Origin of the sequence: Streptomyces sp. NPDC056734, from assembly GCF_042790455.1 — a bacterium.
GTDB lineage: Bacteria > Actinomycetota > Actinomycetes > Streptomycetales > Streptomycetaceae > Streptomyces.
The window spans coordinates 50,670-108,103 of record NZ_JBHTZD010000006.1 but is presented as its reverse complement, the minus strand read 5'-3'; the positions used below and the strand labels follow the sequence as shown (position 1 = coordinate 108,103).

Genomic DNA, 57,434 nt, shown 5'->3' with positions numbered 1-57,434 from the left:
GGGGCACGCCCGCTGGAAGCGGCAGCCGGGCGGCGGGTCGGCCGGGTCCGGGGGCTCGGCGCGCGACCGGGTACCGGCACCCGGCAGCGGGGCTCTCGGGTCGGGCACCGGGACGGCGGCGAGCAGGGAGTGGGTGTACGGATGGCGGGGCGAGGCGAATACCTCGGCGCACGGCCCGCTCTCCATGATCCGGCCCCCGTACATCACGACGACCCGGTCGGAGATGTGCCGGACCACGCTCATGTCGTGGGAGATGAAGAGGAAACTCACCTCGCTGTCCCGGCGCAGATCCTTGAGCAGATTGACGATCTGGCCCTGCACGCTGACGTCGAGGGCCGAGACGATCTCGTCGCAGACGATGAACCGGGGCTCGACCGCGAGCGCCCGTGCGATGGCGGCGCGCTGCCGCTGTCCGCCGGACAGTTCGTGCGGGTGGCGGTCCGCCAGTTCGGGGGCGAGACCGACCTGGGCGAGCAGCTGCGCGGCCCGTTCGCCCGCCTGCTCCCGGGGGACCGTGCGATGGACCTGGACGACCTCGCGGATCATCGCCCCGATGGTCATCCGGGGGTTGAGGCTCGCGTACGGGTCCTGGTGGACGATCTGGGCGACCCGGGGCAGCGACTTGTCGGCGCGCAGCCCGGCCAGCGGGCGGCCCTCGATCAGGATCTCTCCGGCGACGACCGGGGACAGGCCCACCAGGGCCCGTCCGGTGGTGGTCTTGCCGCTGCCGCTCTCACCGACGATGGTGACGATGCTGCGCGCGGGCACCGTGAAGGAGACGCCGTCCACCGCGCGAGCGCTGCCGGTCACCCGGCGCAGTACCCCGGTGCGCAGGGGGAAGTGGACCTGGAGGTCCGTCACCGTCACCGCGTCGGGCGGGGTGGTGGAGGGCGGGTCGATGGCCGGGGCGGTCTCCGTGCTCATGCGGGCACCCTCTCGGTGTGCGGTTCGCCGGCCGGTGCCGGATGGGGGCAGCGGACCGTGTGCTCGGGGTGCGCGCCGGGTGGGTGGAGGAGTTCGGGTACGGCGTCGCCGCACTCGGGGCGGGCCATCGTGCAGCGGGGCTGGAAGGCGCAGCCGGGGGGTGGGTCCGCCGGGTGGGGCGGGAAACCGGGGATGGCGGGGAGCCGGTCGACCTGGCGGTCCAGGCGGGGGACGGCGGCCATCAGGGCGCGGGTGTAGGGATGGCCGGGGGCGTCGAAGAGGGCGGTGGTGGGGGCGGTCTCGACGATCCGGCCGCCGTACATGACCGCGATCCGGTCGGTGACCCCGGCGACGACCCCCAGGTCGTGGGTGATCAGGACCAGGGCCATCCGCAGTTCGCGGCGCAGGCGGTCGATCAGGCCGAGGACCTGGGACTGGATGGTGACGTCCAGGGCGGTGGTGGGTTCGTCGGCGATCAGCAGCCGGGGTTCACGGCTGACCGCCATGGCGATGAGGACGCGCTGGCGCATCCCGCCGGAGAGTTCGTGCGGGTAGTTGCCGAGCCGGTCGCGGGGGCCGGGGATGCCGACCAGGTCGAGCAGTTCCGCGCACGTGTCCTTGGCCCGGTGGCGGCTGTGTCCGTCGTAGCGGACGAGGGGTTCGGCCATCTGGGCGCCGATGGTCATGGCCGGGTTGAGCGCGGAGAGCGCGTCCTGGGAGACGAGCGCGATGCCGCTGCCCCGGACCTGCCGCAACTGCCGCCGTCCGAGCCGGGTCAGGTCCCGCCCCTCGAAGGCGATCCGGCCATGGACCTCGGCGCCCTCGTGCCCGAGCAGGCCGAGCACGGCCAGCATGGTCTGGCTCTTGCCGCACCCCGATTCGCCGACGACCCCGAGGGCCTCGCCCTCGGCGACGCTGAAGGAGACGTCCCTGACGGTCTCCACGGAGCCCGCACCGGGCGAGGGGCCGGATGATGAGCCGGACGGTGCGCCGGCGCGGTCCGGGTAGGCGACCCGGAGGTGTTCCACTTCGAGAACGGACACGCTGGTGCCTTCCGCTACGCGAGCTTGATCTTGGGGTTGAAGTACGCCTGCACCACATCGACCAGGAAGTTGATGAGGACGAAGGCGACGGCGATCATCAGGACTCCGCCCTGGACGAGAGGGATGTCCCGGCTGGAGATGGCCTGATGGAGCGCCAGGCCGATGCCGGGCCAGGAGAACACCGTCTCGGTGAGCACCGCCCCGCTGAGCAGGAACCCGGCCTGGAGTCCGATCACGGTGACGACCGAGGGCATCGCGTTGGGCAGCACATGCCGGGTGATGACCCGCAGCTCGCCGATGCCCCGGGAACGGGCGGTGCGGACATAGTCGTTGCCGATCACCTCCAGCACGGCCGACCGGGTCATCCGGGCGATCACCGCCAGCGACCACGCCGACAGGGTGATCACCGGCAGCACCATGTGCGCGGCGACGTCCAGGGCTCCGCCGCCCCCGCCGATGGAGGTCATGCCGGTCGCGGGGAGCATCCGCAGCTGGAGCGAGAAGACGACGATCAGTACGAGGCCGAACCAGAACGACGGCACGGAGTTGAGGAACAGCACGCCGACCGTCAGCCCCCGGTCCCGCGCGGAGCCCGGCTTCATGGCGGCCCAGGTGCCGATCGCCACCCCGGCGAGGGCCGCGACCACGATCGCGGTGCCGGAGAGCAGGAAGGTGTTCAGGAGCCGGTCGGAGAGCACCTCCGAGACGGGGCGGCCGAAGGAGAGCGAGCGGCCGAGATCGCCGCCGAGCAGATTGCCGAGGTAGGTGAAGTAGCGGGCGACGGCGGGTTCGTCGAGCCCGAGGTCCGCGCGCAGCGCCTGCCGGTCCTCCTCGGAGGAGGTGGGGCCGAGCAGGGCGGTCGCCTGGTCCCCGGGGATGATCTGGCCGAGCCCGAAGGTGGCGATGGTCACCCCGAGGACGACGGGGATCATCTGGAGCGCCCGGCGCAGGGTGAAGGTCAGCATGGTGTGTCTCCTGGGCTGTTCCTGACCGGGCGGGCGGGGGCCGAAGCCGCAGCAGAAGCCGGGGCCGAAGCCGGGGCGGTGACGGAGGCCGGGGCCGCGGGCTTCCGCTCGCCGGGAACAGCTCCACCCGTACCCCCGCCGAGCGCGGCGCGCAGCCGGCCCTTGCGCCCGGGGCGGCCGGTCCGGCTGCGCGGGTCGAGCCGGTCCCGTACGCCGTCGCCGAGCAGGTTGAAGCCGATGGCCAGGACGACGATCACCAGGCCGGGGATGGTCGCCACATGGGGCGAGGTGACCAGCAGGGCACGGCCGCCGCTGAGCATCTGGCCCCAGTCGGGCGCGGGCGGCTGGGCGCCGAGGCCGAGAAAGGCGAGGCTGGCGCCGAGGATGACGTTCCGGCCGGTCTGGAGGGTGGCGAAGACGGCCAGCCCGCCGAGCAGGTTGGGCACGATGTGGCGCAGGGCGATCCGGCGGTGCCCGTAGCCCAGGACCCCGGCGGCCTCCACGTACTGCTCCTGCCGCAGGGACACGACGCTGCCGCGCACGATCCGGCCGAACTCGGGGACGGTGACCACGACCATGGCGATCACCATGGAGGTCAGTCCGGGCCCGAGGGCGACCCCGATGCCGAGGGCGAGCAGGATGCCGGGGAAGGAGAACATCACGTCGAAGAAACGCATCAGGACGCTGTCCAGCCAGCCGCCGACGTAGCCGGAGACCAGGCCGAGCAGTCCGCCGATCAGCAGGGCGATCAGGGTGGGCACGACCGCGACCAGCAGGGCGAGTCTGCTGCCGTGCATCAGCCGGCTGAGGATGTCCCGGCCGACCTCGTCGGTGCCCAGCGGATGGCCGCCGCTGAAGGGGCCCAGACCGATGGCCGCCGGGTCGGTGGCGAGCGGGTCGGCGGGGGCGATCCAGGGGGCGAGCAGCGCGACCAGGACGGTGACGGCGACGATGGCGCCGCCGATGACCGCCGTGCTGTTGCCGCCGCGGGCCGCGCGCAGCAGTCGGCGCAGGGTGACACGGGCGGCGGCCCGTGAAGCGGGGGGTGGTACGGGAGCGGGTGCCGCAGTGGGTGCGGTGGGCACAGTGGCCTTCATGGCAGGAACCTCCTCACCGGCGGCGGATGGTGGTGTAGTCGATGTAGACGGACGGTGCCGCGACGACGCCCTCGACCTTGCGGCTGAGCAGCCGGGGCAGCCGGTCCTGGTAGAGGAAGACCCAGGGCGCGTCGGCGGCGATGGTGTCCGCCGCCCGGCGGTACAGCTCCATCCGGGTCGTCTCCCGGGGTTCGGCACGGGCCCGGTCGAGCAGGGCGTCGACGGCCGGGTTGCGGTACCAGCCGCGGTTCACGCCGTCGGGGGGATGCAGGTCCCCGCTGAACATCCGCTCCAGGAAGTCACCGGCGTCGGCGCCGGTGGTCCAGCCGTTGAAGGAGCCGTGGACGCCGTCCTTGTATCCGGCGCCCTCCTCGGCGACGAGCGAGGCGAACTCCATGTACTGGACCTCCAGTTGCACACCGACCGCTTTGAGGTCCTGCTGGATCAGCGACATGATCTCGGTGGCCTGGGAGAAGCCGGGCCCGCTGTCGGGCGCGAGCAGGCGCAGCCGTACGGGGGTGGGTACGCCGCTCTCCGCGATCAGTCGTCTGGCCAGGGCGGGGTCGTGGGCGTAACGGGCACCCTGAGTGCTGTCCCCCTGGTCTGGCTGGTCCCCCTGGTCCTGCTGGTACGCCTCGTTGCCGCGGGGCAGTGGGCCGTGCGACGGGGTGACCTGGTCGGCGGTGAGGGTGGCGATGGCCTCCCGGTCCACGGCGTGGTTGAGCGCCTGCCGGAAGACGGCGTTGTCCGTGGGGGCGGTACGGGTGTTGAGCCGCAGGAAGTACTGGTTGGCGGGCTCCGGGTACTGGACCGTCATGGTGCCCTGCCCGGCGAGCTGGCGTACCTGCTGGGCGCCCGCGCTGAGGATCGCGTCGACCTCGCCGGTCTGGGCGGCGATGGCCAGCGTGGTCGGGTCGCTGACCGACTCCACGATGATGGACTCGGTCTTCGGCACCCCGCCCCAGTAGTCCGGGTTGCGGGTCAGCTCGACCCGTTTGCCGTGGTCGGCGGCCTGCTGCCGGTAGGGCCCGGTGCCGACGGGGTGCAGCCCCACTTCGTCGGGGTCGTGGGCGCGCAGCACCGCCGGGCTGATGAGGGACATCCGCCGGTCGGTGAGCACGCGGGGCAGACCGGCGTACGGCTTGGTGAGCCGCAGGGCGACGGTGTGCGGTCCGCGGACCTCGACGCGTTCGATCCAGCGGGTGAGGAACTTCATGTTGCCGGCGGCGGTGGCGTCGTACACCGGGGACTTCTCGTCGCTGATCCGGTCGAAGTTGAGCTTGACGGCGTCGGCGTCGAAGCGGGTGCCGTCGGCGAAGGTGACGCCGGTGCGCAGGCCGAGGGTGTAGGTGAGAGCGTCCGGGGACGCCTCCCAGGAGGTGGCGAGGCCGGGCCGCAGCTCCGGCGCCCGGTCGGTCCTGGTGCCGAGGTCCTCCCGGATGAGCGGGTCGAAGAGCGCGTCCACGACCCGCAGCCCCACGGTGCCGGAGAGGCGCTGCGGATCGAGTACGGGTATCTCGCCCTCGGCACCGATGACCAGGGTGTCCGGGTCGCGTCCGAAGCTCGGCGGCGAGGCACAGCCGGTGAGCAGCAGGGCGCCGGCGAGCAGGGTGCCGGCCGTGCGGCGGAGGGTGACGCGGACGCCTGAGCGTGGTGCGCGCGATGCGCGCGGCGGACGGGGCGCAGCGGGTGGGCCCGGTGGTGACCCGGGTGGGTGGGTGAGCCTCATGAGTGCGGCCTTTGTTCGGGGAGTCTCATGGGTGCGGTCTGTGTGTGCGGGGGGTGAGGGGCACGGGTGTTGTGCGCGTGGGTGTCATACGTGCGGGCGTCATACGTGCGGGTGTCATACGTGCGGGCGTCGTGCACACAGGTGTCGTGCGTGCGGGTGGCACGCGCACGGGTGTCAGGCGCGCCGCATCCTGTTCCCGGGGTGTCATGGGCGCACCCCCCGTTCCCGTCCGAGGTCGCGCAGCACCGTCGTGGCGGCGTTTCTGCCGGGGGTGCCGGTGACGTATCCGCCGGGCCAGGTGCCGCTGCCGCTGACGTAGAAGCCGGGCAGCGGGGTCCGGTAACCGGCGAGGGCGGGGTGCGGGCGGGCGCCGAAGAGACTGGCCGGGAGCATGTCGCCGTGGGTGATGTTGCTTCCGGCCAGGCCGAGTTCGCGTTCCATCTCCACCGGGTTCATGAAGCGGTGGTCCACGATCCGGTCGGCGATGCCCGGCATCAGCAGGCTCAGCTGCTCGACGCAGCGCCGCCCGAAACGCTCGGTCCGTGCGGTGTCCCAGGGCCCGTCGTGCGGCCGGTAGGGCGCGTGCCAGGCGTTCAGGCTGATCAGGTGGGTGGTGCCGGGGGTGAGTCCGGGCGAGGTGAGGGTGGGGGTGAGTCCCCACATCAGGAGCTCGTCACCGGTACGGCCTTCCAGCGCGGCGGAGATCGCCGCCTCGATGGTCTTGGGCCCGGACCCGAACCGGAACTGGCAGGCGCGTACCGCCTCGGGGTCGGCGTCGTCCGGCAGTCCCGCGTAGGACGGGAGCGAGTCGACCTCCAGGACCACCTTGAAGGCGGAGCCGCGCATCGGTGTCGCGAGGACGGCATCCCCGATGCCGGAGTCCATCGCCTCCGCGTCGAGGAGGTCACGGAAGAGATGGTGGGGGTTGACGGTGGAGATCACGCGCGGGGCCAGGAACTCCTCGCCGGCGGGGGTGACGACACCGCGTACCCCGTCGGGGCCGTGCAGGACCTGTGCCACGGGGGTGCCGGTGCGTACCCGCACGCCGTGCGCCCGGCAGGCGCTCTCCAGGGCGTCGACGATGGCGCTCATCGAGCCGACGGGCAGACCGGTGGAGCCGCGCAGGGCGAGGCGTTCGGCGCCGTCGGTGCCTCCGGCGTACGGGCTCCCCGCGGCGGTGGCGGCGAGCGCGAAGGGCCGCATCATCAGCCCCACGGCGGTGCCCGGCGTGGACGGCGGGACGAGCTGCGCGTTGAGCGCGAGCAGCATGAGCAGCGCCTTCGCCCGGTCGGAGACCAGGTGCGCATCGAGCAGCGCGGTGAGACCGCCCTCGAAGACCAGCTCGAACAGCCGTCGGTCCGCGGCCCCGGTCAATCGTTTCTTCAGTACGTCGAGGGAGGGCGGTGTGCTGTCCAGGTGGACCCCGAGCCGGGCGCCCAGCCGCTCCAGGCCACCGATCAGTCCGCGGTAGCGGGCCGCCTCGCCAGGGGCGAAGGCGTCGAGTTGGGCGTCGACGCGGGCGGGGTCGCGCCAGCCGATGAAGCAGCCCTCGTCGAAGCGGTGGACCACGGTCGGGTCGACCCTGACGAACCGCAGGCCGTGCCGGGCGAGTTCGAGTTCGGCGACGACGGCCGGGTTGAGGGAGCCGGGCGAGTTGGTGAAGGCCAGCCGGCGGCCGGGCAGGAACTCGTACGCGCCGCAGGGGCCGCCGAGTCCCGGCCGGGACTCCAGCAGGGCGACCCGCAGCCCCGCGCGCCCGAGATAGGCGGCGGTCACCAGTCCGTTGTGGCCGCCGCCGACGATCACCGCGTCGTAGTGGTGACGGCTGGGCTGTGGGCGTCTCATCTGGTGCCGTGCCTCTCAGGTACGGGGGGCGGCGGTGAAGGCGTCCTCGAACAGGTCCACCCAGTTGCCGCCGGACATCCGCGCGACCTCGGTGGCCGTGAAGCCCCGGTCGAGCAGCCGCTCGCGCACGGTCCCGTAGCCGCGGCCGGCCGCGAACCAGTCCGGGAACTCGACCGGGCCGGAGATGGGCACCATCGGGCTGCGGCTCCACCGGCCCTGCCGCCACCAGTGCAGTTCCTCGTCGCCCTGGCCGGCGTAGTAGTCCGAGCCCAGTCCGACGTGGTCGACGCCGATGAGTTCGGCGGTGTAGGCGACCATGTCGCAGAAGCGGTCCACGGTGCAGTCGACGCCGTCGGGGGCGATCCTCGGGTACATGCTCAGCCCGACCACGCCACCCGACTCGGCGGTCTGCTTGAGGACGGTGTCGGACTTGTTCCGCAGCGCCAGTTCGACGTCCTCGCCGACGAACGCGCGGGGGTTGGCGTGGGTGACGGCGACGGGCCGCTCCGAGGCATCGATGGCCTCCAGGGAGGTGCGTTCATTGCAGTGCGAGATGTCGACGAGCATGCCGACCTGGTTCATCTCGCGGATGAGATTGCGTCCGTAGGTACGGGAGAGTCCGGCGTCCTCGCCCTCCCAGCAGCCGGCTCCGGCGGAGTTCTGGGTGTTGTAGGTGAGCTGGGCGATCCGCACCCCGGCCTGGTGGAAGGCGCCCACGAGGTCGAGGTCGTCCTCGAAGGGACTGCTGTTCTGGAAGCCGAGGACGACAGCGGTACGTCCTTCCTCCCCGGCCCCGCGGATGTCGTCGGCGGAGCGGCCCTCGCGCAGCAGGTCGGCGTGCTCGGCCAGCAGCCGCTGCCAGCGGCCCACCTCGCGCATGGTCTCGGTGGAGTCCTCCCAGATGGCCACCGTGGCGTGGATCGCGGTGATCCCCGCGGTGTGCCACTCCTCGAAGCGGGCTCGGGAGGGCTTGACGAATTGCAGGGCGTCGACGAGCACGGGGGCGTTCTCCTTGGGGTCGGAGTCGGGGCCGGGGCCAGGTTCGGGGCCGGGTTCGGGGTGAGCGCTCATCAGCCCGCGGCCTGACCGGCCTGACCGGCCTGACCTGCCTGGTCGATCTGATGGATCTGGCCGAGTCGGCCGAGCGCCGGGATCTCGTCCCGCAGACCGAGGTGGCGCAGGGCCCGCCACAGGGACGCCTGGTTGCTGGTGACGACGGGCAGACCGGTGTCCATCTCCAGGTAGGGCAGCACCTCGAAGGTCCGGAAGGTGCCGCAGGAGATCAGCAGGGCGTCGGCGTCCGGGGCGGCGCGGTGCAGGCTGCGGCCGAGCCGGTAGGCGCTGTCGGCGTCGTGGACGCTGGCCTCGTACGGGTCGGTGATCTGGAGCCCCTCGATGACCGGGACCTCGAAGCCGACGGCGGTGAGGTAGTCGCGCAGCGCGTCATTGACCTCGTCGGTGTAGATGCTGCCGACTGCGACGGACCTCGCGCCGACCGCGCGCAGGGCGTCCACCTGGGCCTGCATCATGGTGATGGCGGGGACTCCGGTCTCCGCGGTGATCTCGTCGGTGACCTTCTCGTCGGTGCCCGGCCCGGGGATGAAGGTGCCGGGGGCACCGCACTGGACGATGAGGTCGACCTTGGCGGTCGCGAGCTGCCGGGACGCCTCCAGGACCTGCGCCATCATCGTCTTCAGCCCGTCGGCGTCGACCCGGGGGACGATGGTCCGCGCGTCGGCGAAGGCCACGCCGGTCGGGGCGACGGAACGCCATTCCTCGGCGCCCTCGATGGCCGTCGCGGGACGTATCTGCCCAATACGGGCACGCCAGCCGAGTAGCATACGAAATCTCTCTTTCCGGTACGCGCCGCCATGCTCTCCGGCGACCTGGGATCCGAATCTGGGACAGTGGACCAGATCGGTTGGGACAACGTACCCACGACGGCGGAGACAGGTCAATGGGGTGGAGGGGAAGCGCTGAACACGCCATAGAGGGGTGTGTTCTGGCCATGGGTGGGCCGCCGGGACCTCGCCCGGTGCCGCCGCTGAACGCGAAAAAGCCCGCTACCCCCAGGGCGGGGTAGCGGGCAGCGAAGAGTTGGTGACCGGTGGCCGACGGGCCTGCTCGCCGATCAGGCCGGCTGCCGCCAGCGGACGGTGATCTCCGCGGCGGCGGCCCGCAGCACGGGGACGAGTTCGGCCGTGCGCTCGTCGGTCAGACGGGACTGGGGGCCGTAGATGCTCAGCGCGGCGACGACGCGGCCCTGCGTCCCGATGGGGACGGCCACTCCGCAGCCGCCCGGGATCCACTCCTCGCGGCTGATGGCGTATCCCTGCTGACGCGCCCCATCGATCCGGCTGAGGAGAAGGGACTCGGCGTCGTCGGGTCCGGGGTCGGCGGCCGTGTGCTCCCGCACCAGTTGGCCGAGCTGCTCGGGGGACAGCATCGACAGCAGCACGCGGCCGGTGGCACCGGAGAAGAGGGAGTAGGGACGGCCCACTCCGGTGATCAGCCGCAGCGGCTGGGGGCTCTCCGCCTCGTAGACGGTGACCCGGCGTCCGTCGACGACCGTGGAGACACATGCCGTCTCCCCGGTCAGGGCCGCGATGCGGGAAGCGGTGGCCGAGGAGGCGCCGACGAGGTCGCTGTTGGCGGTGTGCTTCCAGGCGAGGGTCAGGGCGGCGGGTCCGATGACGTACTTGCGCGTGCCCTCGTCGGCGACGGCGAGCCCTGCGTGTTCCAGGGAGGCGAGGATGCGCTGCACCGAACTCTTGCTGATCCCGAGGTCGCGGCTCAGTTCCCGGACACCGCGCGGCCGGTCCGCCTCGGCGATGGCCTTGAGGACCTGGATGGCGTGATCGACGATCTGCACGGTGCCCACCGGCCGCGTACCGGCACCGGGCCGGTCGTCGTCGGGACCGACGGGCCGAGAGCCCGCCCCGGTGGGGGCCGCGGAATCAGGTGCAGTCGCCATGGAACGCGGCAATCTCCCTCATGAGCAGGGTCAGGAACACGACCGGGTGCGCCGCGGTGGCGGACGCGGGTGGTACGCCGGCTCCGTGATTCACCGAAACGGCAGTATCACACAGGCGCTCCGGCGAGGGGCAAGAGCGGCCGGGGCGAGCGGGATACGGGCGGGGGTGGGCGGATGCGGGCGGGGCCGAGGTTCGTACCGCGACGGCGGACGCGGGGCGGTGCCGACCGTGGCGCAGACACCGCCCCGCGCGCACCCAGGCATGTCGAGGATCTCGCCCCCGGCGCGCACCTGCCGGGCGTCAGCGCCCCGCCGCCGCCCCGCCCGGCGCGCGGACCATGGACGTCGCCGACCAGCGGCCCGGACCCAGGGCGGCGATGAGGAGGAACGACCAGCAGAACATGGCCGCCGCCTCGCCGCCGTTCTCGATGGGGAAAAGGGCGTCGGACTGGTGCTCCACGAAGTACGCGTACGCCATGGAGCCGGAGCACAGCAGGGCCGCGGGGCGGGTCGCGACACCGGCCAGCACCAGTACGCCGCCGAGCAGTTGGATGACGGCGGCCCACCAGCCGGGCCATGCGGCGATCTCGGGCTGGGCTCCGTGCGGACCGCCCAGGACGTCGAACAGCGTGGCGGCCCCGTGGCAGGCGAACAGCAGCCCGACGACGATCCGGAAGAGCCCGATCACGGACTCCCTGTTCCTCTCCAGCGCTTGCATCGGTGAGGCTCCTCTCTCGCGCGGCACCCCGGCAGGGGGCGGCGTCGTGGTGGGGGTGGAGGTGTTACCGGAGGCGTAGCCCCGTAGCTGGACATAACAGGACATCACAGAAGCGCGGCACGAAAGGGCGCCACACGAAGGCAGTGCGTACGTGCTGAGCGGCGCGAGGGCTGTGCGGGGGCCGTGCGGGGGCTGTACGAGGACAGGGCCTGGCCTTTGCAGTCCCGAGGTGACGGCTGCGTTTCGCAAACTCTGAACCACCCCCGGCCCGCTTGTCTAGACCAATAGGGCGAGAAGTTCGGACACGGCGAGGAGTGGGCAAGTCGGCCGGGCCGGCGGGCAGTTCGCCCCCGACACCCTCTTGACCGCAGCCAGATCCCGACTATGGTCTAGACCTGAAACGGGGAGGTCTAGACCAAGGCTGCCGAGAACGTGTTCGAAAGAAAGGTACGAAATGAACCACAAACGACGGATTGCCGCGACCATCGGCGCGCTGATCGCGCCCGTACTCGCCATCAGCCTCCCGGCGAGCACGGCCAGCGCCCACGGCTGGGTCACCTCCCCTGCGAGCAGGCAGGCCCAGTGCGCCTCGGGCGTCGTCGACTGCGGCCAGATCTCGTACGAGCCGCAGAGCGTCGAGGGGCCGAAGGGGCTCACGAGTTGTAGCGGAGGCAACGCGGCGTTCGCCGAGCTGGACGACGACAGCAAGAACTGGACCGTCACGCCGGTCGGCTCGACCTTCACCTTCACCTGGAACCTCACGGCCCGGCACGCCACGGACACCTGGCAGTACTACATCGGCAACGACAAGATCGCCGAGTTCGACGACAACGGCGCCATCCCCGCGGCCACGATGAGCCACGAGGTGGACTTCGGCTCCTACACGGGCGAGCAGACGGTCCTCGCCGTCTGGAACGTGGCGGACACCACCAACGCCTTCTACTCCTGCGTCGACGTCAACATCGGCGGCGACACGGGCGGTGGCGACGGCGGCGGTGACGGCGGCGGCACCGACCCGGCGACGTGCGACGCCCCCGCGTGGAACGCCGGGAACGTCTACGTCGGCGGCGACACCGTCTCCCTCGACGGTCACACCTGGCGAGCCAAGTGGTGGGTGACGGGCGAGGAGCCCGGCACCAGCGGCGAGTGGGGCGTCTGGCAGGACCTCGGCGTCTGCGCGTAGCACCGGGTGACGGGACCCGCGCGGACACCGTCCGCTCGACGGGTACCGTCCGCTCCACGGGTACCGCTCGCTCGACGGGTACCCCTTAGCTCCTCCTCCGGCGCCGGGACGGCGTGGCTCGGTCAGGGCCGACGCCGTCCCGGCGCCGGAGGCGTGTGGGGGGTGCGTCGGGGGTGCGTCGGGGGTGCCGTGTGCGGCCTGTCTTCGAGGAAGCGGTACGCGTACCAGACGGTGGTCGACCGGCTGCCCTTCACGTGAAGCCCGGTGAGGTGACCGGCTCTGCGAGATCGGCACCCTGCTGGACGCCAAGTCCGTGCACCCCGGGTGATCGAGCCGGCGGGACTCGGCAGCGTGGCCCACAAGCGGGTGGGCGCCCTCTCGCTCGGGACGGGCCGGCGACTGGGCATCGCCGACGCCCTGCTCCGCACCCGGCGGCGGCATGGTCACCTTGTGGGGTGGAGCCAGGCGGTCGGGGTGTGTCGTAGGTCACGGGAAGCCGGTGCGGGGTGGCGGACAGCTGTCTGAGGTGAGCATTCATCTGCGTACCCGGATAAGAGCCGGGGATCCGAGCGCGTACGGGGAGCTGTTCGACAGCTATGCGCGCGCGGTGTACAACCATGCCTTCCGGCTGACGGCCGACTGGTCGGCCGCTGAGGACGTCATGGCCGCCACCTTCATGGAGGCGTGGAAGCTGCGGGAGCGGGTGGATCCCGAGGGGGGTTCGCTACGGCCCTGGCTGCTGGGGATCGCCACCAACACCGCGCGGAACCAGTTCCGGTCCAACCGCCGGTACCGGGCCGCCGCGAACGCCGCCGCCGCGGCCGAACTGTCGGTGCCCGACCACGCCGACGAGGTGGCGGGCCGGATCGACGACCGGCGGCGGCTCGCGAGTGTCCTCACCTCGCTGGCGGCGCTGCGCCGACCCGAGCGGGAGGTCATCGCGCTCTGTCTGGGCGAGGGCCTGGACTACGAGTCCGCGGCCGAGGCGCTCGGCATTCCTGTCGGTACGGTCGCCTCCCGGCTGTCCCGGGCCCGCAAGAAGCTGCGCGCGCTGGCCGAGGCCGAACTCACCCGCCCGCCGACCGCCACGCCCGGCCCGGCCACCGGGCTGTCGCGGCCCGCCACCGAGACGACCGGGAAAAAAGTACGCGGGAATGCACGCGGAAAAGTTCGCGGGAATCGGGAAGTCGACCGCCCCCTCCGACAGACAAGAGGCGATCACGACCACGCGATCCGGCCCGCGCAGGAAGGAAACCGATGAACGCGAACCCGTCCCGGAACCACCGGCACCCCGCCGAGATGGACGAGAGCGCCCAGCTCATGTCCCAGACGGCACGCGACCTGCCACCGGGCCGTCACCAGTTCCACAAGGAGCGTCTGATGGCCCAGATCCACGACACGCGGCAGAGCGAAGCCCGTACGGCCACCCCCGCCCCCGGCAAGCGGACCCGGCGGCTGCGGCTGCCCCGCCCGGCGATCACCCTGCCCGCGATGGCGGCGGCCGTGGCGGGCGTGATCCTGACCACGACGGTGCTCAACAACGGCGGAGGCGGCGGTCTCGCCACCGGACCGGCCCTGACCACCGACGATCTCGGCGCCGCCAGCGCCAATGGCGTGCCCCAACTGCTCGACCAGATCTCGCTGGCCGCCGCCTCGGACACCACCCACCCGACGGTCGCGCCGGGCCAGTTCATCTACGTCGAGTCCAGGACGGCCGACACCTTCATCAAGATCGAGGGCGACGACGGCGGCCTCGCCAGCCATCCCCTGCACACCCGCAAGGTCTGGAAGTCCCCGGACGGCACCGAGGGCTGGCTCATCGACCCCGCGGTCAACGACGGCCCCGAGGGCGAGACCCTGAGCCTGCCCGACGAGCAGGGCAACGTCCCCGAGGCGAGCCTGAACGGACCGTCGTACGACTACCTGAACCAGCTCACCACCGACCCGGACGAGTTGCTGGCGAAGATCTACAAGGAGACCGAGGGCATGGGCAACTCCCCCGACCAGCAGGCGTTCAGCACCATCGGCGACCTCCTCGGCGAGAGCTACCCGCCCGCCGAGCTGTACTCGGCGCTGTTCAAGACGGCCGCGAAGATCCCCGGGGTCGTGGTGGTGAACGACGCGGTGGACGCGGCCGGACGGCACGGCATCGCCGTCGCCCGGCTGGACGAGACGAGCGGTGCCCGCGAGGAGTGGATCTTCGACAAGAAGACCTACGTCTTCCTCGGCGAGCGCACGGTCCAGGTGGAGCAGCGAAAGGAGGGTGACATCGTGATCGAGCCGGGGGTCATCATGTACACCAGCGCGATCATCACCCGCGCGGTGGTGGACGGAATGAAGCAGACGCCGTCCACGTCGTCCTGAGCCCCTCTCCGCTGCCGCTACCGGGACCCTTCTCCGGGCGCAGGTGACACGTGACCGGCGCGGCAGCGGGGGCACTGGCAGGGGGGCCAGCGGAGGGAGTCGGCGAGGGTGAGGGGTCCAGGACCCGGCCGGTAGACGCGTGTCCGGGTACGGTCCACGCGCTCGCCGTCGGGCCGGACCCGGTAGGTCTCGATGGTCATACGGGAGGTGCCCGGAGCGGGCGGGGTCCCGGCGTTCACCGAGCACCCTCGCCGTCCGGGGTCCGCTGGACAACGGCCTTGAGTACGGCGGACACGGCCCGCTGGAACTCGGGGCTGTGCTCGATGGCTTCGTGTTCGGGGTCGGTGTACTGCCAGGTGTGGCACCCGGGATGACCTGCGTACAGGATGCACGCCTCGTCCTTGGGGGTCGGACCGGACAGGGTGTTGCAGTCGGGGACGACCCGGAACGTGTCGGGGCGCCGGCCGTCCGCCCACTGGGCCCACACCTCGCCCTGGCTGGCGTCGTCCAACTCCCACGCCAGGTCGTGGTGACGGCCACCGGAATGCTCCTGGAGCAGGCAGCGCAGCACCGGCCGCACATTCCCCGGAACACTGGAGTCGTGAATCGACGCGAACATCTCCGCGATCAGACCGACCGGCATCAATGCGGTGGCACCACACACCCGGGGGCGGGGAAGGGGCGGCCAGGGCTGTTTGATCAGCGAGACCACACCGCACCCCCCGGCATCGCCTGCGGCGCGGACACATCCACGGCCGCGGGACCGACTGGGCCGTCAGTAGCACGCCGCTTGAACGACAGGCAGACCCTCCGACGCCGGGCCAACGGCGTTAACAGCCGTGACAGCCGACCGACAGTCAGACCAGTTTGCTTCATCTCTCTAGCTCCCTTCTCGTAAGGGTTAGTGCACGCGAGTAGGGGGCGGCCCGAATACACGGTTCATGGGGGGGGGCTACCTCCTGCGTTCGCTGCCCACTACTAGACAACTCCGCAAGACTAAGATCAGTTGGCACAGAATCGGCACAACGAAGGTCTCTGCCAAGGCATCTGACGGTGCGATTCCCATCCACCATGCGAAAGTAGGCGCATGGAGAACACTCCCGCTCCCGGCGAGAACATCGCCGTACTGCGCAAGGCGCGTGGCCTCGGACAGGCCAAGCTGGCACAGATGTCGGGCATCTCCGTGTCCTACCTGTCCAAGATCGAGGCGGGCACTCGCCCGGTCACGCCTCCTGTGGTGGCTGCCCTGGCGAGAGCCATGAAGATCTCCACGAGCAGGATCTACGGCCAGCCGTACTTGAGTGAGTCCAAGCAAGCAGAGCTTCTCCATGACGTCCGCGGCGCGGTGAGGCGCTACACCCTGCCGAAAGAGGACGTCCCCGAGCCGGGTGATCTGGCGGCCGACGTGGAGACTGTCATGCGGCTTCGGGCGGAGACCAAGTACCTGGAATTGCTGGAGATGCTTCCGAAGCTCCTGGGGCAGGTGACCGCTACGGCACTGTCGTCCTCTGGAGAGGCGGGAGCCTGGTCGCAGCTCGTTGACGTGTACGGGTGCGCTTACGCAGCCGCGCACCGGCTCGCCCAACCGGACCTCGCCGACATGATCGTGTCTCGTCAGGCGTGGGCGGCGCAGCAGACCTGGAACCCCAGGGCCGAAGTCGCTGCGGCCTGGAACGAGGCCGGCACATATCAGAGCGCGGGACAGTACGACGACGGCCTTGCGATCGTTGAGCGAGCCATCTCCAAGTACGAGAGAGCCGGGGGAGACAGCGCCCTGGCCAAGGCAATGAGCCTGGGCTCCTTGCATCTTCGCGGGGTTGTCCTGGCTTCGCGTCACAATGACAAGGGGGCCACGGCCGACCACCTTCGCCGGGCGCACGAGCATGCGAAGTTCATCACGACCGACGTACTCTCACACAATCTCACTTTTGGGCCTGCTAACACGGCCCTGTATGAACTGGCGTCACACATCGAGCTTGGAAAGCCGAGCGCGGCAGTGGAAATGAGTGGTCCACTGCTGACGAACCCGCCTCCAACCCTCACTCCGAGTCGCCTTGGCCGCATGTATATCGACATAAGCAGGGCAAGGCTGGACGTCAAGGACCATGCCGGAGCCGAAGAGGCACTGGAAAAGGCATTCCACGTCGCGCCGGAAATGACTGAGGCTCATCCCATGGCCCGGGAAGTCATTCGAGTACTTTTCGTGCTTCACCAGCGGGCTCGGCCGAAGCTGATGATGATGGCGAAAAGGGCGGGATTGGCCTCGTAGTCCCACGCTCGGCCCTCACACAGGGAGCTATAGGGAGCCATGAACAGGAAAGATCCGAACAGCTCACCATGGTCGAAGTCGAGCTACAGCAACGGGAACGGCAACTGCGTAGAGGTGTGCCTCGTCCCCCGCGCAGTGGCCATGAGGGACAGTAAGCAGACCGACGGCCCAGTTCTCACACTCTCCCGCGGAGCGTTCGCCGGGCTGGTGACATTGGCCCGCAACGCCGACGTCGGCTGAGTCCATCCGGTCCGTCGAGCCCCGCCCGGTCGCGCGATCGCGATACCGGGCGGGGTTCCTGTGTTGCTCCATCGGGACGCATCAGCGTGAGACGGCCACCGCCGGACCGGAAGGGAGTACCTTCGCGCCCACGGATCGGCTCGGCCCGGAGGGGGCTGCATGACGGCGTACGGTCGTACGGAGAGCGAGTGGGACCTGCTGGTGGACGCGGGGCGGGGGTTCCTGGTCGAGCGGGCGAAACTGGGCAGGCCCACCTCGTACACGGAACTCAATGTCACCCTGGCCCGGCGGACCGGCTGCCGGGCCTTTGACTTCGAGCGGGCCGACGAGCGGGCGGCCATGGGGCATCTGCTCGGACTGATCGTCGTACGGGACCGGGAGATCGATCCGTCCGATCCTCCGCTGATGCTCTCCGCGCTGGTGAACTACCTGGCCGCCAACGACGCCGGTCCCGGCTTCTACCAGTTGGCCAAGGAACTCGGGCTGCTTCCCCTGAGCGCCTCGAAGGACGAGAAGCTCGCCTTCTGGATCAAGCAGGTGAACCTGCTCCAGGAACGCCACGGAAGGCGCCCGCCAGACCCGGCCTGAGACGTGGCCCCTCGGGAAGCGGAGCGCGACCGCACACCCTGCGTTCAGCGCGAGTTGAGTACCTGTCAGTAGCGCCTCGGCCGCACCCCCACCCCCACTATGATGTGACGATTTCCATGACCGGGGACGAGGGGGAGCAATGTTCGAGGCGGACGAGGCGGTCGAAGCGGAAGACGCCGGAGGGGGCGCTGTCGTGGACGGGCTCGATGTGCTGGTGGTCGTCGACGACCGGGACGCGGGGGCGAGTTCCGGGGACATGGGGATCTTCGGGCGGCGCGGGGAGGACGCCCCGGCGTCGGTGCGGCGGATTCCCACCGCCGTGCTGCGGGAGAACTTGCAGCGGACCGTGGACGCCCTCCAGGTGGTGCTCGCCGATATCCGGGTGCCGGAGGGCGGTATGCCCTTGCAGCAGGCGCAGGTCTCCTTCGAGATCACGGCGAGCGGCGGCATCACCGTCGTGGGGACATCGGCGCAGGTGGGCGCCAAGGGGGCGATCACGCTGACCTTCGGGTCCTGATCCGCCGGAGAACGCGATGAAGAGTGCGTACCGCGCCTTGCTCGTCGGGGTGCCGACCTACCGTGACCCCCACATCGACGATCTGTCCTTCGTCACCGACGATCTCGCCGAGCTGGCGCAGGCGCTGTCCGGCGTCGGGTACGAGGTGCACACCCACGACGTCGAGGAGACCGACCGGGAGAGCATCGACTACGCCGTCGAGACGTTCTTCCAGGCCGCCGCCCCGGGCGAAACCCTGCTGCTCTACCTCAGCGGACACGGTATCCACCACGACGGCCAGGACTTCCTCGTCCCCAAGGGCGCCCGGACGACGTCACACGACTTCCGCGGCAAATGCCTCTCGCTCGACTTCTCCACCTACGTCGAGCGCAGCGAGGCCGGGGACGTCGTGGTGTTCGTGGACGCCTGCCGCGAGGGCATCGACCAGCGCGTGATGTCCGTCGGCAACACCGTCGGCTGGTCCGACATGCGGGTCGTCCGGGCCGGTGAGCGCCACTACTGCCACGTATACGCCTGCTCGCCCGGCGAACGCGCCCGCTACACCCGGGCCGGGAACAGTACCTTCAGCATCTTCTCCCGCGCCCTGAGCACCGTCATCGCCGACGAGGAGGGCCCCGGCACCCTGCGCGAACTCAAGGATCAGTTGCAGGGCGCGACCGACACCCTGACCACCGAACACCAGTTGTTCCGGCAGCAGATCAGAGTCCGCAGCGAGACGGAGACGGACGACTTCGTCGTCTTCGCCCGCCCCGACCGCACCACGCCCGGAACGGCCGGCGAGCACCCCTGGGTGAGCGCGGCCCGCGACCACCCCGCGTGGAAGCAGATCGGGGACGCCCCCGGCGCCGAGGCCATGCGCGCCGCCACCGTCGCCCTCCTCGCCCAGATCGCCCCGCAGGCTGCCCGGGACGAGGCCCGGCTGACCGACGACCCCTGGCGACCGGACGACTTCGCCGAGCGGATGACCGGCGGCGTCGGCTGGCTCCTCTCCAAGGTGCTCAACCCGGAGAAACTGGCCCTCTCCCCCGCCGAGGCCGCCCTCCTGGTCGCCGTCCCCTACCTCTATGTGTCCTGCGCCAACCGCGCCGCCGTACAGGCGCTGCCCCTCCAGCCCACCCACCTCGACCGCGTACCCTCCCCAACACCGTCCCGCGCCCACTACGAGCAGTTCCTCAACAACCGGCAGCGGCTGGTGCGCCGCGCCGCCCTCGCGGCCCGCTCCCCCGGCGGGGACGACCGCGCGGCCGGGATCGCCTGGTGGCTGTTCCGCCGCTGGCTGGCCAGGAAACCCGGCGGATTCCAGGAGACCGTCCTGGACAGTCTGCTCGGCCCCGTGGAGAGCCTGCTGGACGACGTCCCGGCCGACGCCGACCGCAAACTCGTCGCCGAACTCTTCGAGCTGAACACCCTGTCGATGCTGCTGCGCTCCCTGCGCACCTCGTTCGACGCCACCACGATCCGCCCCCGCCGCCAGCTCGCGGGCGGCGCCGAGGCCGAGCAGCACATCCGCGAACAGCTCCTGGTCATCATGCTGACCGTCGCCCACCACCTGGCGATCGACCCGGTCCTGCTGCCTGACGTCGTCGTCGAACACCTCGGCATCAGCTACTCCGTGGACCTGCCCCAGCTCCACCACACCCTGCGCACCGCCCGCTGGGACCAGCACGGCCGCACCCGCGTCCTCAACGCCACCTGCCACCACCCGGCCCTGGGCCTGGCCCTGCGGCAGCAGGCCGCCGCCCTGGACGCCCTGTTCGGCGCGGTCGACATCCAGGCGGGCAACGAGCCCCAGCTGGAGCCGTTGCAGGACCTGCCGGCCCACGCCACCGCCCACCAGGTGCGCCCGGCACTGGAAGCCGGGGGCAAGCCCGCCTACGAGTCGACGGACCTGCGCTTCCGCCTCGCCGACGACCGGATCCAGGAACTCCTCATGGGCGAGCAGCTGTACGGTGACCCGGCGCTCGCGATCCGGGAGCTGTACCAGAACGCCCTGGACGCCTGCCGCTACCGGGACGCCCGCACCCGCTTCCTGCGGCTGCGCCACCCCGAACTCGCCCCCTGGTCAGGACGCATCACCTTCACCCAGGACGTGGACGCCGACGGCCGCCCCTACATCGAGTGCACCGACAACGGCATCGGCATGGGCGAGCGCGAACTCCGCGAGGTCTTCTCCCACGCCGGAATGCGCTTCGCCGACCTCCCCGAGTACCTCGACGAACAGGCCGAGTGGCGCCGCGAGGGCATCGAGCTGTACCCCAACAGCCGCTTCGGCATCGGCGTGCTCAGCTACTTCATGATCGCCGACGATGTCTCGGTGACCACGTGCCGTCTCGACCGCGAGGGCCACCCCGGTCGGCGCCTCCAGGTGGACATCGCCGGTCCGGGCTCCCTCTTCCACATCCGCGACCTGGGCCGGGGGCACGACGCCAGCACGACCGTACGGCTGTATCTGCGCCCGTCGGCCACGTCTCAGCCGTCGTGCACGGATCTGCTGCGACGGTTGCTGTGGATCTCCGAGTACGCGGTGGTGGCGCGGGACGCGGAGGATCGGTACGAGTGGGAGCCGGAGGTGTTGTCGGGGGTTTCGCCGCTGGGCAGCGAGGACCCGTATGAGCCGGGTGTGTTGCGCGAGGCCGGCATCGCGGTCGATGTCACCAGCCGACCGGACGTGTGGTGGACGAGCAGCGATGGCGGCGTCCTCGCGGACGGTGTGTGGATCGGGGTCCCGCTGTTCGGAGCGGTGGTCAACCTCACCGGGGCGCAGCTGCCCCAGCTGACCGTCGACCGCCGGCGAGCGCTGTCCCACGACACGGCCCATGTCACGCGTCGGCTCCGGGAGGAGACCCCGACGCTGCTGCGGGAGGACGGCGAGGTCTTCGGCCACGGCTGGCTGTCGAAACTGGTCGGCGAGCATCCGGCCCTCGCGGACGAGATGGCCGCCGCCGCGGTGGCCCGCCGCTACCGCCCGTGGATGGTGGGCGGGCAGGAGGCGGACATCACCGTGGCGGGCTGCTTTCCGTACGACGAGGAGTTCATGCGTGGCCATCTCCGGACGCGCGGAAGCTCCTCCTCGCGGTGGCTCGTCCCGAGAGCCGTCCTCACCTGGCGGGTCACCGCCTGGGTGGCCGCGGGAGCATTTCCCGGGGTGACGCTCGCCAACCCCGAGGGCGTCCTGTGCGCCCGGCCCACAGACATCGGCCTGCTTCTCGCATCGGCCGACGGCCACGGCTCGACGGCCGCCTTCGCGCCGGGAAGCAGATACACGGATGAGTGGCTCGCCGCCACATCGCCCGTACCCCTGGGGCATGTGCTGCGGTTCGCCCTGACCGTGGGACGCCGTCCACGGGAGGTGGCGGACCGGCTCGTGCAGCTGGGTTTCCGGCTCTCGGACAGCGCGGTGCTGCCCGAGACGGCCACAGGAGACGATCTGCTCCTTCTCGGCGGCGCTCTCGAACCGGGAGAACCATGGCTGGACGAGAAGGAACCGGTTCCCCTGGGACATGTGCTGTTCGTCGCCCAGCACACCCAGCGCCGTCCCGCTGAGATCGTCGACCGGCTCGGGGAACTGGGGCTGCGGCTCACCGAGGGTGTGGTGCTGCCGGAGACGGCCGAGACCGATGACATCAGCGTCCTCAGCGGCAGGTTTCCGGGAGAGTGGCTGGAGGCGACCGAGCCGGTTCCGCTGGGGCATGTGCTGTCCGTCGCCCAGCGGACCCGGCGCCGCCCGGCGGACATCGCGGCCGGCCTGCGGAAGCTGGGGCTACGGCTCGCGGACGGTGCCGTGCTCCCGGAGGCCGTCGAGCCCCACGATCTGGTCGTCCTGCGCCAGGGCCTGAGGTCCGACCGTCCCTGGTGGGACTCCGGAAGTCCGGTGCCCCTGGCCCACATTCTGGTGGCCGCCCACACCCTCGGCCGGTCTCCGCGCAGTGTGGCCACCAGGCTGAAGCGGCTCGGAATGCGCCTCATGGAGGAGGCCGAGCCACCCGCGACCGTGGATCCCGGAGATCTCGCGCTGCTCACCTTGGACGAGCGCCGGACCAGGATCTGGCTGAACTTCACGGAGCCGGTTCCGCTCGGGCATGTGCTGTCCGTCGCCCAGCGAAACCGAAGCCGCCCCGCACAGGTGGTGGACAGGCTCGCACAACTCGGACTGCGTCTCCCGGAGGGCGCGGTATGTCCCGAGACCGTCGAGCCCGCCGATCTCTTCCTGCTCAGCGTGGGCCGGACCCAGAGTCCACCCTGGCTGAACGCGGCCGTACCGGTCCCGCTGGACAAAGTACTGACGGCGGCCGAACGGACCGGGCGGCGCCCCGCAGAGGTGGCAAACCGGCTCGCGTTCCTCGGACTGCGCCTCGCGGAGGGAACGGTCCTGCCCGAGACGATCGAGCCGGATGACCCGACCGTCGTCGGCGCCGATAGCGGCCGGAGGACGTCCTGGCTGAATGAGAGGGTGCCCGTGCCGGTGATCCATGTGCTCGACGCGGCGGCCCAGTTGCGCCGCCGCCCCGCCGAGGTGGCGGCCAGGCTCATGGCCCTCGGCCTGCCGGTGACGGACGGGGTGCTCGCGCTCGACAGAGTCGAGTTCGATGATCTCCAGCTGTTCCTCGACCAGGGGGAGTCGTTCGTCGCGCAGGAGGGACCGTACGACTGGCTGGACCGAATGGAACCCGTCCCCCTCCTCAACGTCTTCCAGGGCGCCGTCCGCACCGGCCGCACCCTCCCCGAGGTGGCCCGTCGCTTCCGCGAACTGGGAATGACCCTGTCCAACGACGTCGTCTACGAGGACAACACATAGCTTCTCCATGGTTTACCGCGACGCGATCCGGCAAGGCACGGAGGATGTCTCGCCTCGACATCACAGCTGTGAATGACGCACGCCCGCAGGGCAGGACCGTACCCGCGCCCCGGCAGGACCGGGATCAGGCCCGGGATCCCTTCTTCGACAACGCCAAGTATCTGGCGATCGTCCTGGTCGTGATGGGACACGCCTGGGAGCCTCTGCGGTCGGAGAGCCGCGCGGTCACCGCTCTGTACACGTTCGTCTACGCCTTCCACATGCCGGCGTTCATCGTGATCTCGGGGTATTTCTCGCGCGGCTTCGACGCCAGTCCGGCGAAGATCAAGCGGCTGGTCACCGGGGTGGTCGTCCCGTATGTCGTGTTCGAGACCGCCTACACACTGTTCACGCGGTGGAGCGACGGTGAGCCCGATCGGGCCGTCAGTCTGCTGGACCCGCTCTATCTGACGTGGTTCCTCGCCGCGCTGTTCGTGTGGAGGCTGACCACGCCGATCTGGAAGCGGGTGCGGTGGCCGCTGCCCGTCGCCCTGGTGATCGCGTCGCTGGCCACGCTGTCCCCGGCCATCGGGAAGGATCTGGACTTTCAGCGGGTGTTGCAGTTCCTGCCGTACTTCGTGCTCGGGCTGTCGCTGCGGGCGGAGCACTTCCGGCTGGTACGGCGGCGCGAGGCGCGGATCATGGCCGTACCGGTGCTGCTGGGCGGGCTCGCTCTCGCCTACTGGGCGGTGCCGACGTGGGACTACGCCTGGCTCTTCCACCACTCCGCCGCACAGGATCTCGGCGTACCCGCCTGGTACGGGCCCCTCATGACCCTCGCCCTCTTCGGCTGCTCCACGCTCCTCGTGGCCTGCTTCCTCGCCTGGGTCCCGGGTCACCGCACCTGGTTCACCGCCCTCGGCGCGGGCACCCTCTACGCCTACCTCCTGCACGGGTTCTTCATCCAGGCCGCCAACCACTGGGACTGGGCAGGTCATGCCTGGTTCCACCAGCCGATCGGCACGATCACCGTCTCGGTCGTGGCCGCCGCCCTCTGCACGGCCCTGTGCACGGCTCCGGTGAGGAGAGTCTTCCGGGGAGTGGTGGAGCCGGGGATGAGCTGGGCCTTCCGGGTCAGCGCAGACCCAGGCACCTCGTCCAGTCCCGCCAGGCGGTGACCCCGGAGGCGGCCTCGGAGGCGGCCTCGGAAGCCGCCCCGGACGGGGCTTGCGTGGTGGCTGTCAGGAGTGCGCACAGTACGCCCGTCGCGCCGCCCAGCAGGCCCATGTCCTGGGCGGCCAGGGTGGGGAGTTCGTGGAGATGGGCGGTCAGGTAGGTGGTGAGGCGGGTGCGGAGGGTGGCCGCCCGGGGGTGGTGGGCGTGGTGGTGGAAGGCGTCGGCGACGGCCAGGACGCCCGCGGCTCCGTGGCAGCAGGCGAGGCGGTCGGTGGGCGGGTCGCCGTAGAGGTGGAAGGTCTCGTCGTAGCGGGCGCACAGGGTGGTGAAGGCCGACTCGGCCCACTCGGCCGTTTCCTTGTCGCCCACCGCGTCGGCGGCGTCCCACAGGGCCCAGCAGATGCCCGGGGCGCCGTAGCACCAGGCCTGGCGGGCGCGGGCACCCGGCGGCGGGACATCCTCCAGACCGGCGCCGTCCCAGCTGCGGATGGCCCGGGCGTCGTCGAAGGACTGGGCCGTCAGCCAGTGGGTGACGTGGTGGATCGCCCGGGTGAGGCGGGGGGTCGGTGCCGTACTTCTGACGGTGGCCGTCAGGGCGGTGAGCAGACCCGCGACGCCATGACCCATGCCCGTGTTCACCCGGCCCTGGAGCCAGTCCAGTTCGGGGAATCTGTCGTCCTGCCCGGCGCGCAGCCGACGTAGGTCGGGGTCCGAGGCGAGAAGGGCCAGATGGTCGATCTGGGGGAGAGGGGCGGCCTCGGTGCTGGCCAGGAGCAACGCGTGCAGGGTGCCCGCCGGGCCCACGATCAGGTCGTAGTCGGTGATCGTGACCTGGTCCTGGCGGCGGGGCTGCGGGGTGGCCAGGTGGGTGTGCAGCCGGTCGGCGACCGTGTTCAGGGCGGGATGCAGCCGGGCTCCGAAGCGCAGGCCCGCCAGGGTTCCGGCCAGGCCGCCGCTGAAGAGACCGTGATGCCCCGAACCGCGTCCCGCCGTACGGGCCCAGGAGGCCACGGCACGGGCGGCGATGGCGGTGGTGGTCTCGTCGTCCGGGTGGGTTCCGGCCAGCAGAGCCGCCAGGGCCGGGACTCCCACGTCGGTGGTGGGAGTGGAGAGTGGGAGGGGATCCGAGTCGTCCGGAGTGCTCGTCCGCCGCTCCCGCGACTGGGTCCACTCCCTCAGGGTCCGGACTGCCAGTGTGGTCACGTCTGCCACTGAGATCGGGGCTGCGGTCGGGTCTGCGGTCGGCATCTGCGCTGTGTCTCCGGGCCGTTCGGGAACTCGGGAGGAGAGGAGAGGAAAGAAGAGGAGAGGGAGGGCGGGTGCGCCTGCGGCTGACCGTGTGGCGCACCCGCTGCTCAGCGACGGTGTCAGCAGACGCCGATGATGCTACAGATCACGAGGGTGCAGACGCCGATCGTGCTCGGCGCGGTCTCCGCCAGCTCGGTGTCGCTGATCCGGGTCTCCAGGTCGGTGATGAGGTTGTCGAGTTCGTTCGTGTCGATGGAGGGCATGGGGGTTTCTCCGTATCTCTGCTGACCCTCCTGGCTCGCCAGGCGGGGTCGGGTGGGTGGTGACCTTCTTGTGGTGCCGACCCGGTTGGGTTCCGGGGCGTTCTGGGTCAGCCGCGCAGGGCGGCTGCCGCCGCGTCGACGAGAGCGTCGAGGGCGTGCGGGGACCTGAGGAGCAGTTGGGCCGCGCTGGACGAGTCGCCGGGGTGGGCCTCGTCGTGCAGCAGGTGATGGCCGGGGGCCGGCAGGGCCTCCTCGATCAGGAAACCGTTCCTGCCGTGCTGGGCGCGGAGCCGGTCGATCGTGCGGAGGGTGGGCAGGGCCGCGAGGTCCACGGGGGTCTGCTGGGGCTGCGGAGGGTGCGGAGGGTGCGGGGGACTCGGGGTGGGTGAGGGGTTCGGATGTGGGGGGTTCGGATCGTGCGCGGGAGGCGGTGGCGTCCGTGGTCGGGCGAAGCCGTGGCGGGGGAGGGCGGCGCCGGCCCGCAGCGCGGCCAGGTGGAGGAGCTTGTCCCGGTCGCTGTCATCGGGGTGCCACAGGTCCGCGTCCGGGACACGGTACGTCCGTGGGCTGACGACCAGGTGTCCGCCGCCGACCGTCAGCCGGGGGACCCGGCGGGCCCCGGGGAAGGCGGCGGCCAGTCCGTCCAGCCGCAGGATCTCGGCCGTGCCCGGATGCCGGGCCGTCAGCAGGACGCGCAGGAGCTGGTCGTACGGGGGGACGGGCGTCCGGGTCGCGTGATGGACCGGGACGATACAGCGGCCGTCCGCCTCGGCGATGACCCTGGCTCCCTCGCGGCGCAGGGTGATGCGGTCGAGGGGGAGGTGGCGGGCGCCGGTGAGGCCGGTGGTGCCGTGGTAGGGCGCCGGGTCCGGGTCACCCGTCCACCAGGAGGTGAGCCGGGGACGGCGTACCGCGTTGGCGGCCCGTTCGGCCAGCGGCGGGACCAGGACCTCCACGAAGTCGACGTCGGCGGCGCGTTCGACGGCGGCCAGGAAGGCCCGCAGGCGGGCGGTGTTGCCGTAGCCGCCGCCGGTGAGGGCGTCCAGGGTGTCGGCGAACCGGGCGTCCAGGACCCCGGCGGGGGAGGCCGACTCCAGTACGGCGAGGGGTACGGCGAGAGGTACGGCGAGGGGTACGGGGCCGGATTCGGCGTCGGCTGCCAGTGGGCGTACCAGGCAGTCCAGTGGCCAGGGCGGCATCGACTCCTGGGCCTTGGGAGCGCCCAGCGCGTCTAGGAGGGTGTCGTCGATGTCGAACGACTCGTCGTCCAGGTGCCTGCCGAGCAGGTCGAGCAGGTGGGCGTAGCCGGAGCCGGGCGTGCGGGCGGGGGGCCAGCCGTCGTAGAGGGTCTGTCTGAGCTGCGGCGGCGCCGGGTGGGGGGTGTCCGGCGCCGCCTCCGGGTCGGTCTCGTCCGTGCGGAAGGTGAGGGGGGCGAGGAAGGAGAGCAGGGAGCGGGGCTCGGCGTCCAGACCGGGGAGCGGGTCGGGAAGGGGGGCGGGATCGGGGAGGTCGGCCCTTCTGAGGGCGGCCAGGCGGGCGGCCGTGCGCAGGCCCGCGTGGATGACGTCGGTCGCCTCGGCGGACACCGTGAGGGGACGGCGGCCGGGAGTCTCCGCGCGGCGGTAGGAGTCCAGGAACCAGTCGGCGGGGACGGCCGCCGCGCCGCCGGGCCAGGGGGTGGGGTGGGGCAGGCCGGTGCCGGGCGCGGTCCAGCCGCTGTGGACCCGGCGGGGCGGGGCGCAGGTCTCCAGTACGCCGAGCCGGTGGAGGTGGGCCAGGAAGCCCCGTAGCGCGCGTGCGGCGGTCTCGGCGCGGTCGCCGGTCAGGCCGCCCAGCAGGTCGGCGACGATCTCGCCGAGGGGTCGGGGCCCGGCGGCGAGGCGGGCCAGCACGGCGTCCAGGGCCTGGGTGCGGACCACGTCGATCCGGCGCAGGGTGCCGGGGCGGGCCGGGTCGAGGACCGCGCAGCAGAGGTGCCCGGTCGCGGAGCTGTCCCCGTCGTCGGCCGGGGGCGTGAAGTGGAGCGGGGCCGGGGCGATCACGGTCGTGGCGTCGGCGGTGGTGAGGTCGAGGGCGCCGAGCCGGGTGCGCAGGGTGTGGACGTTGTGGGAGACCTCGGCGGCCATGGCGGTGAGCAGGGAGCCGGGGGCCACGAGCGGGGAGTGGGGGGAGTGTGCCGGGGTGATCGGTACGGGGGCGATCTGGCCCACCCAGTCGCGCGGGGTCGTCTTCATCGCGGCGCGGGCCAGCGCCCGCCACAGGAAGGTGCAGTTCTTGCGCAGCCGCGGGCTCGACCAGCGCTCCCCACGGGCCAGCCGGCGCTCGGCGGTCGCGGTGAGTTCGGGGGCGGTGCTGTCGAGGAACACCCGCATGACGGGGTGGGTGCGCGCCAGGTCCCAGCAGAGTTCACCGACCCGCTCCCACTCCTGTTCGGTGGCGGTGCCCAGTGCCGCGTACTCCTCGCTGAGCGCCCGGTCCGCCTCGTACAGGTCCTGGCACCGCTGCCGTACGGGCGGCGGTACCTCGGGGGTCTCCGTCAGGAGGCGGTGGTCGGTGGTGTCCGGGGCGGCTCCGGAGTGGAGGCGGCGGCGCAGGGCCAGGACGGCTCCGCGCGGCGGGCTGCCCGGGGGGAGGTGGGGTACGACGGTGGTGCCGAGGAGGTCGGCAAGGGTCCGGGCCCGGTCGGCGAGTTCGCGGCGGGCGCGGTGGTGGGCGGCGGCCCGCTCGAACAACTGGGGGTTGCCCGCGGCGGCCCAGGCGGTGGCGGGCATTCCGGCGACCCGGAGGAGGGCGGTGGGGCCGAGGCCCAGGTCAGGGTCAGGGTCCGGGCCCGTACAGGAACCCGTACAGGAGCCCGTACCGGTACCCGTACCGGAGCCCGTACAGGAACCCGTACAACTGTCGTCCTTCATGTCGGTCACCCCACGGCCTGGCGATCGGTACGGGGAGCAGCCCCTGACGCCTTCTGCGTGTGGCCGCCCTCGCTCACCAGGGCCCGCGTGAGGAGTTTCTGGAGGGCCGCCGAGAAGCGGGCCCGGTTCCAGTGGAAGATCACGCAGTACGCGGCGGCCCGGCGTGGTCCGGTCACCTCCGCGGCGCCGGAGTCGAAGTAGTCCGTACGCCAGGCGAGCGCGGCGCGGTGGATCGCGGCCCGGTGCAGGTCCACGGAGGTGCGCAGGGGTTCGGGCAGCTGGGAGGTCAGCCGGGCACGGTCCAGGCGCCACAGGTGCTGGATGCCGTCGATCGCGCGGGAGACTCCGCTCTGCCCGGCGGCTTCGCCGAGGTCGCGGCCCGCCTCGTGCTGGAGGGTCTCCCAGACGCCCCGGTGTTCCCAGCCGATGATGCCGAGGCCGTCCAGGAGATCGCGCAGCAGGGTCAGGGAATAGCGCCAGTCGGTGAGGGCGGCGGTGGGGGGGTCGGCGTGGTGGTGCAGCCAGGCCAGGGAATCGGCGGTGAAGAGGGTGTGCACCCAGGGGAGGGCTTCGGGGCCGCCGAAGAGATAGGACTCGGGTTCATAGACCCCGGGTCGCGGAATGCCGAATACTTCGGGGTGGGCGGCCATGCGCCGGGTCACCAGGTGGTGGAGTTCGGTCCGGCCCTGCGGAGTGGGGGCCTGGAAACGGACCCGCATTCCCGGGGGTTTGTGCATGAAGAAGAAATTGGTGGCCACCGAGGAGTTCAGCGCCTCCGAGGCGATCTCGTCCAGCCGGGCGTAGATCGCGGGGAAGGTCTGGGCGGTCGGGGTGATGTTCACCTGCACCCAGCCGGCGCCGACGTGGTCCGCGTGCAGGGCGGTCAGCCCGGCCTTGATGAATCTGTGCCGCGCGTCCCGGTATCCGGCGTGGTCGGCAGAGAGCGGAACCGATCCGCCGGATCCGCCCGATCCAGCCGATCCGCCCGATCCGCCGGATCCGGCCGATCCGGCCTCCGCTTCCCTCGCGTCCAGCAGGCAGTCGGCGAGAAAGCGATCCAGAGGAATCATTCGCACCCCACCTCCTTTCTCGCCCGTCTTGTCTCTTCACGAGTTTCCCCGTGAATCAACGGACTCAAAAGCACGAGTTTGAGTCACGCCGACCCAAATCCGCCGAGTTATCCACTCCCTAAAACTCCGGGAGTATCTTCATATTTGCGTCCGGCCGCATTTCAAAGAAGCGAAATGAACACGCAAGTAAATTCCACTTCTCGGGCAGGAAAGAAAACCGAGAAGCACCCCGCCCACCCCAGAAGGAGAAATCCGCACCACGGACGAGAACCACCCCCACGAGCCCCCCGGCACCCCACCCGAACCCCCCGCCACTCCCCCGTCACTCCCCCTGACCGCCCATCCCCGGCGCCCCCGGCCACATCTCGCCTACGCGGGCCGGAACCCGCTCGCCCGCACCGGAAGGGACTTGAGCCCGTTCGTGAAGTTGGAGCGGACCCGGCGGGCCGGGCCGTCGGCGTGCAGGGTGACCCCGAGGGCGAGGAACTCCTCCAGCACCAGGCGGATCTCCACCCTGGCCAGGTGCTCGCCCAGGCAGCGGTGCGGGCCGCCCCGGCCGAAGGCGAGGTGGGGGTTGGGATCGCGGGTGATGTCGAAGTCGTACGGCGCCCGGAAGACGTTCTCGTCCCGGTTGGCCGACGTGTACCAGAGCACCACCTTGTCGCCCGCCCGGATATGACGGCCGCGCAGTTCGGTGTCCCGGGTCGCCGTGCGGCGGAAGTGGTGCAGGGGCGTGGTCCAGCGGAGGATCTCCTCCACCGCGCGGTCGAGATCCGCGCCCGCCCGCAGCAGCTCCCACTGGCCGGGGTGGGTCACCAGCGCCTGGATGCCCAGGGACAGCGCCGAGCGGGTGGTCTCGTTGCCCGCCACCAGCAGCAGCAGGAACATCGCCTGGAACTCGGCCTCGGTCAGCGGCAGTCCGTCGATACGCGCCCGGCCCAGCCGGGTCACCACGTCGTCCCGGGGGTGCGCGGCCCGGTCGGCCCGCAGCGACCTGGCGTACGCGTGCATCTCCAGGGCGGCCGGGCTGCGGAAGGGCAGCAGCCGGTAGCGGTCGGACTCGGGGCTGTCGGGCTGGACCTCGCTGAGGTCGGGGTCGGTGTTGGCGATCAGCCGGTCGCTCAGTTCGACCATGCGGGGCTCGTCGGCGGCGGGCACGCCCAGCATCCGGCACAGCACCCGGATCGGGACGGCCGTCGCCAGGTCGTCCACCGCGTCGAAGGTCCCCCGGGCCAGCGCGCCGCGCACCAGCGGCCGGATCACCTCACGGAGTTGCTCCTCGTGGCGCAGGGCCTGGCGGCGGGTGAAGTCGGCGACCAGGGTGCGGCGCAGGGCGGTGTGCCGGGGCGGGTCCATGTCGAGCAGGGACTTACGGGCCGCGAGGGCGTCCGGCGCCAGATCCTCCAGGGCGGTCGCGCCGGTCTCGGAGGAGTAGGTGGCGGTGTCCCGGGAGACGGCCATCACGTCGTCGTGGCGCAGCACCGCCCAGAAGCCGGGGCCGTTCGGCTCGGGGTGCCAGTGCACCGGGTCGGTGCGGCGCAGCAGGTCGAAGTCGGCGTAGGGGACGGCTTCGGCGTAACGGTCGTTGTCGATCAGGTCGACGTGGGTCGGGTCGACGTGGGTCGGGTGGACGCCGGTCGGGTCGACGCCGGGCAGGTCGACGCCGGTCGGGCCCACCCCCGTCGGCGGCACGCTCGCCGAATCCAGCCCCGCCAAATCCAGTCCCGCCGAACCCGGTCCCGCCGCGCCCCCACCGGCAGGGCACACCCCCCTCGACGGCAAGCTCACCGGTGCCACCTCTCCACATGCTCCCGGACATGAACGGGCAGCGCCTCGGCCGGGTAATAGGTGTCGTAGAAGTCGGTGTCCAGGTGGTGCGCCTGGTACCAGACGGTGGTCAGGAAGGGGTCGATGGTGGCGGGGAACCGCCCGTAGTGGTCCCAGACATAGCGGGTCCAGGTCTTCACCGCCGCGATGGCCTCCTCGGAGGGGCGCGGGATCCGGGTGACCAGGGACGGGTCCTTCCAGGGCGTGGGACCGCCCCCGGTGAAGGCACCGCGCTCGCCCCAGCGCAGGCCGACCACGAAGTCGACGGCGTCCTCGATGGTCGAGTGATACGGGGGTATCGCCCCCTCGAACACCCCGTCGAGCCCCACCGGGATCTCCTCCCCCGCCCCGACCGGCGCCCAGTCCGGCACCCGGTGGAAACGGAAGCCGAGCCCCCCGGCGGGCCCCTCGCCGCCGATGGCGTGCCAGTGGGGTGTGCCGCCCATGGTGACCCGGCCCTTGCCCCCGTTGAACGGATGCCCGCCCAGGCCGAGCGCCTGCGTCGCCGTCATCAGGTTGGCCACCACCAGGCCGGACTCGACGCCGTTCGCGTCGACCATCTGCCAGCGCTCGAAGTCGGCGAGGTCGACCGGATGGGTGGGGTCCAGCAGACCGGAGTCGACGTAGGGGCGCAGCGGGTCGTTGCCCAGCCGCTCGTCGATCAGGTAGTAGCCGTGCGGGCGGTCGAAGTAGAGCAGCAGGGCGGAGATGCACTGCCGGGTCAGGTCGGCGATGGGGATGAACAGGGTGGTGCCGGGGAGGTTGATGTTCTGCCGGTTGAAGGCGAACAGGTTGGGGCGGCGGCGGGGGATGTCCAGCCGTCCGTCCGTCAGCCGCACGGCGTGCGCGAGCCAGTCGCGGTGGTCGTCGGTGCTCTGGTTCTGGACGTAGGCGTCCGGGGCGCGGTCCCGCTGCGGGATGACGTACGTGCCCTCGTCGTTGGTCCAGAACACCTCCGTGGAGTGGTTGGCCAGCGGGCTCGGGTACGTACGCCCGGTGAAGCCCGCCAGCTTGTCGCCGCCGGTCGGACGGCCCTCCTCGTCCAGGAAGGACCACTCCTCACGGACCACGCCGGTGATCCCGGACGCGGCGGCGACCAGCACCGCCTCCTCGTCCGCGCTCAGCGCCAGCGGCGGGTGCGCGGAGCGATGGGCGAGCGGTCCGGTGAGGGTGCCGCCGAGCGGGAAACGGCGGGCGCGCCGCTCGAAGACGGCCCGCAGGGCGGGGAACCGGGCCGCCTCACCGAGCAGCCCGGACGGAGTGGGGGGAGTGATGGGGGTGATGGATTCGTCCACGCGGCGGCTCACAGGTTCCTCAGATAGCGGTCGGTCTCCCAGGCGGTGACCTCGGTGGTGTAGGCGTGCCACTCGGAGTCGGCGAGCGCCGTGCAGTCCCGTACGAAGTCCTCGCCGAGCAGCGCGGTCAGGCGGGTGTCGGCGCGGGCGGCGGCGGTGGCGGCGGCGAGCGTGCCGGGGAGCAGCTTCGCGGGCTCACCGGGGAGTCCGGGGGCGGGCAGGTCGAGGCCGTCCTCCAGGCCCGCGACCACGGCCGCGAGCGCCGCGGCCAGCGCGATGTACGGATTGGCGTCGGCGCCGGGGGTGCGCAGTTCGACCCGGCTCGACCCCGGGGTGTCCACCAGCGAGCGCACGGCGACCGAGCGGTCGTCGCCGCCCCAGTCGGCGCGGTGGGGCGCGAAGCCGCCGGGTTCGAAGCGTTTGTACGAGTTGACGGTCGGGGCCCCGTAGAAGGTGACGGCGGGCAGATGCCGTACCAGTCCTCCTACGGCGGCCCGCGCGGCCTTGCTCTCGGCGCCCGCCTCCGGGGCGAACGCGGGGCGTCCGTCCTGCCACAGGGAGAGGTGGATGTGGGCGGAGTTGCCGGACTGGCCGCCCAGCGGCTTGGCCATGAAGGTGGCCAAAAGGCCCTCGCGGCGGGCGAGTTCACGGACCGCGTAGCGCAGCCGGAAGGCGTCGTCGGCCGCGGTGAGCGCGTCCTGGTGGGCGAGGTTCAGCTCCGCCTGGCCGGGCCCGTACTCGGTCAGCACGCTCTCGATGGGCACGTACGCGGTCAGCTCGTCGGTGAACCGGGAGAGCAGCGGGTCGAGTTCGTTGGCCAGCTCCAGGGAGTAGGCGTGCAGGCCCTGGGAGAGGGGGGTGCCGTCGGGGTGGAGGAGGTAGACCTCCAGTTCCAGGGCGGCGCGGGCGGTGTAGCCGAGCCGGGCGAGGTGTTCCAGGGTGCGGCGCAGCAGGGCGCGGGGGGTGGTCGGGGAGGGGGCGCCGTCGTGGCCGTGGATGTCGGAGAGGAGTTGTCCGGCGCCGGGGCGCCAGGGCAGGGGGCGGTAGGTGGCCGGGTCCGGTACGGCGTAGGCGTCCGGGTAGCCGCGGTCGGGGGCGCCGAGGGAGGCGGCGGGCTGGACCTCGCCGGCGGCGTTCCAGGCGAGGGAGCCGTCGCAGAAGCCGATGCCGCGTCCGGCGGTGGCCTGCGGGTAGCGGGCGGCGGGGAGCCGCTTGCCCTGGACCCGTCCGTAGGGGTCGGACCAGGCGATCTCCAGCTCGCGCAGGGAGGGGTCGGCGAGGGCGGATTCGAGGGTGGGGTGGGGGTGCGGCGGGGTCATGCGGACTGCTCCTCGTCCTTGAAGTCCTGGGAGTCCTGGGGGTTCTGGGAGTCCTTGGACAGGTCGCTCGCGGGGCTGGCCGGGATGTCGGGGGTGGCCGCGTCGGCGCTGAGGATGTGGCTGCCCAGGGCGTGGGCGCGGGACGGGTCGCGGCGCAGCAGGGTCAGGTACCAGGCGAGGCCGGCCAGGACCAGGGCGGCGAAGGTGTACGGCAGGACGTTCACCGGCCAGGCGGGCACCGGCACCAGGTTCTTGTAGAGGACGTACGCGATGGCCAGCACGGCGAGCGCGCTGACGACGACCGCGGCCGCGCCGAGCTGACGGCGGCGGCGCAGATGCAGCGGGAGCGCGAGGGCGACCAGCAGATAGGCGAGGAGGTAGCCGAAGGTGCCGAAGGCGGCGGTCCAGGCGTAGACGTCCAGGGTGCCGCTGCCGGTGGCGATCAGCACCAGGGGCAGCAGACCGGCGATGCCGCCGAGGAGGTACAGGGCCAGGTGCGGGGTGCGGTGGGTGGGGTGGATCCGGCCGAGCGGGCCCGGCAGTACGCCTTCCCGGCTGAGGTTGTACAGGCTGCGCGCGGCGGCGTTGACGCTGGCCGAGGCGCAGGCGATGGCGGAGACGAGGATGCCCGCGTTGAGAAGGGGGGACAGCCAGCCGACGCCGGAGGCGCGGGCCAGTTCGTTGAGCGGGGCGCCGGAGGTGGCGAGGGCGGCGTCGGTGTCGTAGCCGAGCACCTGGACGTAGGTGCTGAGCACGTAGAGCACCCCGGCGCCGACGACCGTGCCGATGATGGCGCGGGGGACCGCGCGGAACGGGTCGCGGGACTCGGCGCCGAGCGATCCCGCCGACTCGAAGCCCACGAAGACGGCGACCGCGAGGACCGCGCCCAGCATGACGGTGTTGAGGTCGACGCCCTGCGCGGTGAACTGGGCGGTGTCCAGGCGGAACCCGAAGTGGGCGACGACAGCGCCCAGCGCGACCAGGATGACCAGCAGCGACACCGCCTCGACGACGATCCCGACGCGGGCGGAGAGCCGTACGCCGCGCACCGGGAGGACGGCCGCGGCGACGGTGGCCGGGACGAGCAGCGCGAGCTGGGCGCCGGTGCCGGTGGCGGGTATGCCGACGGAGTCCAGCAGCGCGCCGAGGTAGACGGCGGCGCCGACGAGGCAGGCGGCGGCGATACCGACGTACCCGATGACGATGCCCCAGCCGGTGACGAAGGCGGGCCCGCGGCCGAGGCCGAGGGAGACATAGCTGTACAGCGAACCGGCGCTGGCCGCGCGCCGGGCGAACTGGGCGACGACCCAGGCCACGAGCAGCGCGATGGCGGTCCCGACGGCGGTGGACCAGAGGGAGCCGCTTCCGGCGGTGAGGTAGATCGCGGGGATGGTGCCGCCGATGGCGATGCTGGGCCCGGTGGCGGCGAGCGACTGCCCGAAGACCTCCAGCGGGGAGAGGGCGCCGGAGGCGAGCCCGGGGGAGGCCGGGGAGGCGGGGGCGGATGGATGGGCGGGGGTGTCGACAGACATGGGCGTGTTCCAGGGTCCGTGAAGGAAGCGCGAGGGACGCGAGAGGGCGGAGGGACGCGGCGGCAGCGCGAGGGGCGTGCGGGGGCGGGGCGCGGCGGGTGCGCCGGGGAGGAGCGGGGGGGGCGGGACGTACGACGGGACGCGCGGACGTTTCGGAAGTTCAGTACGCCGGAACGTCACTGCACCAGAACGTCAATCCACCGGGACGTCAGCACCTGGGGACGCCACCGTGACGCCCATCGGGACGCCCATCGGGGCGTCAGGACGTCAGCGCGCGCGGCGACAACAGCCGGCGCTCGCGACGCGACACAGGTCGACTTCGCGGCGCTCGGTCAGTACGGCGGCGGGATGGGTCTCCACGGCGTCGATGCTAGGCGGGACGGAAAAATCCCGTCAAGACCAGCATGAGAGATCTCGACATCCGGATACCAAGATTGAGTCAAGTAGACGTATGACCCGACCCCCGAGAGTCAAGAGGACGCTACGCATCGCTCGGATGATCAAGGGTGATCAAGCCCGACGGCACCGCCACGCCGGAGCGACTCCACCACCAGCGTGGCCCGCACCTGGTCCACGTCCTGTGCCCACCCGGCGTCGACCAGGAACCGCTGGAGTTCCCCGCGGGAGCGGTGGGCGGTGTTGACCAGGAGCGGGAAGTCACCGGCGAGGGTGGCGAGATAGCGCACCGAGGCCAGCCGCAGCAGCCGTTGCGCGGTGCGTTCCAGCGCGGCGGGCCGCACCCGTACCCACAGCAGTCCCTCGACCGGGAAGCCGAGGTCGGCCGGATCGACGACGGCCCGGATGGCGAGCCGGGCGGTGCTCTGGAGCGCTTCGAGCCGCCGCCCGGCGGTGGCTTTCGACACCCCGGCGAGGGCGGCGAGTTCCTCCAGGGTGAGCCGTCCGTCGCGGGCGAGGGCGCGCAGGATGGCCCGCTCGTCGGCGGTGCGGTCGGCGGGGGCCGGGGTGGGACCCTGCACCGGCACCGCGTCGGGCTCCAGGGCGGCGGCCTCCTCGAGGGTCAGCAGGCCGGGGCGCCATTCACGGGCGGTGCGGTAGTAGTGCAGTACGGGGGCGGTGGCGATGGCGGCGACGCCGGGCAGGGCGGGCAACTCCTCGCCGGTGAGACCGGCGAGCCGGGACGCCGGGCACTGCAACTCGGCCACCACGTCGTCGGTGCCGGTGACCCGGCAGCTGAACACGGCGTCCTCGCGGGCGGCGAGCGCCCGTCCGGCCTCGGCGGCCCGCCCCGGCCGACAGCGCAGCCGTACGACGACGGTCTCGGCGAAGTTCTCCAGCCCGACCACCCGGACCAGCCCGCTCTCCAGCAGCCGGGTCCCGCGCCGGGCGACGGTCCGCTCCCCCTCGCCGAGCACCTGCGCGACCGAACGCCACGAGGCCCGGCCGTTCACCTGGAGGGCCGCGGTGACCCGCAGGTCCAGTGGGTCCATGTGGGGGTGGGGCATCGGTCCAGTACAGCAGAAGGGTGGTGGGGGGAAGGCGGGAGGTCGTCCTTTCACCTCCCACCTTCCCCCAGCCGTGACGCAGGTCACTCACTCCCTCAGGAACTGACCCTGCCGCCCATCCGACTCCCTGGACGACATGAGGACGACGCAGGCCGTCCGCCCCCAACATCCCAGCCCCTTACGTCCGTATCCGTCCCCCCTCCCCATTCCCCTCACCCTCCCCATCCCCATCCCCATTCCCCTCCCTCTCCCCATCCCCGGAGCCAGCAGTGTCCCGTCCTTCCGGTAAGCAGTCCGGCAAGCCGTCCGGCAAGGCGCGTGCCGCGCGCCGCCTCTCCACTGTCAGCGCGGTCCTGGTGGCGGCGGTCGCCCTCACCGCGGGCCCGGCGTTCGCCCACACCGAGGTGGAGGCGGAGAACGCGCAGGCCCTCGCCCAGAACGTCACCCTGGACTTCCACGCCGCGTCCGAGTCCGACGCCGCCGGTATCACCGAGCTGGAGGTGATCCTCCCCGAGGGCCTGGTCCCCGCCGACATCAGCTACGACAAGGGCCCCGAGGGCTGGAAGTACGCCGCCACCAGCCGCGGTTACACGGTGTCGGGCCCGGAGCTGGCGGTCGGCGCGGACGCCGAGTTCTCGGTGACCGTACGGCAGTTGCCCGATGCGGCGGAGCTGGTGTTCAAGACGCTCCAGACGTACAGCGACGGCCAGATCGACCGCTGGATCGAACTGGAGGACACCGGGGACGACGGCGACGGCCACGGCTACCCGGCGCCGACCCTGAAGCTGGCGCCCGCCGCCCCCGGAGCATCCCCGCTCGCCCCGAGCCCGTCGGCCGAGCCGACGACACCGGCCCCGTCGAGCCCCACGCCGGCCGAGACACCGGAACCCTCACCGGAGCAGGCGGCGGCAGAGACGGACGCCGGGGACGACGGCCTGTCCACGGGCGCGGTGATCGGCATCGCGGCGGCGGTGCTGGTGGTGCTGGGGGCGGGGGTGTGGTGGTTCCGGGGGCGGGGGTCACGCTCGGCGTGACGGAACGGGCGGGTCGGCGCCACCCGCGGTGAGGCGTACGGCTCGGCTACGCCACCGGCTCGTACGTCACCGTCGTCCCCAGGCACCCCTCCGCGAGCCCCGCCAGCGCCTGCGACTCGACCGGGTCGGCGGTCAGGCCCCAGCGGAGCTTGGTGGCCACCCATTCCGAGGCGTACCGGCAGGTGACACCGGTCGCCGGGGGCAGCCACTGGGCCGGATCCTGGTCGGCCTTGCTGCGGTTGGAGGCGGCGGAGACGGCGATGAGGGAGGTCGGGGCGCCCAGGTCGTTCGCGTACGCCTCGCGGCGCTCCGCCGTCCACAGCGAGGCACCCGAGTCCCAGGCCTCGGCGAGCGGAACCATGTGGTCGATGTCCAGGGCGGACGCCGAGGTGAACCACTGGGCGTCGTAGTACGACCACCAGCGCCCGCCCGACAGCTTGCACCCGGCGGCCACCTGCGGCGCCTCGACCGCCTCGGCGATCAGCGTCTCGGCCCGCGTGTTGCAGCCGTCGCTGGGGACCGCGCCCGCGTTCCAGTGCTTGAAGCTGCTGCGCTCATAGCCGTCACGCACCTCCGCCGCCAGCGGGACGACCTCCACCGCCGCCGCGAGGGCGAGGGTGCGCGGCTGCGCGGACCTGGCGGCCGTCGGTGCCTGGGGTTCCTGGGGTTCGTGCGCCTGGGCCGGGGGTGCGAACGCTGTCAGCAGGAGGGCGGTCAGCAGTGCGGCGCGTTTCAGAAGAGTGATCACGCGTCGCAGGATTGACGGCCATTAACTCCTTCGAGCGGTCCGACTCGAACGAGTGAGCCATCTGGATGCGGGAGTTCACCGGATGGGTGTCAGCGGGGGGGGTGAGTCAGGCGGCTGGCGGCAGGCGGCCAGCCGCCTGCCCCGCCGCCCCACGCACCGCCCCCACCGCCCCCACTGCCCCCACCACCCTGCCGCTCAAAGCCCTTCGCGGGTCGGCGTGTTCGTGTTCACGTTCGTGTTCACATTCGTGTTCGGGTGGTACATCGCCAGGGCCCAGATCACGAAGACGTCGATCGCCATCATGATCACCGACCAGAACGGCGAGTACGGCAGGAACAGGAACTGGGCGACCAGGCTCAGCGCCGCCAGCGCGATGCCGACCACGCGGGCCCAGGCGGCGCCGGAGAGGATGCCCACGCCGGTGATCACCGAGATCACGCCGAGAACCAGCAGGATCCAGCCCCAGCCGGTGAGGTTGATCTTGTAGACGTAGTCGCCGATCCGCGCGTAGACATCGTCCGCGGCGATGGCGGAGATGCCCTGGAGGATGAACAGGATGCCGTTGATCAGCATCAGCACACCGGCGAAAGTGACGCCCCCGGTGGCCCAGGGACTATTGGGGACCGGGGCGGCCTGGCGATGGCCGCCGGTGGGCGCTCCGGAGTGGGGCTGTGCGGTCATGGTGACACTCCGTTCCTGTGCGGCGGACGGCGTGCACCACATCCGCCTCGCCTTTCGACCCTGCGGCCGATCGGGTGGTCCGGCCACAGGCGGTCCGCCATTCGGGTGACGGTGGGCCCCGTGAGCACATGCGGGCGGGGTCCGGCGGCACATCACTGTGAGGACAGGACCGGCCGGGGGTGAGCAGGGAGACTGCGACGTGAGCGAACAGCTGGCACAACGGGTAGGGCATCGGGTACGGAGTCGGGTGCGACCGGCGGCGGTCGTCGCCCTGCTGACGGCGGCGGTCGTCGCCGTGGGCACGGCCGGGTGCTCGAACAGCACGACCCCGTCGAGCGTGGCGAGCAAGGCGGCGTCGGCGGCGTCGTCCGTGGGCTCCGAGGCGACGGGCGCGGCGAGCAAGGCGGCGTCGGCTGCCGAGTCCCTCGCCTCCGGCGCCTCCGACACCCTGGCGTCCGCCAGCGCCGAGGCCAAGGACAAGCTCGACGCGGTCAAGGGCGGCGTCGACGCGGCGGGCGACGTACGGCTCGGCACCGCGGCGACGGGCGCCGACGGACGTACGACGGTGGGTGTGAGCGCCCACAACACCACCGACTCGGCCAAGAACTTCGCCGTCGAGGTCGACTTCCGCGACTCCGGCGGCAACCTCCTGGACGTGGTCGCCGTCACCGTCTCCAACGTGGCCGCCGGTAAGACCGGCACCGCCACCGCCACCAGCCATCGCCAGCTCACCGGGACGGTGAAGACGGAGGTGCAGCGGGCGCTGCGGTACTGACGCGGGCGGGGCGGGGGCGTTGAAGGGGGCGCGCTCACCTCACGGTGCTGCGCCGCCGGACTCGGCCTCGGACCCGGGTCCGTCCTCGGCCCCGGAACCGGCCCTGGGCCCGGGTCCCACCTTGGGCCTGGCCTCGGACCCGGACCCGGAAACCGGGCCGGCCCCCTCCCCCACCTCCCCCACCTCCCCCGCCAAAAACTCCACCACCGCCAACGCGAACACCAAACACACCGCGATCCCCACCACCACCCACCCCGTCGGATACGACCACACCAGATAGACCACCAGCGCCACGATCACCAGCGCCCAGCCGATCCAGACCCGGTAGCGGCGCGTGAACCGCTCCACGGGCCCGAGCCGCATCCCCGCGCCGACCGCGACACCCCGCACCGCCCCGATGCCGCCGCTCCACAGCCGCCGTACCAGCCCGGCGCGGCGGCCGGGGCCGGTGAGCCAGGCGGCCAGGGCGACGACGACGCCCAGAGCGATCACCATCCGGACCATGGTGTGCAGGAAGTGGGTGAGGGTGTCGTAGACGGCGCTCGCGGCGGGCGCGGAGACACCGGCCGGGAGGGCGTCGAGGTAGACGGCCCGGAAGACATCGAGCCCGATGCCGAGCACCAGCGCCGCGAAGGCCGCGCCCAGGCACCCCGCGACCAGGGCCCGCCGCCGCCGCAACGCGAGCAGCACACCGGCGGCGATGAGCAGCACGGCGAGCACGGGGAGCCAGTTACCGGCGAGCTGGAGCAGCCGTACGTACGTCTTCACCTCGCCGATGTCCTTGGACCGTACGAGGGTCAGGTCGGTGTGGATGTCGGGGATCCGCGCGGCGACGGTCAGGCCCGAGTCCACGAGGCGCTGTTTGACCTGGGCGACGACGGGGGCGAGGTCGAGGGTGACGGTGTCGTCGGTGAGCTTGACCGCGCCGCCGCCCTTGCCGGTGAGGGCCTTGTCGAGGGCGCTGTGGGCCTGACGGTTGGCCTGGATCCACAGGTTGTGGAAGGCGTCGGAGGCGGCGACCTCCTGGGCCTTGTCGTGCACGAAGCTGCGCAGGGCGCTTTCGAGGCTGTTGCCGAGGCGTCCGAGGGCCTTCTCCAGGCGGGGCCGGTCGGTGGGCGCGACGCCGGAGAGCAGGGTGGACAGGTCGATCCGGGTCATCAGCGCGTCGGTCACCCGGTTGGCCACGGCGTCCTGGACGGCCGGTTCGTCGGCCAGCGGCGCGACGGTGTCGACGTACCGGCCGGTGTCCCCCACCTCGTTCGCGGCCCAGGACGCGACGATCGCGAGGGGCGCGAGCAGACAGCCGAGGGTGATCAGTACGGCGGCCAGGACGGACCGTCCGCGATGCGAGGGCGAACCGTTCCCGCCCCGCCCGCTCTCCAGCGCGGCGACCCTGGAGCGCAGCTCGGCCAGTTCGGAGGGGCCGGTGTCGTCCGCGGGGGCCCCGCCGTCGTCATCCGCTGTCGGGGCCATGCTCGCCTCCGGGTGCCTCAGTGGCTGTGCTGCCACCTTCCCCCGGGACGGGGGAGGGCACGAGCGGATGCGGGCCGTGCGAGTGAGAAAGGGGCGGCGGCCGGACGTCCGGGCCGCCGCCCCTCCGGCTTCGTCACATGTAGTGCGTGTAGGACGAGAACTCGCTCGCCCAGTAGGCAATACAGGTGTATGCCGCTCCGGCCACTCCCAGGCCGGATATTCCAAGCAGTGCGGCCTTGACGATGTCGCTAATTTTCACGTTCGCATTTCTGTTCACGAAACGACGTACAGGTGGACATGAGCATGACTATGGGCATGTACATGGAACAGGGAATGGCGGGACAGATACCCGCCCATTCACATGCGCAGAAACGTTATTCCTTGATCCCTGGCACGCGCACACCTTAGGGCTCTCATACTGGTTTTCCAAATCGAGCAAGTGACCTGTACTGGCATATATTTGCCCGACCGTCACACGCATTACAGCTCGGAGAGGACGGAGGGAACCCCCTTGCCCTCAAGCGCACTCCAGCGCCTACCGTCCCGCCCATGAGCATGCGCTACCGCCCGCTGGGGCATACCGGGATAGAGGTCAGTGCGTACTGTCTGGGCGCGATGATGTTCGGGTCGGTGGGGAACAAGGACCACGACGGCTGCGTACGGATCATCCTCTCCGCGCTCGATCGTGGGATCAACTTCGTGGAAACCGCGGACATGTACTCCGCGGGCGAGTCCGAGACGATCGTCGGGAAGGCGCTGCGCGGGCGGCGCGATGATGTGGTGCTCGCCACCAAGGTGCACTTCCCGATGGGCGAGGGGCGCAACCGGGGCGGCAACTCGCGGCGCTGGATCCTGCGGGCGGTGGAGGAGAACCTGACCCGGCTGGGGACGGAGTGGATCGATCTGTATCAGGTGCACCGGCCCGACGAGACCACCGACGTCGAGGAGACCCTCGGCGCCCTCGCCGACCTCCAGCGGCAGGGCAAGATCCGGGCGTTCGGGTGCTCCACCTTCCCGCCCGAGCAGATCGCCGAGGCTCACCATGTCGCCGAACGCCGGGGGCTGCCCCGGTTCCGTACCGAGCAGCCGCCGTACTCGCTGCTGGCGCGGGGCGTGGAACGGTCGGTGCTGCCGGTCTGCGAGCGGTACGGGATGGGCGTGCTGACCTGGAGCCCGCTCGCCTCCGGCTTCCTCACCGGCAAGTACCGCAAGGGCGGCGAGATCGACCTGACCACCGGGCGCCCCGCCCTGAACCCGGCCCGCTTCGACCCGAGCCTCCCCGTGAACGCCCGGAAGCTGGAGGTGGTGGAGGAACTGGTGGCGGTCGCCGAGGGAGTCGGCCGTACGCTGCCGGAACTGGCCGTCGCCTTCCCGCTCGCCCACCCGGCGGTGACCTCTGTGATCATCGGTCCCCGCACGGCCGGCCAACTGGACGGGCTCCTCAAGGGTGCGGACCTGATCCTGGACGACAGCGTCCTCGACCGGCTCGACGAGATCGTGCCCCCCGGCACCGACCTCTACCAGGCCGATGGGGCCTGGCGCCCGGCATCCCTGACGGACGCCGGGCTGCGTCGGAGGCCGGTCGGGGAGCGGGCGGCGGGGGGCTGATGCCCCCTGGCCCTGGGGGAGTTGAAAGGAAGTCGACAGGTGTGGACGTAACGGGCGACGGGCATGGAGTCCGGGTGCGGGAGGCGGTGCGCTGGTGAGTGACCGCGGCGGGGACCGGGCCGCACCCGAACGAGAGGGGAGCCATGTCGTCGCCTTCGTCGCCGTCGTCGCGAATACCGAGGTCACCGGAGCCGCAACCGGTGGCGGGACCGCCGTCGGCCGCCGCCGTCTTCCTGGTGCTCACACTGGAACCGGGCGGCGAGAGCATCGCCCGTGATGTGCTCGGCGCGGTCGAGGGACTGACCCGGTCGATCGGATTCGGCCACCCCGAGGGGCGGTTGAGCTGCGTGGCCGGGGTCGGCGCGCGCGTCTGGGAGCCGCTGTACGGCAGCCCTCGCCCGGCCGCGCTGCACCCCTTCGAGGAGCTGGCCGGGCCCCGGCACCGGGCCCCGGCCACCCCCGGCGATCTGCTCTTCCACCTCCGCGCCGACCGCCTCGACCTGTGCTTCGCGCTCGCCGCCGAACTGGTCCGCCGGCTCGGTGACGCGGCCCGCGTCCAGGACGAGGTGCAGACGTTCGCGTACTTCGACTCCCGCAACCTGCTGGGCTTCGTCGACGGCACCGAGAACCCCGTCGGTGACACCGCCGCCGACACCGCTCTCATCGGCGACGAGGACCCCGCCTTCCGCGGCGGCTCCTACGTCCTCGTCCAGAAGTACCTGCACGAGATGGACGCCTGGAGCAAACTCGGCGTCGAGGAGCAGGAACTCGTCATCGGCCGTACGAAGCTCACCAACCTCGAACTCGACGACGCCCCCGGCTCCCACCTCGACGTCAACACCCTCACCGCACCCGACGGTTCGGAGCTGCGGGTACTGCGCGCCGCGATGCCCTTCGGACGGCCCGGACACGGCGAGTTCGGCACGTACTTCATCGTGTACGCCCGTGATCCCGCCGTCCCCGAGACCATGTTGCGCCGGATGTTCCTCGGCACGGACGGGGCCGGGCCCGATCCCCTCCTCGATTTCTCGCGGGCGGTGACGGGGACCGCGTTCTTCGTGCCGTCGGCTTCCTTCCTGCGCGCGGCGGGCGACCGACCCTGACCCGCTTCCTCAGCCGCCGAGGCAGATGACCAGAAGGCAGAGCGAGGGGTCGTCGGACGGGTCGGTGGTGGCAGGGGGCTGACTGGGCGCCGGGGCGGGTTCGGCCGGTGCGGCGGGTGGCGTCGATGCCGGGGGCGGCGGCGAGGTCGGGTCCGGTACGGCGTCCGACGGTGGAGTGGTCTGCGGCTGCGGGGGCGCCACGGCGGTCGGGGGCGCGGCCTCCTGCGTCTGCGGGCGCAGGCCGTCCGGCTGTTCCGCGGCCGGTACGGCGGTGCGCTGGGCCGGGGTGCCGGGTGAGGTGGGCTGCGCGGGGTCCGTCGTACGTGGGGGTGCGCTCGTGCCGCCGCTCGGCGGGGCGGCGGGAGCGCTCGGCTCGGTGACCGGCTCGTCCACTCCGCCCACGCCGCCCATGCCCGTCGTCGTCTCGGGTGCCGTGGCCGCCTGGGCGCTGTCGGCCGAGCCGCCGCGGTCCATGGTGGAGAGGGTGAGCCCGCCCCCGACCAGCGCGACGGCGGTCGCCAGCACGGCCCGGCGCTGGCTCTTCTTCAGCCGGGCGAGCTGACGGCGGCGCGCGGCACGGCCTTGGGAGAGGGGTGGGGAGACAGGGGCTATGGGGGCTACGGGGGTTGCGGGGGTGGCGTCGGTCGCGTCGGGCGGTTCGGTCTGCCTGGTCGCCTCCGTCGGCCGGACGGGGACGGGCGGTGCGGGGGGCGCGGCCGTGCGGGGCGTGGGCACGGTGGGGGCGATGTCGGGCGCGTACGCGCCGCAACCTGGGCACACCAAAGCGCCGTTGAGATGTCGGCGGCACGAGGAGCAGTAGTCCATCTGCGGGCTTCCTGAGTTGACGTGCCGGCGGCCGGGGCCGCGGCCTGATCACGTTCGCACGTGGGATCGAGCGGCCAGCAACGCTAACGACGACTCAGGACCGCTGTGTGCAGCCTGTGTGACGCTCCTGCACAGATTCGCCGTACGCGGATGCGACGGGTGCGGTGGGTGGGCGGACGGGGACGCTGTGTGCGGTGGGTGTACCGGTACTGCCGGGTAACCAGTACGGGCGGTCACCACCGTGATCGGGCGCCGGGCGCCCAGGTGATCACCGGTCGGGTGGGGCGCCGCGTGGGTGTCTTTCCGGCTCGATCAGCGCCCGCTGCCGGGCGGGAAGGGCTGCCCGCCCGGCAGGGCGGTCGCGCAGACGATGGATCACCTGTCAGATCGCGCGTCCCCACCCGAATTCATGCCCACGCCCACGATGTGAGCCCGGGGCGTGACCGGGCACGCGCACGTACGACGGCCCCGACCGCCGACCGAGGTCGGTGATCGGGGCCGGTGGTCGGCGGCCGGGGCCGTTGACCGGGGTCAAGCCCTCAGAGCCCGAACTCCTGCGGCGACAGCCCCAGCACCCCGCACGCCTCGCGCAGCACCTGCTCCTCCGCCGGGGCCACATAGCCGTCGGCGCCGGCGATCACGAAGCCGGTCTGGATGACCGCCCTGGCCTCGGTCGGCTTCTTGCCGGCCTGGGCGATCACCTGGAGGACCTGGTTCTTGCCCTGCGGGAAGTCGAAGGACAGTGCGTCGACATGCTTGTTGAAACGCTGGCGCAGCTGGTCCGGCGGGAAGTTCGACAGCACGTCGTTGTGCAGGATCAGCGACTCCACGTGCTGACGCTCGGTCGGGTCCACATGGCCGTCGGCCGCCGCGACCAGGGCCGCCATCGCCATGCTGGCGTCCCGGTACGCACCGCTCTTCAGCTCGGCCTTCAGCGAGGTCAGCTGCGACTTGAGCGCGCTCACCAGCTGGGCCTTGGACCCGCCTCTGCCGCTCGAACCGGAGCTTGTGCCACCATGTCCACCGAATCCGCCCGGGGCACCGTGTCCGCTCTGCCCGCCGTGCCCACTCTGCCCGCTGGAGCCGCGCGACCCCTGCGCCTGCTGTTGCAGGCCCTTGGCCTGGTCCTTGATCCGGTCCCACATCGCCATGCCAGCCACCTCGGCCTCTGCCGTCACATATCTGTCCGCGTTTCTTCCTTCTGCCAACGTCTGCCCTCACAGGAAAGTTCCCTCACCTCCCCACCCCACAGGCCCCCGAACAGGCGAACGCCACTGTTCCGCACGGCCCCGTCCCCGGCCGGAAGCGAACGGAACGGCCCTTCAGCGGCCCCTCAAGCGATCGGTTTTGGACGTAGTTCCCCGGTGACATGGTCGAACTGGCAGGTTCATGGCAGGCTCGACCGCCCGGCCAACAGAGGGCCGGTCCTACCGGCGGGAGGACGCTGGTGGAGTTCGAGATCCAGCTGTCGGGTTCGGTCGAAGTACGTGCCTTCGGCCGCCGCGGTGATCTGGGATCGACCAAAACCCGCATCATGCTGGCCGCGCTCGCCTGGGACGCCGGCCGGATCGTCAGCGTGGACACCCTGGTCCACCGGGTCTGGGACGACCACCCGCCGGGCAAGGCGCGCGAGGCCCTGTACTCCCATGTGTCACGGATCCGCGCGGCGCTGCGGATCGCCGGCGGCGAGGCGCCCGCGATCGAGAGCCGCACCAACGCCTATGTGCTGCGCACCGAACCGGACCGGGTGGACCTGCGCCGCTACACCACCTTGCTCCACCAGAGCCGTGCGCTGCGGGAGAGCGACACCGGGACCGCCCTGCGGCTGCTGGACGAGGCGGACGACCTGTGGCGCGGCGAACCCCTCGCCGGGATCGCCGGGACCTGGCCGGAGCATCTTCGGGCCGCTCTCGGCGAGACCCGGGTCGCGGCGGCCATGACCCGGACCGACCTCCTCCTCGGCACCGGGCGGTACGCCGACACCGTGCCCGTCCTGCTGCCGCTGGTCGCCGAGTATCCGGTGGACGAGGCCATGGCGGAACGGCTGGCCATCGCCCTGTACGGCAGTAATCGCACGGCCGAGGCGACCCGGCTGGTCCAGCGCACCCGGCAGCGGCTGGTACGCGACATCGGTCTGGACGCCGGACGGCGGCTGCACCGCGTCCATCAAGGGATTCTGTCGGGCATGTCCGCGCGGGAGTTGTTGCGGCCCGGGGAAGGGGAGGGGGAGGGCGCGAGCCGCCAGGGTGCACACGGTGGCGGTGGCACAGACAGTCGCAATGGCGGGGGGCCGGGCAGCGCGCCGGTCGCCGTCCGCCCGACGGACCATGCCCCCGACAACCTCCCCCGTGACATTCCCTGGGTCGGCCGGCGCGACGAACTGCGGCGGCTCGGTGCGATCCTGCGCGAGGGCGGCGGCGACGCGCCCGGGGCCGTGGTGACGGTCGAGGCGATCCACGGGATGGGCGGCGTCGGCAAGTCCGCGCTGGCCGTCCATGTCGGCCACCAGTTGCGCGACCGCTTCCCCGATGGGCGGCTGATCGTCCACCTGGGCGGCCACGCGCCCGACCGTACGCCGCCGGCCCCGGCCCGGTTGCTGGCCGAACTGCTGCGGCTGCTCGGCAAGGGCGTACGGGAGCTGCCGCGCGAGACCGAGGAACTGGTGGCCCTGTGGCGGGAGGCGGCCCGGGACCGGCGGATGCTGGTGATCCTGGACGACGCCGTCGACTCCGACCAGGTCGGGCCGCTGCTGCCGGGTGCATCCCCGACGGCGGTCATCGTCACCAGCCGACGCCGATTACCCGGGCTGCCGGGGGTCCGCGCGCTGTCGCTCGACGTGCTCTCGCCCGAGGACGCGTCCGCGCTCTTCGTCCAGCGGCTGGGGCCGCGCCCCGGGAGCAGCGCCCCGGAGATCGCGGCGATCGTCCGGTGGTGCGGGTATCTTCCGCTGGCCGTCGAGATCGCCGCCAGCCGGCTGCTCGCCCGGCCGTCCTGGACCACGGCCGATCTGCTGCGGCAACTGAGCGCCGGGGACGGCGAGCCGATCGCCGAACTGCGCGACGGCGAACGCACGATGACCCGCGTCTTCGAACTCTCCTACCGCTCCCTGGACGCCGAACAGCAACTGGTCTTCCGGCGTATCGGCCTGCACGCGGGCGTGGAGTTCGGCCCGCACGCGGTGGCCGCGCTGACCGGTCTGCCGACCGCCACCGCCGAGCGCGTACTGGAAGACCTGATGACCTACCACCTGGTCGCGGAGCCCGTCCCGCACCGGTTCACGGTCCACGATCTGCTGCGCAGCTACGCGCGCTCGCTGATCGAGGCGGGGGACACGGACTCGGCGCAGGACGCCCACCGGGCGGTGGGGAACCTGGTGGCCCACTATCTCCGCGAGGCCGACCGGGCGGACCGGCTGGCGTACCCGTTCCGCTCGCGGATGCGGCCGGAGGCCGTGGCGCCGCCCACGGGCACCGCCCAAGACCCGGCCCCCGTGTCGTCGATCACCTGGGCGGACGCGCACGCGGCCGAGAAATGGCTGATCACCGAGGGTGGCAACCTTCTCGACGTCCTCGACCGGGTCGCCGAACACGGCCCGGAACGCCAATTGGCCCTCGCGGTGCATGTGCTGGCCGGGTTCCTGGACATGGAGGGGCATCTGGCGAAGGCCGAGCCGCTGCTGCGGCGGACGGTGACGTACTGGCGCGGCGAGGACGACGGCCCGGCACTCGCGCGGGCGCTGCTCGACCTGAGCGCGGTGCACACCCATGCCTCCCGTTACGAGGAGAGCATCGCGGACGCCCGTACGGCCCGGGATCTCGCCCGCGCGGCCGGGGACACGGAACTGGAACTCCAGAGCATCCACGGGATGTCGATCGCGCTGTGGCAGGCCGGCCAATACACGTCCGCGCAGGAACTCCAGAAGCGTTCCCTGGAGATGGGCACGGAGGCGGGCAGCGCACTACAGGTGGCGCGCAGCCGCAATCTGCTCGGCATCACCCATCTCCATCTGGCGGAGAACCGGGAGGCGTTGTTGAATTTCTCGGCGGCGCTGTCGGGATTCAAGGAGCTGGGCGATACGCGCGGTCAGTACAGCGCCTTGAACAACCTGGCGGAGCTGCACCAGAAAATGGGCGAACCGGAGGCTGCGGAAAGGTACTACCGGGAAGCGATTTCCGTGGCCGAGGGCATGGGCAGCAAACGCCACCACGCGACGATCTACATGAACCTGGCAAGCGTGCTGAACGTCATGGGCAGAACGGACGAAGCGCTCGCGCTGTACGACGAGACGCTCCCCGTCCTGCGGGACGTCGGCGACCGCAGGGGTGAGACTCTCGCGCTGAACCGCATCGGCCGGGCGCACCGCGCCGCCGGCCGATCCGAACAGGCCCTCGCCTGGCACACCGCCGCCCTGGAGGTGGCCCGCAGCATCAGCGCGGGCGGCGAAGAGGCTGACGCCCTCTACGACTTGGCCCGCGCCGAACACGACACCGGCCGCCTGGCCGACGCCGTGGCCCATCTGGCGGCCAGCGCGACCGTCAGCCGGAGGCTCGGCGCGCGGGTGGAGGAGGCCCGTGCGGAACGGGCGCTGGCGGAGCTGCGGGAGGCGATGGGGGTGGCGGTCGAGCGGGGACGGTGAATCGGCCTGTTCGTCCCCACTCACGCAAACGACCCCCCGCCGGAAGCAGGGGGTCGTTTGGAGCGCGAGTGTGCGTCACTCGGGCAGGCGCCGCCCAGACCGCGCCTGCCCGTGGCCACCCCTCGGTTCTCTGTGGCTCGATGGCTGGACGCGTCTTGACTCCCGTCAACGCCTACTTGAACATGCCTACTGGACCAGTCCACCAGTCGACGGGAAATCAGTTATGGCACTGCCGAAGTACGACCAGATCGCATCCGATTTGCGGGGGCGCATCGTCCGGGGCGAGATCCGGCCGGGCGACGCGCTGCCATCCGAACGTGAGTTGACGGAGCGCTGGAAGGTGTCGCGTGCGACTGTCGTGCGGGCGCTGGAAGTCCTCCGGCAAGAGAGCCTTATCGAGACGCGCCAGGGCACGGGAAGTAGCGTCCGGGAGCGGACGCCGCTCGCACGAACGGCAGGCGAGCGATACCGAACCGCTGTGACTACTGGCCACATCTATACGGCCGGTGAGCATGCCGACATTCTGGGAGCGGAATTGGTGCCCGCTCCGGAGGATGCCGCCACGGCACTCGGCGTCGACCCTGGGGATCAGGTGGCCCGCAGGGAGCGCGTGACGTTCGAGGGCGAGCAGCCGACCTCGATGAGCTATTCGTGGTTCACGTCCGCTGTCGCCGAGGCTTCGCCGCGCCTGCTTCTGCGTGAGCGCGTGCGGGAGGGGACAACCCGCTACGTCGAATTGCAGACGGGCCGACGACCGCATACCGGTCGCGACTGGTGGACCTCACGACTCGCCACGGACCGGGAGCGGGAACTGTTGAAGCTTGAGGCGCCTGCGGCCGTGGCTGAAGTGCGGCATGTCTCGTATGACGCAGACGGTCAGCCGCTGGCCTACGAGGTGGCCATTACTCCGGCGGGTCGATGGGCACGCACGGAGGAGTACCCCATGTCTGACTGATCGTCGGATGTCGAACTGGCATGCGGGCCCCTGCCGTTGGCGGGGGCCTTTTCCGTACCCATCTTGACATGACTAGTCCACCGGTGGACCATTCAGGTGCACGGTGAGTGGTGGCGCGATTACGCGTCACTGATTTCGCCGTGGCCACGTGCCAATTCAGTAAACCCCCGCGACGGGCGAACGTCCGGGGGCGTGGTCAACCTGAGAGTGCAGGTCAACATGGTGAAGCTTATCGGCACCTTCCTGGGGTGGGTGCTGGGTGTGCTGATGCCCGGTAAGGGCAAGCGTCGGGCGGGCGCCCGTCCGACCCGTGAGGCGCCCGTGCGGCGGCCGAACGCGCCCCGTCCGGGCGTCGGACGGGTGCGTGTGCCCCGGTCGCCCTACGGCCTCTGTGAGCCGTTGGACGCTGGCGGTACCGCGCCGATCCGCCCGTATGTGATCGCTGCGGAGAGAGAGCGGGAGCGCTCGCGTCAGCATCGCCGTCGGGTCGCGTTGGTCCTGGCGGCGGACTTCGGTGTCGACCTTGACCGGCATGTGGTCGGTGCTGAAGACGTGAGGGTATGAGCGCCCCGGGCACGGGTGCTCCGGACGGGAAGCTGTCGGCGCAGTGCGCCATCGGGCAGTGCGAGGACTACGGGTATCTGCATGCCGCCTGCCGACAGACCGGGGATGTGGCGTTGCCGCACGGCGAGGGTCTGATCCGGATCGCGCGCTGCACCTGCGCCTGCCACACCCCGGATGCGGAAGGGGCAGCGTCGTGAGTGAGCCGTTCGTGGATGAGCGTTGGTCGCCGGAGTGCATCGCGGCCACGGAGCACGCCAACGCGGGCGGGCATGCGCGGTGCCGGCGGCTTGCGGACATCCCCATGTCGCACAGCGGGGGCCGGGCCATCCTGGTGCCGCGCTGCACCTGTCCCTGCCACGCGCGGGGTGGGGAGGCGGCGCGGTGAAGTCCGGTACGTGGCCGGAACCGGGCGAGTCCCGTATGACCATCGAGACCTACCGGGTGCGCCCGGACGGTGAGCGCGTGGACCGCTCCCCGGTGCGGACCTACCGGGCGGCGCCCGGTCCGCTGCCTCTCGACTCCCTTCGCCTGCCTCCCTGCCGCTGCCCTCACTGCCGGACCGGCGACGGCCCGCCCGGCGAGATGTCCGAGGCTGCTGCCGGGTGGGAGGGGTGACGTGGTGTCCTGGGGCAGGGTCGGACGCCGTCGGCGCTGCGGCGCACCGGGCCGGATGCCGGTGGACCTGGTGGCGCTGATGCCGGCGCACATCCCGGACAGCAGTGATCCCCGGGTGTCGGTGAGTGCGGAGCTGTGATGCTGCCGGACTGCAACGCGGTGAGCGGGCCCACCCCGAGGGATGTGGCGTGCATCTTGCACGAGGGTCACCCCGGTCATCCGCTGGGTGAACGACGGATCGAGGGACTCGACCTCCCGCCCGCCTCTGCTGGCCTCCGGCGGCTGGTAGGTGCGGGCTTCGGCGCCGATCCGGGCCACCCGGTCACGGCAGATTGTCGGGTGTCCGGCTGGGGCTGCAACGGGGCGGTCCCCGCGTCACGGAGGGAGACCAGGTCATCCGGGTCCGTCCGGGCCGTCCGGGGCTTCGAGGGCATAGGGGGTGCGCGGACGACCTGGACGTCGAAGGGCTCACCGCGCTGACGGCCGACCGGCCTCGGCACGGTACAGACGCTCGGCCTCCGCCTTCATGCCCTGGATGCCCCTGGCGGTGTAGCCCTTCCAGATGAGGTGCTTCAGGAGGCGGGCGCCGAGCTTGCCGATGAGGGTGTTCCTGGGCTTGAGCCAGTACCGCCAGGTGACTTCGGTCCGGCCGTCCGGTGTCGCGGCGTAGAAGAGGTTGCCCTGCCAGAACTCGAAGATCGGCATGGGCGGGAGGTAGCCGTAGACGTAGTGGTGGGTGGCGGGGTCGCGCTTGAGGATGGCCTCGGTGATCGTGGAGTTGTCGGTCATCGTGTAGGTGATGTGGGAGCCGGGTTCGTTGAACTCCTGGGTGACGGTCCAGGACGCGGCGCCGGGCAGACCCCGGTAGGGACGCATGATCTTGCTGATGTCGAGGTTCCTGGGCAGGTTCTCCCAGACGAATGCGAGCGGGGCGTCGATGACCACGGTGTTCGTCACGACGTAGGTGGAGTCGGCGGGGAGGGGAGCCGACATGTCCTGGATCTGCTGCTGGGTGAGCATGGGTTCTCATTTCTGGGTGGGTCGTGGAGGGACCGGGCGAGGTCGCGGGCTGCCCCATGGATGGAGCGGGCCGCTTGCCGCTCAGCATTCGCCGAACCGAACCGTTCGGTTTTGACGGTAGGCCACTCTGGGCCATCCGTCAAACAGAACGGTTCGGTTTGGTAATCTGGGGTCATGCCTGCGACGAACAGCCCGCGCTCACCGGGCCTCCCCGACTCCACCCGCGAACGGATCATCGACGCGGCCACCGCCGAGTTCTCCCGGTACGGCATCGCCGGCGCGCGCATGGACCGCATCGCCAAACAGTCCCGTACCAGCAAGGAACGCCTCTACGCCCACTTCCGGGGCAAGGAAGCCCTCTACGCCTTCGTCGTGACCCGCGAACTGGCCCTCATCACCGAGGCCACCCAGCTGGACCCCACCGACCTGCCCGGATACGCGGGACGCCTCTTCGACCACTTCGCCGAACACCCCGAGCACTTCCGCATGATCGCGTGGGGACGCCTGGAGATGACCGAGGCCACCGCCCCCGACGGCGAACCCACCCGCGCCGCCGCCACCCGCAAGACCGAACAGCTACGCCGGGCCCAGGAAGCCGGACACCTCGACCCCGCCTGGGACCCCGTCGACATCCTCGCCCTCGTCACCCAGCTCGCCACCACCTGGACCGCCCAGCCCGAACTCACCGAGATCGCCGCCCGGCACGCCCACGACACCACCCACACCGCCCGCCGCAACGCCGTCACCAACGCCGTCCAGCGGATCTTCCCCACCGCCCGCCCCACCGGCGACGGCCCCCCGCTGTGAGCGAGGGGCTGCTGTGATGTGCGGGTGAGTCACGTAGCCGGCAGAACATCCAAGGTGGCGACGAGTTCGGGGATCTGGGCGCGGGGAATGTGCAGCAGGGCGGCCTCGTCCGGTCCGTCCGGTGTGAGGGGGACGTTCATGCGCCAGGAACCGGGTCGCCATCGGAGACGGACCCGGTCGGCGAAAGCCGGTTCCTGGGCGAGCTGGGCTACGAGACGCGTGGCGTCGTCGACCGGCAGCTTCAGCAGCGCCCAGCCACGGTGATAGGCGATGAAGGCGTCGGCGCCGTAGCCGAGGGGCTCGTCGGCCTGCGCCCGAACCCCGGCTGTCGCCTCACCCACGTCCTGGCAGCAGGCGAGTGTCGCGTAGCCGAGGCGCCACAGCGCGCGGACGACCGGAATCATCTCGGCGTCGATCTCGACCGGTTCGCCCTGAGGCGCGGTGAGCGTCTCGTGGGGGTGGATGAGTGGGTCCGTCATGACTGCCACCACGTCACGATTGACGGTGGGCGGTCCACCGATCGGCCGCGGCGGCGAGGGCTTGAATCCATGGGATGCCGGGCGCGTCGGCGGCGATCCCTGTCCAGAGCCGTTTCTGGGCGGTCGCGAAGACATCAAGGGCCCGGCGCGGCGCGGCGGGCCATGCGGGGGTCTTCGCGGCCCATCTCTCCGCGTCTGCCGGGGTGTGGCCGGCGGAGATGAGCCAGAGGGCCCAACAGGCGGCGTCGATCCATGCGGCACCACGCGTGGGCCATGCCCAGTCGACGACCCGAGCGGCGTTGGCGGCGATCAGGATGTTGTCGGGGTGCCAGTCGGTGTGCAGCAGGGTCTCGCCACGCAGTAGGTCGGCGTCATCGGAGTGGTCGAGGTAGTCGGCGAGGCGCTGGTCGATGTGCTTGAGTTCCAGGTCGGCCGGAGCCCGGACGCCGGAGAGCGTGGTGAGGGCGTCAGCGACGAGCGGCAGGTCGCCCGAGTGCGGGCGGTAGTCCACCGGTCGGCCGTCCACCTGCTCGAAGCCGAGCAGGTCCCATGTGCCGTCGTTGACCCGCCAGAGCAGGCGGGGGGCGAGCGGGACCACATAGCGGTTGACCGCGGCCTCCCGGTTCTGTGTCCACGCACGTGGGTGATCGGTCCGCACCCCCTTGACGAATACGCGCCCGGTGCGGGTGTCGAGTGTCGCGGCGATCTCGCTGTTGAGCCCCTTCTCGACGGTCACCGCCGCCTGAACGGACCCGGTGTGCGCCTCGACGGCCGCGCGGGTGGCGGGGGGAAGGTCGTCCCAGTGCAGTCTCATGGTCACCACGGCGGGGAGTGTAGGGGCTCGAAGGCGGAGTCCGGGGCCGCCCGCGCGGGGCCGGCGGTCCCCGGACGGCCAGGGGGTCAGTTGTACGGGTTGTCGTTCCCGCAGCCCCTCATGACGTCGCCACTGGCGATGTCATCCAGGTCGACGAACTCGATCTCGTCCTCGTCGTCCGGCCGTACGGTGATCTCCACGCTGGTCGCGGTCATTCGGGTGTCCTCTCTCAGGTGTGCTGGCAGTAGCGGTTCAGCGGCGCGTCGGCACGGCGGTACATCTTCACGAGCGGCATGCACTTGGTGCACTTCTGCTGAAGCGCGCAGCCGGTGCATGCCCCTTGACGCTGAAGTGCCCGGTCGGCGATACCTCCGAGCCGCGCCAACCCCGCGACACCTTCCGTGAGCAGTGGTATCGAGTGATCGCGGGAGACTTTGCAGACGGTCGCCATGCCGAAGGGGTTCACGTTCAGGGACGTGTGACCGGCATCGCATCCGCTGAAGGGGGTTTCGTTGCGGATGTACTCGGGCGCCTGTTCCGCGAGAGGATCGGCGCCGCCGGAGAACGTGGGGGACATGTTGCCGTACACGCGGTAGCGCGGGGCGTGGTGCTGAGCGAGTTCCCGCATGGCTGCGGCCTCGTGGGCATTCTGGCGGGTGACGATCACGCTGAGCGACAGCGGCAGGTCGGCCTCGGCTGCGGCGGCCAGGCCGCGCATAAAGTTCTTGAAGGAGCCACGGTGCCCGGTGAATGCGTCGAAGGTGCTTTCCGTGGCCCCGTACACGCTGAGTGTCACCCGGTACGGGCGGCGGGTGGTGAGCAGTTCGAGCATGCGCGGACGGTGCAGGGTGGACCCGTTCGTCAAGATCTCCAGCATCATCCCGAGGTCATGGGCGAGGGTGTATGTCTCGGAGAAGTGCTGGTCGATGGTGCACTCTCCGCCGCCCAGTTCGAGCCACACGATCCCCGCGTCACGCAGAATGCGCAGGAGACGCTCGCGGGGTTCCCAGCCGAGACCGGCATTCACCTTGTCGCCGTAGACACAGTGGGCGCACGCCCAGTTGCATCCGTCGTTCAGTTCGTACGAGGCACGGCCGTGGCCGTACGGGGAGGGATCGCGGATCAACAGCGCACCATCAGTGAGGTGTTCATCGAGATCCAGCGCCCATCGGTGCCGGGCGGCATTGCGTAACCAGTCGGGAACTGTGCCCTTGACCGCAGCGTCACGCAGTTGTCCATACTGGTGCTGCTTGATCTTGATGCCCGCGTGGCTTCCCGGACGTAGGACGTAGTAGTCCGACAAGAACGGGGCGACGATCAGCTGATGCATCCGATCTCCAGGGGTTCGGCACTACGACGCGTTCCAGGGGCCGGTCACCGACGATGCCCTGCCCCGCGCGCCCTCTCAGCGAAGGAGTGTGAGCCGGGAGGAAGCGCCCCTTACCGCCGTCGCTGAGACCCACATCCCGTGCACCGGCCCAACTCGGCGGCTCACCAGAACGGTAGCGGCGCGCAAAGATCCGTATCAAGGGTTGTACGTCTATTGAGTGATACGAAACAGGCCAATCCTTTATACGGCAACGTAAGCGGCCCCTCACCATGGGCAAGGGGCCGCTGCGGAGTAGGGCTGCCAGCGCTAAAGGAGGTGGTCGAACTCCCCCGCCTTGACGCCCGCCACGAACGCCGCGAGCTTCGCAGGGGTGGTCGTCACTATCACCCCAGGGTTGTCACTCTCACGCATCAAGATCTCGTCGCCCTGCATCGCCAACTCAAGACAGTTGGAGTCCTCCGCGTCGGTCGAGAACGAAGACTTCTGCCACTGGATCTCATTCATGGGCCCCATCCCTTGAGAAGTCATGCAGTGTGGATGCTCTAGACGAGGTGGTCGAACTCCCCCGCCTTGACACCCGCCACGAACGCCGCGAGCTTCGCAGGGGTGGTCGTCACTATCACCCCAGGGTT

General features: G+C 71.3%; 50 protein-coding genes (1 of these 50 only partly in view). 18 read left to right on the top strand and 32 right to left on the bottom strand.

Translation table 11 applies throughout. The features are described 5' to 3' along the window. From ACFRFC_RS10825 to ACFRFC_RS10780, 10 genes are all read right to left on the bottom strand, one after another. Nucleotides 1-924, bottom strand: partial view of an oligopeptide/dipeptide ABC transporter ATP-binding protein gene (locus ACFRFC_RS10825; protein ID WP_382680725.1) — the 5' portion only. The gene continues 249 nt to the left of window position 1, outside the view; the window shows 924 of its 1,173 coding nt (coding positions 1-924); it begins with the start codon at nt 922-924; its stop codon lies beyond the left edge, outside the window. Beyond that, nucleotides 921-1,967 carry an ABC transporter ATP-binding protein gene (locus tag ACFRFC_RS10820; protein ID WP_382680724.1) on the bottom strand — a complete coding sequence of 349 codons (1,047 nt, stop codon included), beginning with the start codon at nt 1,965-1,967 and terminating at the stop codon, nt 921-923. The genes ACFRFC_RS10825 and ACFRFC_RS10820 overlap by 4 nt, the downstream gene beginning before the upstream one ends. 14 nt (nt 1,968-1,981) lie before the next feature. Continuing rightward, the gene (locus tag ACFRFC_RS10815; RefSeq protein WP_382680723.1) at nt 1,982-2,932 is read right to left on the bottom strand and encodes an ABC transporter permease; all 951 of its coding nucleotides are present in this window, start codon (nt 2,930-2,932) and stop codon (nt 1,982-1,984) included. Then, nucleotides 2,926-4,029 carry an ABC transporter permease gene (locus tag ACFRFC_RS10810; RefSeq protein WP_382680722.1) on the bottom strand — a complete coding sequence of 368 codons (1,104 nt, stop codon included), beginning with the start codon at nt 4,027-4,029 and terminating at the stop codon, nt 2,926-2,928. Before ACFRFC_RS10810 ends, ACFRFC_RS10815 begins: the two co-directional genes overlap by 7 nt. Before the next feature lie 13 nt (nt 4,030-4,042). Beyond that, the gene (locus ACFRFC_RS10805) at nt 4,043-5,758 is read right to left on the bottom strand and encodes an ABC transporter substrate-binding protein (RefSeq protein ID WP_382680721.1); all 1,716 of its coding nucleotides are present in this window, start codon (nt 5,756-5,758) and stop codon (nt 4,043-4,045) included. 204 nt (nt 5,759-5,962) lie between these two features. Beyond that, entirely contained in the window at nt 5,963-7,603 is a 1,641-nt protein-coding gene (locus ACFRFC_RS10800) for a phytoene desaturase family protein (RefSeq protein WP_382680720.1), read from the bottom strand. A 15-nt stretch (nt 7,604-7,618) separates the two neighbouring features. Continuing rightward, the gene (locus ACFRFC_RS10795) at nt 7,619-8,602 is read right to left on the bottom strand and encodes a membrane dipeptidase (RefSeq protein WP_382681064.1); all 984 of its coding nucleotides are present in this window, start codon (nt 8,600-8,602) and stop codon (nt 7,619-7,621) included. A gap of 71 nt (nt 8,603-8,673) precedes the next feature. Next, on the bottom strand, nt 8,674-9,444 hold the full coding sequence (locus tag ACFRFC_RS10790; protein ID WP_382680719.1) for an aspartate/glutamate racemase family protein: 771 nt from the start codon (nt 9,442-9,444) through the stop codon (nt 8,674-8,676). Between the two features lie 290 nt (nt 9,445-9,734). Then, nucleotides 9,735-10,577 carry an IclR family transcriptional regulator gene (locus tag ACFRFC_RS10785; RefSeq protein WP_382680718.1) on the bottom strand — a complete coding sequence of 281 codons (843 nt, stop codon included), beginning with the start codon at nt 10,575-10,577 and terminating at the stop codon, nt 9,735-9,737. A 301-nt stretch (nt 10,578-10,878) separates the two neighbouring features. Further along, nucleotides 10,879-11,295, bottom strand: a complete 417-nt coding sequence (locus ACFRFC_RS10780; protein WP_382680717.1) for a DoxX family protein — start codon at nt 11,293-11,295, stop codon at nt 10,879-10,881. 454 nt (nt 11,296-11,749) lie between these two features. Here ACFRFC_RS10780 and ACFRFC_RS10775 point away from each other — a divergent pair, with 454 nt between their 5' ends. The 3 genes from ACFRFC_RS10775 to ACFRFC_RS10765 all read left to right on the top strand — a co-directional run bounded on the left by ACFRFC_RS10775 (nt 11,750) and on the right by ACFRFC_RS10765 (nt 14,842). Further along, a complete protein-coding gene (locus ACFRFC_RS10775) occupies nt 11,750-12,478 on the top strand; it encodes a lytic polysaccharide monooxygenase (protein ID WP_382680716.1) in 729 nt (242 codons plus the stop codon). A 526-nt stretch (nt 12,479-13,004) separates the two neighbouring features. Continuing rightward, a complete protein-coding gene (locus ACFRFC_RS10770) occupies nt 13,005-13,739 on the top strand; it encodes an RNA polymerase sigma factor (protein WP_382680715.1) in 735 nt (244 codons plus the stop codon). After that, nucleotides 13,736-14,842 (top strand): CU044_5270 family protein, encoded by a 1,107-nt coding sequence (locus tag ACFRFC_RS10765; protein ID WP_382680714.1) that lies wholly within the window; start codon nt 13,736-13,738, stop codon nt 14,840-14,842. Before ACFRFC_RS10770 ends, ACFRFC_RS10765 begins: the two co-directional genes overlap by 4 nt. 235 nt (nt 14,843-15,077) lie before the next feature. On the opposite strand, the gene ACFRFC_RS10760 is transcribed toward ACFRFC_RS10765, so the two are convergent. Further along, nucleotides 15,078-15,485, bottom strand: coding sequence for a hypothetical protein (locus tag ACFRFC_RS10760; RefSeq protein ID WP_382680713.1), 408 nt, complete (start codon nt 15,483-15,485; stop codon nt 15,078-15,080). A 444-nt stretch (nt 15,486-15,929) separates the two neighbouring features. Here ACFRFC_RS10760 and ACFRFC_RS10755 point away from each other — a divergent pair, with 444 nt between their 5' ends. The 6 genes from ACFRFC_RS10755 (at nt 15,930) to ACFRFC_RS10730 (ending at nt 24,408) form a co-directional block, all read left to right on the top strand. Then, the gene (locus ACFRFC_RS10755) at nt 15,930-17,111 is read left to right on the top strand and encodes a helix-turn-helix domain-containing protein (protein ID WP_382680712.1); all 1,182 of its coding nucleotides are present in this window, start codon (nt 15,930-15,932) and stop codon (nt 17,109-17,111) included. A 39-nt stretch (nt 17,112-17,150) separates the two neighbouring features. Continuing rightward, a complete protein-coding gene (locus ACFRFC_RS10750; protein ID WP_382680711.1) occupies nt 17,151-17,351 on the top strand; it encodes a DUF397 domain-containing protein in 201 nt (66 codons plus the stop codon). Between the two features lie 159 nt (nt 17,352-17,510). Then, nucleotides 17,511-17,939, top strand: coding sequence for a hypothetical protein (locus tag ACFRFC_RS10745; RefSeq protein WP_382680710.1), 429 nt, complete (start codon nt 17,511-17,513; stop codon nt 17,937-17,939). 139 nt (nt 17,940-18,078) lie between these two features. Further along, complete coding sequence (locus ACFRFC_RS10740) at nt 18,079-18,456, top strand: hypothetical protein (protein ID WP_382680709.1); 378 nt, start codon at nt 18,079-18,081, stop codon at nt 18,454-18,456. Between the two features lie 16 nt (nt 18,457-18,472). Next, the gene (locus tag ACFRFC_RS10735) at nt 18,473-23,251 is read left to right on the top strand and encodes a caspase family protein (protein WP_382680708.1); all 4,779 of its coding nucleotides are present in this window, start codon (nt 18,473-18,475) and stop codon (nt 23,249-23,251) included. 44 nt (nt 23,252-23,295) lie between these two features. Continuing rightward, complete coding sequence (locus ACFRFC_RS10730) at nt 23,296-24,408, top strand: acyltransferase family protein (protein WP_382680707.1); 1,113 nt, start codon at nt 23,296-23,298, stop codon at nt 24,406-24,408. Here the strand turns inward: ACFRFC_RS10730 and ACFRFC_RS10725 are convergent. The 10 genes from ACFRFC_RS10725 to ACFRFC_RS10680 form a co-directional block, all read right to left on the bottom strand. Further along, nucleotides 24,365-25,609: a lanthionine synthetase LanC family protein gene (locus ACFRFC_RS10725; RefSeq protein WP_382680706.1), complete on the bottom strand. Its 1,245-nt coding sequence runs from the start codon at nt 25,607-25,609 to the stop codon at nt 24,365-24,367. The genes ACFRFC_RS10730 and ACFRFC_RS10725 overlap by 44 nt on opposite strands. 164 nt (nt 25,610-25,773) lie before the next feature. Then, nucleotides 25,774-25,917 (bottom strand): hypothetical protein, encoded by a 144-nt coding sequence (locus tag ACFRFC_RS10720; RefSeq protein ID WP_382680705.1) that lies wholly within the window; start codon nt 25,915-25,917, stop codon nt 25,774-25,776. 107 nt (nt 25,918-26,024) lie between these two features. Next, nucleotides 26,025-28,688 (bottom strand): lantibiotic dehydratase, encoded by a 2,664-nt coding sequence (locus ACFRFC_RS10715; RefSeq protein ID WP_382680704.1) that lies wholly within the window; start codon nt 28,686-28,688, stop codon nt 26,025-26,027. 146 nt (nt 28,689-28,834) lie between these two features. After that, nucleotides 28,835-29,899, bottom strand: a complete 1,065-nt coding sequence (locus ACFRFC_RS10710) for a thiopeptide-type bacteriocin biosynthesis protein (RefSeq protein WP_382680703.1) — start codon at nt 29,897-29,899, stop codon at nt 28,835-28,837. 369 nt (nt 29,900-30,268) lie between these two features. After that, complete coding sequence (locus tag ACFRFC_RS10705; RefSeq protein WP_382680702.1) at nt 30,269-31,615, bottom strand: cytochrome P450; 1,347 nt, start codon at nt 31,613-31,615, stop codon at nt 30,269-30,271. 68 nt (nt 31,616-31,683) lie between these two features. Beyond that, nucleotides 31,684-33,033, bottom strand: a complete 1,350-nt coding sequence (locus tag ACFRFC_RS10700) for a hypothetical protein (protein ID WP_382680701.1) — start codon at nt 33,031-33,033, stop codon at nt 31,684-31,686. After that, nucleotides 33,030-34,340: a glutamine synthetase family protein gene (locus ACFRFC_RS10695; RefSeq protein WP_382680700.1), complete on the bottom strand. Its 1,311-nt coding sequence runs from the start codon at nt 34,338-34,340 to the stop codon at nt 33,030-33,032. Before ACFRFC_RS10695 ends, ACFRFC_RS10700 begins: the two co-directional genes overlap by 4 nt. Continuing rightward, nucleotides 34,337-35,872, bottom strand: coding sequence for an APC family permease (locus ACFRFC_RS10690; RefSeq protein WP_382680699.1), 1,536 nt, complete (start codon nt 35,870-35,872; stop codon nt 34,337-34,339). The genes ACFRFC_RS10695 and ACFRFC_RS10690 overlap by 4 nt, the downstream gene beginning before the upstream one ends. A 267-nt stretch (nt 35,873-36,139) precedes the next feature. Next, complete coding sequence (locus tag ACFRFC_RS10685; RefSeq protein ID WP_382680698.1) at nt 36,140-36,232, bottom strand: putative leader peptide; 93 nt, start codon at nt 36,230-36,232, stop codon at nt 36,140-36,142. 140 nt (nt 36,233-36,372) lie between these two features. Beyond that, the gene (locus ACFRFC_RS10680) at nt 36,373-37,335 is read right to left on the bottom strand and encodes an Lrp/AsnC family transcriptional regulator (protein WP_382680697.1); all 963 of its coding nucleotides are present in this window, start codon (nt 37,333-37,335) and stop codon (nt 36,373-36,375) included. Nucleotides 37,336-37,604: 269 nt separating this feature from the next. Between ACFRFC_RS10680 and ACFRFC_RS10675 the strand changes: the two genes are divergently transcribed. Next, complete coding sequence (locus ACFRFC_RS10675) at nt 37,605-38,369, top strand: DUF1775 domain-containing protein (protein ID WP_382680696.1); 765 nt, start codon at nt 37,605-37,607, stop codon at nt 38,367-38,369. Between the two features lie 46 nt (nt 38,370-38,415). Here the strand turns inward: ACFRFC_RS10675 and ACFRFC_RS10670 are convergent, their stop codons facing one another. Then, on the bottom strand, nt 38,416-39,117 hold the full coding sequence (locus ACFRFC_RS10670; protein WP_382680695.1) for an HNH endonuclease family protein: 702 nt from the start codon (nt 39,115-39,117) through the stop codon (nt 38,416-38,418). 195 nt (nt 39,118-39,312) lie between these two features. After that, nucleotides 39,313-39,798, bottom strand: coding sequence for a hypothetical protein (locus ACFRFC_RS10665; RefSeq protein ID WP_382680694.1), 486 nt, complete (start codon nt 39,796-39,798; stop codon nt 39,313-39,315). A gap of 247 nt (nt 39,799-40,045) precedes the next feature. Here ACFRFC_RS10665 and ACFRFC_RS10660 point away from each other — a divergent pair, with 247 nt between their 5' ends. Next, nucleotides 40,046-40,573: a hypothetical protein gene (locus ACFRFC_RS10660; protein ID WP_382680693.1), complete on the top strand. Its 528-nt coding sequence runs from the start codon at nt 40,046-40,048 to the stop codon at nt 40,571-40,573. 39 nt (nt 40,574-40,612) lie between these two features. Here ACFRFC_RS10660 and ACFRFC_RS10655 read toward each other — a convergent pair whose 3' ends face one another. Continuing rightward, nucleotides 40,613-42,046, bottom strand: a complete 1,434-nt coding sequence (locus ACFRFC_RS10655) for a hypothetical protein (RefSeq protein WP_382680692.1) — start codon at nt 42,044-42,046, stop codon at nt 40,613-40,615. A 555-nt stretch (nt 42,047-42,601) separates the two neighbouring features. Between ACFRFC_RS10655 and ACFRFC_RS10650 the strand changes: the two genes are divergently transcribed. Further along, nucleotides 42,602-43,654, top strand: coding sequence for an aldo/keto reductase (locus ACFRFC_RS10650; protein WP_382681062.1), 1,053 nt, complete (start codon nt 42,602-42,604; stop codon nt 43,652-43,654). Nucleotides 43,655-43,854: 200 nt separating this feature from the next. Then, entirely contained in the window at nt 43,855-44,757 is a 903-nt protein-coding gene (locus ACFRFC_RS10645) for a Dyp-type peroxidase (RefSeq protein ID WP_382680691.1), read from the top strand. Nucleotides 44,758-44,766: 9 nt separating this feature from the next. Here ACFRFC_RS10645 and ACFRFC_RS10640 read toward each other — a convergent pair whose 3' ends face one another. Then, nucleotides 44,767-45,492, bottom strand: a complete 726-nt coding sequence (locus ACFRFC_RS10640) for a hypothetical protein (protein WP_382680690.1) — start codon at nt 45,490-45,492, stop codon at nt 44,767-44,769. A 629-nt stretch (nt 45,493-46,121) separates the two neighbouring features. After that, nucleotides 46,122-46,733, bottom strand: a complete 612-nt coding sequence (locus tag ACFRFC_RS10635; RefSeq protein ID WP_382680689.1) for a tellurite resistance TerB family protein — start codon at nt 46,731-46,733, stop codon at nt 46,122-46,124. Between the two features lie 296 nt (nt 46,734-47,029). Here ACFRFC_RS10635 and ACFRFC_RS10630 point away from each other — a divergent pair, with 296 nt between their 5' ends. The 4 genes from ACFRFC_RS10630 (at nt 47,030) to ACFRFC_RS10615 (ending at nt 52,491) form a co-directional block, all read left to right on the top strand. Next, nucleotides 47,030-50,218 (top strand): tetratricopeptide repeat protein, encoded by a 3,189-nt coding sequence (locus ACFRFC_RS10630; RefSeq protein WP_382680688.1) that lies wholly within the window; start codon nt 47,030-47,032, stop codon nt 50,216-50,218. Between the two features lie 223 nt (nt 50,219-50,441). Next, nucleotides 50,442-51,173 (top strand): GntR family transcriptional regulator, encoded by a 732-nt coding sequence (locus ACFRFC_RS10625; protein WP_382680687.1) that lies wholly within the window; start codon nt 50,442-50,444, stop codon nt 51,171-51,173. A gap of 945 nt (nt 51,174-52,118) precedes the next feature. Beyond that, on the top strand, nt 52,119-52,352 hold the full coding sequence (locus tag ACFRFC_RS10620; protein WP_382680686.1) for a hypothetical protein: 234 nt from the start codon (nt 52,119-52,121) through the stop codon (nt 52,350-52,352). 4 nt (nt 52,353-52,356) lie between these two features. Then, nucleotides 52,357-52,491 (top strand): hypothetical protein, encoded by a 135-nt coding sequence (locus ACFRFC_RS10615; protein ID WP_382680685.1) that lies wholly within the window; start codon nt 52,357-52,359, stop codon nt 52,489-52,491. Nucleotides 52,492-52,820: 329 nt separating this feature from the next. On the opposite strand, the gene ACFRFC_RS10610 is transcribed toward ACFRFC_RS10615, so the two are convergent. Beyond that, nucleotides 52,821-53,372 (bottom strand): SRPBCC family protein, encoded by a 552-nt coding sequence (locus ACFRFC_RS10610; protein ID WP_382680684.1) that lies wholly within the window; start codon nt 53,370-53,372, stop codon nt 52,821-52,823. Between the two features lie 174 nt (nt 53,373-53,546). Here ACFRFC_RS10610 and ACFRFC_RS10605 point away from each other — a divergent pair, with 174 nt between their 5' ends. Beyond that, a complete protein-coding gene (locus ACFRFC_RS10605; RefSeq protein WP_382680683.1) occupies nt 53,547-54,179 on the top strand; it encodes a TetR family transcriptional regulator in 633 nt (210 codons plus the stop codon). Between the two features lie 29 nt (nt 54,180-54,208). Here the strand turns inward: ACFRFC_RS10605 and ACFRFC_RS10600 are convergent, their stop codons facing one another. From ACFRFC_RS10600 to ACFRFC_RS10580, 5 genes are all read right to left on the bottom strand, one after another. Further along, a complete protein-coding gene (locus tag ACFRFC_RS10600) occupies nt 54,209-54,658 on the bottom strand; it encodes a hypothetical protein (RefSeq protein WP_382680682.1) in 450 nt (149 codons plus the stop codon). A 13-nt stretch (nt 54,659-54,671) separates the two neighbouring features. Next, a complete protein-coding gene (locus ACFRFC_RS10595; RefSeq protein ID WP_382681060.1) occupies nt 54,672-55,472 on the bottom strand; it encodes an aminoglycoside phosphotransferase in 801 nt (266 codons plus the stop codon). A gap of 86 nt (nt 55,473-55,558) precedes the next feature. After that, nucleotides 55,559-55,687 (bottom strand): hypothetical protein, encoded by a 129-nt coding sequence (locus tag ACFRFC_RS10590; protein WP_382680681.1) that lies wholly within the window; start codon nt 55,685-55,687, stop codon nt 55,559-55,561. A gap of 14 nt (nt 55,688-55,701) precedes the next feature. After that, nucleotides 55,702-56,802 (bottom strand): radical SAM protein, encoded by a 1,101-nt coding sequence (locus ACFRFC_RS10585; protein WP_382680680.1) that lies wholly within the window; start codon nt 56,800-56,802, stop codon nt 55,702-55,704. A 306-nt stretch (nt 56,803-57,108) separates the two neighbouring features. After that, nucleotides 57,109-57,306, bottom strand: coding sequence for a DUF397 domain-containing protein (locus ACFRFC_RS10580; protein ID WP_382680679.1), 198 nt, complete (start codon nt 57,304-57,306; stop codon nt 57,109-57,111). Between the last annotated feature and the right edge of the window lie 128 nt (nt 57,307-57,434).

Excerpts from the sequence above, each read along its gene's own strand:
- ACFRFC_RS10815 (WP_382680723.1), bottom strand. The coding sequence starts at position 2,932 with ATGCTGACCTTCACCCTGCGCCGGGCGCTCCAGATGATCCCCGTCGTC.
- ACFRFC_RS10810 (WP_382680722.1), bottom strand. The coding sequence starts at position 4,029 with ATGAAGGCCACTGTGCCCACCGCACCCACTGCGGCACCCGCTCCCGTA.
- ACFRFC_RS10805 (WP_382680721.1), bottom strand. The coding sequence starts at position 5,758 with ATGAGGCTCACCCACCCACCCGGGTCACCACCGGGCCCACCCGCTGCG.
- ACFRFC_RS10800 (WP_382680720.1), bottom strand. The coding sequence starts at position 7,603 with ATGAGACGCCCACAGCCCAGCCGTCACCACTACGACGCGGTGATCGTC.
- ACFRFC_RS10790 (WP_382680719.1), bottom strand. The coding sequence starts at position 9,444 with ATGCTACTCGGCTGGCGTGCCCGTATTGGGCAGATACGTCCCGCGACG.
- ACFRFC_RS10785 (WP_382680718.1), bottom strand. The coding sequence starts at position 10,577 with ATGGCGACTGCACCTGATTCCGCGGCCCCCACCGGGGCGGGCTCTCGG.
- ACFRFC_RS10780 (WP_382680717.1), bottom strand. The coding sequence starts at position 11,295 with ATGCAAGCGCTGGAGAGGAACAGGGAGTCCGTGATCGGGCTCTTCCGG.
- ACFRFC_RS10775 (WP_382680716.1), top strand. The coding sequence starts at position 11,750 with ATGAACCACAAACGACGGATTGCCGCGACCATCGGCGCGCTGATCGCG.
- ACFRFC_RS10765 (WP_382680714.1), top strand. The coding sequence starts at position 13,736 with ATGAACGCGAACCCGTCCCGGAACCACCGGCACCCCGCCGAGATGGAC.
- ACFRFC_RS10760 (WP_382680713.1), bottom strand. The coding sequence starts at position 15,485 with ATGCCGGTCGGTCTGATCGCGGAGATGTTCGCGTCGATTCACGACTCC.
- ACFRFC_RS10755 (WP_382680712.1), top strand. The coding sequence starts at position 15,930 with ATGGAGAACACTCCCGCTCCCGGCGAGAACATCGCCGTACTGCGCAAG.
- ACFRFC_RS10750 (WP_382680711.1), top strand. The coding sequence starts at position 17,151 with ATGAACAGGAAAGATCCGAACAGCTCACCATGGTCGAAGTCGAGCTAC.
- ACFRFC_RS10745 (WP_382680710.1), top strand. The coding sequence starts at position 17,511 with ATGACGGCGTACGGTCGTACGGAGAGCGAGTGGGACCTGCTGGTGGAC.
- ACFRFC_RS10740 (WP_382680709.1), top strand. The coding sequence starts at position 18,079 with ATGTTCGAGGCGGACGAGGCGGTCGAAGCGGAAGACGCCGGAGGGGGC.
- ACFRFC_RS10735 (WP_382680708.1), top strand. The coding sequence starts at position 18,473 with ATGAAGAGTGCGTACCGCGCCTTGCTCGTCGGGGTGCCGACCTACCGT.
- ACFRFC_RS10730 (WP_382680707.1), top strand. The coding sequence starts at position 23,296 with ATGTCTCGCCTCGACATCACAGCTGTGAATGACGCACGCCCGCAGGGC.
- ACFRFC_RS10720 (WP_382680705.1), bottom strand. The coding sequence starts at position 25,917 with ATGCCCTCCATCGACACGAACGAACTCGACAACCTCATCACCGACCTG.
- ACFRFC_RS10715 (WP_382680704.1), bottom strand. The coding sequence starts at position 28,688 with ATGCCCGCCACCGCCTGGGCCGCCGCGGGCAACCCCCAGTTGTTCGAG.
- ACFRFC_RS10710 (WP_382680703.1), bottom strand. The coding sequence starts at position 29,899 with ATGATTCCTCTGGATCGCTTTCTCGCCGACTGCCTGCTGGACGCGAGG.
- ACFRFC_RS10695 (WP_382680700.1), bottom strand. The coding sequence starts at position 34,340 with ATGACCCCGCCGCACCCCCACCCCACCCTCGAATCCGCCCTCGCCGAC.
- ACFRFC_RS10690 (WP_382680699.1), bottom strand. The coding sequence starts at position 35,872 with ATGTCTGTCGACACCCCCGCCCATCCATCCGCCCCCGCCTCCCCGGCC.
- ACFRFC_RS10680 (WP_382680697.1), bottom strand. The coding sequence starts at position 37,335 with ATGCCCCACCCCCACATGGACCCACTGGACCTGCGGGTCACCGCGGCC.
- ACFRFC_RS10665 (WP_382680694.1), bottom strand. The coding sequence starts at position 39,798 with ATGACCGCACAGCCCCACTCCGGAGCGCCCACCGGCGGCCATCGCCAG.
- ACFRFC_RS10655 (WP_382680692.1), bottom strand. The coding sequence starts at position 42,046 with ATGGCCCCGACAGCGGATGACGACGGCGGGGCCCCCGCGGACGACACC.
- ACFRFC_RS10650 (WP_382681062.1), top strand. The coding sequence starts at position 42,602 with ATGCGCTACCGCCCGCTGGGGCATACCGGGATAGAGGTCAGTGCGTAC.
- ACFRFC_RS10635 (WP_382680689.1), bottom strand. The coding sequence starts at position 46,733 with ATGGCGATGTGGGACCGGATCAAGGACCAGGCCAAGGGCCTGCAACAG.
- ACFRFC_RS10625 (WP_382680687.1), top strand. The coding sequence starts at position 50,442 with ATGGCACTGCCGAAGTACGACCAGATCGCATCCGATTTGCGGGGGCGC.
- ACFRFC_RS10610 (WP_382680684.1), bottom strand. The coding sequence starts at position 53,372 with ATGCTCACCCAGCAGCAGATCCAGGACATGTCGGCTCCCCTCCCCGCC.
- ACFRFC_RS10605 (WP_382680683.1), top strand. The coding sequence starts at position 53,547 with ATGCCTGCGACGAACAGCCCGCGCTCACCGGGCCTCCCCGACTCCACC.
- ACFRFC_RS10600 (WP_382680682.1), bottom strand. The coding sequence starts at position 54,658 with ATGACGGACCCACTCATCCACCCCCACGAGACGCTCACCGCGCCTCAG.
- ACFRFC_RS10595 (WP_382681060.1), bottom strand. The coding sequence starts at position 55,472 with ATGAGACTGCACTGGGACGACCTTCCCCCCGCCACCCGCGCGGCCGTC.
- ACFRFC_RS10590 (WP_382680681.1), bottom strand. The coding sequence starts at position 55,687 with ATGACCGCGACCAGCGTGGAGATCACCGTACGGCCGGACGACGAGGAC.
- ACFRFC_RS10585 (WP_382680680.1), bottom strand. The coding sequence starts at position 56,802 with ATGCATCAGCTGATCGTCGCCCCGTTCTTGTCGGACTACTACGTCCTA.
- ACFRFC_RS10580 (WP_382680679.1), bottom strand. The coding sequence starts at position 57,306 with ATGAATGAGATCCAGTGGCAGAAGTCTTCGTTCTCGACCGACGCGGAG.